The sequence below is a fragment of the Micromonospora sp. NPDC005194 genome (assembly GCF_040608335.1).
Taxonomy (GTDB): Bacteria; Actinomycetota; Actinomycetes; order Mycobacteriales; family Micromonosporaceae; genus Micromonospora.
In genome coordinates this window covers 226378-282177 of record NZ_JBEXIA010000002.1, presented here as the reverse complement: position 1 = coordinate 282177, position 55800 = coordinate 226378, and the positions used below count along the sequence as shown (strand labels likewise).

The 55800-nt window shown below is 72.0% G+C and carries 58 protein-coding genes and 1 tRNA gene (1 of these 59 only partly in view); 37 read left to right on the top strand and 22 right to left on the bottom strand.

Annotated features, from left to right (window positions below; all coding sequences use genetic code 11):
- Positions 1-92: 92 nt before the first annotated feature.
- Positions 93-224: a hypothetical protein gene (locus tag ABZU53_RS02920; protein ID WP_355063493.1), complete on the top strand. Its 132-nt coding sequence runs from the start codon at positions 93-95 to the stop codon at positions 222-224.
- Between the two features lie 10 nt (positions 225-234).
- Here the strand turns inward: ABZU53_RS02920 and ABZU53_RS02915 are convergent, their stop codons facing one another.
- Together ABZU53_RS02915 and ABZU53_RS02910 are read right to left on the bottom strand one after the other, a co-directional pair.
- Positions 235-540 (bottom strand): hypothetical protein, encoded by a 306-nt coding sequence (locus ABZU53_RS02915; protein WP_354857271.1) that lies wholly within the window; start codon positions 538-540, stop codon positions 235-237.
- Between the two features lie 340 nt (positions 541-880).
- Positions 881-2092 carry a helix-turn-helix transcriptional regulator gene (locus ABZU53_RS02910; protein ID WP_354857274.1) on the bottom strand — a complete coding sequence of 404 codons (1212 nt, stop codon included), beginning with the start codon at positions 2090-2092 and terminating at the stop codon, positions 881-883.
- A gap of 293 nt (positions 2093-2385) precedes the next feature.
- Between ABZU53_RS02910 and ABZU53_RS02905 the strand changes: the two genes are divergently transcribed.
- Both ABZU53_RS02905 and ABZU53_RS02900 read left to right on the top strand, forming a co-directional pair.
- On the top strand, positions 2386-2892 hold the full coding sequence (locus ABZU53_RS02905) for a helix-turn-helix domain-containing protein (RefSeq protein WP_354857276.1): 507 nt from the start codon (positions 2386-2388) through the stop codon (positions 2890-2892).
- Between the two features lie 119 nt (positions 2893-3011).
- Complete coding sequence (locus ABZU53_RS02900) at positions 3012-3185, top strand: hypothetical protein (RefSeq protein ID WP_355063491.1); 174 nt, start codon at positions 3012-3014, stop codon at positions 3183-3185.
- An 18-nt stretch (positions 3186-3203) separates the two neighbouring features.
- Here the strand turns inward: ABZU53_RS02900 and ABZU53_RS02895 are convergent.
- Positions 3204-3290: transfer RNA gene (locus tag ABZU53_RS02895), tRNA-Ser, on the bottom strand.
- Positions 3291-3591: 301 nt separating this feature from the next.
- Here ABZU53_RS02895 and ABZU53_RS02890 point away from each other — a divergent pair.
- Positions 3592-4569 carry an NAD(P)H-quinone oxidoreductase gene (locus ABZU53_RS02890; protein ID WP_355063489.1) on the top strand — a complete coding sequence of 326 codons (978 nt, stop codon included), beginning with the start codon at positions 3592-3594 and terminating at the stop codon, positions 4567-4569.
- Here ABZU53_RS02890 and soxR read toward each other — a convergent pair.
- Both soxR and ABZU53_RS02880 read right to left on the bottom strand, forming a co-directional pair.
- On the bottom strand, positions 4552-5007 hold the full coding sequence (soxR, locus tag ABZU53_RS02885; protein WP_354857283.1) for a redox-sensitive transcriptional activator SoxR: 456 nt from the start codon (positions 5005-5007) through the stop codon (positions 4552-4554). The genes ABZU53_RS02890 and soxR overlap by 18 nt on opposite strands.
- Positions 5008-5066: 59 nt before the next feature.
- A complete protein-coding gene (locus ABZU53_RS02880) occupies positions 5067-5771 on the bottom strand; it encodes a glycosyltransferase family 2 protein (protein WP_355063487.1) in 705 nt (234 codons plus the stop codon).
- 124 nt (positions 5772-5895) lie between these two features.
- Here ABZU53_RS02880 and ABZU53_RS02875 point away from each other — a divergent pair, with 124 nt between their 5' ends.
- The gene (locus tag ABZU53_RS02875) at positions 5896-8082 is read left to right on the top strand and encodes a glycosyltransferase family 39 protein (protein ID WP_355063485.1); all 2187 of its coding nucleotides are present in this window, start codon (positions 5896-5898) and stop codon (positions 8080-8082) included.
- Positions 8083-8273: 191 nt separating this feature from the next.
- Complete coding sequence (locus tag ABZU53_RS02870; protein WP_354857289.1) at positions 8274-9875, top strand: ricin-type beta-trefoil lectin domain protein; 1602 nt, start codon at positions 8274-8276, stop codon at positions 9873-9875.
- Positions 9876-9917: 42 nt separating this feature from the next.
- On the opposite strand, the gene ABZU53_RS02865 is transcribed toward ABZU53_RS02870, so the two are convergent.
- The 6 genes from ABZU53_RS02865 to ABZU53_RS02840 all read right to left on the bottom strand — a co-directional run bounded on the left by ABZU53_RS02865 (position 9918) and on the right by ABZU53_RS02840 (position 15711).
- Complete coding sequence (locus tag ABZU53_RS02865) at positions 9918-10517, bottom strand: hypothetical protein (RefSeq protein WP_354857291.1); 600 nt, start codon at positions 10515-10517, stop codon at positions 9918-9920.
- A gap of 56 nt (positions 10518-10573) precedes the next feature.
- Positions 10574-12040: a histidine kinase dimerization/phospho-acceptor domain-containing protein gene (locus ABZU53_RS02860; protein WP_355063483.1), complete on the bottom strand. Its 1467-nt coding sequence runs from the start codon at positions 12038-12040 to the stop codon at positions 10574-10576.
- On the bottom strand, positions 12033-12725 hold the full coding sequence (locus ABZU53_RS02855) for a response regulator transcription factor (RefSeq protein ID WP_355063482.1): 693 nt from the start codon (positions 12723-12725) through the stop codon (positions 12033-12035). The genes ABZU53_RS02860 and ABZU53_RS02855 overlap by 8 nt, the downstream gene beginning before the upstream one ends.
- A gap of 93 nt (positions 12726-12818) precedes the next feature.
- Complete coding sequence (locus ABZU53_RS02850; RefSeq protein ID WP_354857365.1) at positions 12819-13331, bottom strand: hypothetical protein; 513 nt, start codon at positions 13329-13331, stop codon at positions 12819-12821.
- Between the two features lie 112 nt (positions 13332-13443).
- Positions 13444-14457, bottom strand: a complete 1014-nt coding sequence (locus ABZU53_RS02845; RefSeq protein WP_355063480.1) for an aminoglycoside phosphotransferase family protein — start codon at positions 14455-14457, stop codon at positions 13444-13446.
- An 81-nt stretch (positions 14458-14538) separates the two neighbouring features.
- Positions 14539-15711, bottom strand: a complete 1173-nt coding sequence (locus tag ABZU53_RS02840) for an acetyl-CoA C-acyltransferase (RefSeq protein ID WP_355063478.1) — start codon at positions 15709-15711, stop codon at positions 14539-14541.
- A gap of 117 nt (positions 15712-15828) precedes the next feature.
- Between ABZU53_RS02840 and ABZU53_RS02835 the strand changes: the two genes are divergently transcribed.
- Positions 15829-16257, top strand: a complete 429-nt coding sequence (locus ABZU53_RS02835) for a PH domain-containing protein (protein ID WP_355063476.1) — start codon at positions 15829-15831, stop codon at positions 16255-16257.
- A gap of 4 nt (positions 16258-16261) precedes the next feature.
- Here the strand turns inward: ABZU53_RS02835 and ABZU53_RS02830 are convergent, their stop codons facing one another.
- Together ABZU53_RS02830 and ABZU53_RS02825 are read right to left on the bottom strand one after the other, a co-directional pair.
- Positions 16262-17173: a rhomboid family intramembrane serine protease gene (locus ABZU53_RS02830; protein WP_355063474.1), complete on the bottom strand. Its 912-nt coding sequence runs from the start codon at positions 17171-17173 to the stop codon at positions 16262-16264.
- Positions 17174-17273: 100 nt separating this feature from the next.
- A complete protein-coding gene (locus ABZU53_RS02825; protein WP_354857306.1) occupies positions 17274-17804 on the bottom strand; it encodes a peptidylprolyl isomerase in 531 nt (176 codons plus the stop codon).
- An 84-nt stretch (positions 17805-17888) separates the two neighbouring features.
- Here ABZU53_RS02825 and ABZU53_RS02820 point away from each other — a divergent pair, with 84 nt between their 5' ends.
- Entirely contained in the window at positions 17889-18665 is a 777-nt protein-coding gene (locus ABZU53_RS02820) for a hypothetical protein (protein ID WP_354857307.1), read from the top strand.
- Positions 18666-18767: 102 nt separating this feature from the next.
- On the opposite strand, the gene corA is transcribed toward ABZU53_RS02820, so the two are convergent.
- The 4 genes from corA to ABZU53_RS02800 form a co-directional block, all read right to left on the bottom strand.
- Positions 18768-19916, bottom strand: coding sequence for a magnesium/cobalt transporter CorA (gene corA, locus ABZU53_RS02815; RefSeq protein ID WP_354857309.1), 1149 nt, complete (start codon positions 19914-19916; stop codon positions 18768-18770).
- Between the two features lie 302 nt (positions 19917-20218).
- Positions 20219-21313: a PLP-dependent aminotransferase family protein gene (locus ABZU53_RS02810; protein ID WP_355063471.1), complete on the bottom strand. Its 1095-nt coding sequence runs from the start codon at positions 21311-21313 to the stop codon at positions 20219-20221.
- Positions 21314-21419: 106 nt separating this feature from the next.
- Positions 21420-21878, bottom strand: a complete 459-nt coding sequence (locus ABZU53_RS02805) for an ester cyclase (RefSeq protein ID WP_354857315.1) — start codon at positions 21876-21878, stop codon at positions 21420-21422.
- 83 nt (positions 21879-21961) lie between these two features.
- Complete coding sequence (locus ABZU53_RS02800) at positions 21962-22354, bottom strand: CBS domain-containing protein (RefSeq protein WP_234582610.1); 393 nt, start codon at positions 22352-22354, stop codon at positions 21962-21964.
- Between the two features lie 114 nt (positions 22355-22468).
- On the opposite strand from ABZU53_RS02800, the gene ABZU53_RS02795 reads away from it, so the two are divergent.
- The 5 genes from ABZU53_RS02795 to ABZU53_RS02775 all read left to right on the top strand — a co-directional run bounded on the left by ABZU53_RS02795 (position 22469) and on the right by ABZU53_RS02775 (position 26245).
- Positions 22469-22918 carry an NUDIX domain-containing protein gene (locus ABZU53_RS02795; RefSeq protein ID WP_355063469.1) on the top strand — a complete coding sequence of 150 codons (450 nt, stop codon included), beginning with the start codon at positions 22469-22471 and terminating at the stop codon, positions 22916-22918.
- Positions 22915-23682, top strand: a complete 768-nt coding sequence (locus ABZU53_RS02790; protein WP_355063467.1) for a hypothetical protein — start codon at positions 22915-22917, stop codon at positions 23680-23682. The genes ABZU53_RS02795 and ABZU53_RS02790 overlap by 4 nt, the downstream gene beginning before the upstream one ends.
- Positions 23683-23761: 79 nt before the next feature.
- Positions 23762-24493 (top strand): phosphocholine cytidylyltransferase family protein, encoded by a 732-nt coding sequence (locus tag ABZU53_RS02785; RefSeq protein WP_007453659.1) that lies wholly within the window; start codon positions 23762-23764, stop codon positions 24491-24493.
- Positions 24481-25548, top strand: a complete 1068-nt coding sequence (locus ABZU53_RS02780; RefSeq protein ID WP_355063465.1) for an iron-containing alcohol dehydrogenase family protein — start codon at positions 24481-24483, stop codon at positions 25546-25548. The genes ABZU53_RS02785 and ABZU53_RS02780 overlap by 13 nt, the downstream gene beginning before the upstream one ends.
- On the top strand, positions 25523-26245 hold the full coding sequence (locus ABZU53_RS02775) for a CDP-alcohol phosphatidyltransferase family protein (protein WP_355063463.1): 723 nt from the start codon (positions 25523-25525) through the stop codon (positions 26243-26245). The genes ABZU53_RS02780 and ABZU53_RS02775 overlap by 26 nt, the downstream gene beginning before the upstream one ends.
- Before the next feature lie 169 nt (positions 26246-26414).
- On the opposite strand, the gene ABZU53_RS02770 is transcribed toward ABZU53_RS02775, so the two are convergent.
- A complete protein-coding gene (locus tag ABZU53_RS02770; protein WP_354857330.1) occupies positions 26415-27680 on the bottom strand; it encodes a glycosyltransferase in 1266 nt (421 codons plus the stop codon).
- Between the two features lie 24 nt (positions 27681-27704).
- Here ABZU53_RS02770 and ABZU53_RS02765 point away from each other — a divergent pair, with 24 nt between their 5' ends.
- The 7 genes from ABZU53_RS02765 (at position 27705) to ABZU53_RS02735 (ending at position 35066) form a co-directional block, all read left to right on the top strand.
- Complete coding sequence (locus ABZU53_RS02765; RefSeq protein ID WP_355063461.1) at positions 27705-28565, top strand: DNA-formamidopyrimidine glycosylase family protein; 861 nt, start codon at positions 27705-27707, stop codon at positions 28563-28565.
- A gap of 264 nt (positions 28566-28829) precedes the next feature.
- A complete protein-coding gene (locus ABZU53_RS02760; RefSeq protein ID WP_354857367.1) occupies positions 28830-30401 on the top strand; it encodes a sugar transferase in 1572 nt (523 codons plus the stop codon).
- A gap of 32 nt (positions 30402-30433) precedes the next feature.
- On the top strand, positions 30434-31660 hold the full coding sequence (locus tag ABZU53_RS02755; protein ID WP_354857335.1) for a histidine kinase: 1227 nt from the start codon (positions 30434-30436) through the stop codon (positions 31658-31660).
- Complete coding sequence (locus ABZU53_RS02750) at positions 31657-32415, top strand: LytTR family DNA-binding domain-containing protein (RefSeq protein WP_053651534.1); 759 nt, start codon at positions 31657-31659, stop codon at positions 32413-32415. The genes ABZU53_RS02755 and ABZU53_RS02750 overlap by 4 nt, the downstream gene beginning before the upstream one ends.
- A 65-nt stretch (positions 32416-32480) precedes the next feature.
- Positions 32481-33143, top strand: a complete 663-nt coding sequence (locus tag ABZU53_RS02745; protein ID WP_355063459.1) for a DUF5701 family protein — start codon at positions 32481-32483, stop codon at positions 33141-33143.
- 172 nt (positions 33144-33315) lie between these two features.
- Complete coding sequence (locus ABZU53_RS02740; RefSeq protein WP_355063457.1) at positions 33316-33993, top strand: response regulator transcription factor; 678 nt, start codon at positions 33316-33318, stop codon at positions 33991-33993.
- On the top strand, positions 33990-35066 hold the full coding sequence (locus ABZU53_RS02735; protein WP_355063455.1) for a HAMP domain-containing sensor histidine kinase: 1077 nt from the start codon (positions 33990-33992) through the stop codon (positions 35064-35066). The genes ABZU53_RS02740 and ABZU53_RS02735 overlap by 4 nt, the downstream gene beginning before the upstream one ends.
- On the opposite strand, the gene ABZU53_RS02730 is transcribed toward ABZU53_RS02735, so the two are convergent.
- A complete protein-coding gene (locus ABZU53_RS02730) occupies positions 35023-35754 on the bottom strand; it encodes a hypothetical protein (RefSeq protein ID WP_355063453.1) in 732 nt (243 codons plus the stop codon). The two genes, ABZU53_RS02735 and ABZU53_RS02730, sit on opposite strands and share 44 nt — an antisense overlap.
- Before the next feature lie 82 nt (positions 35755-35836).
- On the opposite strand from ABZU53_RS02730, the gene ABZU53_RS02725 reads away from it, so the two are divergent.
- The 5 genes from ABZU53_RS02725 (at position 35837) to ABZU53_RS02705 (ending at position 41939) form a co-directional block, all read left to right on the top strand.
- Positions 35837-37180 (top strand): DUF4173 domain-containing protein, encoded by a 1344-nt coding sequence (locus tag ABZU53_RS02725; RefSeq protein WP_355063451.1) that lies wholly within the window; start codon positions 35837-35839, stop codon positions 37178-37180.
- Positions 37181-37224: 44 nt separating this feature from the next.
- On the top strand, positions 37225-37638 hold the full coding sequence (locus tag ABZU53_RS02720; RefSeq protein ID WP_354857349.1) for a hypothetical protein: 414 nt from the start codon (positions 37225-37227) through the stop codon (positions 37636-37638).
- Between the two features lies 1 nt (position 37639).
- Positions 37640-39280 carry a cation acetate symporter gene (locus ABZU53_RS02715; RefSeq protein WP_354857351.1) on the top strand — a complete coding sequence of 547 codons (1641 nt, stop codon included), beginning with the start codon at positions 37640-37642 and terminating at the stop codon, positions 39278-39280.
- Between the two features lie 206 nt (positions 39281-39486).
- A complete protein-coding gene (locus ABZU53_RS02710) occupies positions 39487-40251 on the top strand; it encodes an ABC transporter ATP-binding protein (protein WP_266247300.1) in 765 nt (254 codons plus the stop codon).
- Entirely contained in the window at positions 40236-41939 is a 1704-nt protein-coding gene (locus tag ABZU53_RS02705) for an ABC transporter permease (protein WP_355063449.1), read from the top strand. The genes ABZU53_RS02710 and ABZU53_RS02705 overlap by 16 nt, the downstream gene beginning before the upstream one ends.
- Here the strand turns inward: ABZU53_RS02705 and ABZU53_RS02700 are convergent.
- Both ABZU53_RS02700 and ABZU53_RS02695 read right to left on the bottom strand, forming a co-directional pair.
- Positions 41936-42151 (bottom strand): DUF397 domain-containing protein, encoded by a 216-nt coding sequence (locus ABZU53_RS02700; RefSeq protein WP_354857355.1) that lies wholly within the window; start codon positions 42149-42151, stop codon positions 41936-41938. The genes ABZU53_RS02705 and ABZU53_RS02700 overlap by 4 nt on opposite strands.
- A complete protein-coding gene (locus ABZU53_RS02695) occupies positions 42148-42933 on the bottom strand; it encodes a helix-turn-helix transcriptional regulator (protein WP_354857357.1) in 786 nt (261 codons plus the stop codon). Before ABZU53_RS02695 ends, ABZU53_RS02700 begins: the two co-directional genes overlap by 4 nt.
- Before the next feature lie 462 nt (positions 42934-43395).
- Between ABZU53_RS02695 and ABZU53_RS02690 the strand changes: the two genes are divergently transcribed.
- The 12 genes from ABZU53_RS02690 (at position 43396) to ABZU53_RS02635 (ending at position 55627) form a co-directional block, all read left to right on the top strand.
- Entirely contained in the window at positions 43396-44148 is a 753-nt protein-coding gene (locus tag ABZU53_RS02690; RefSeq protein WP_355063532.1) for a flavin reductase family protein, read from the top strand.
- A gap of 177 nt (positions 44149-44325) precedes the next feature.
- A complete protein-coding gene (locus ABZU53_RS02685) occupies positions 44326-44691 on the top strand; it encodes a DUF485 domain-containing protein (protein WP_234582629.1) in 366 nt (121 codons plus the stop codon).
- Positions 44669-46360 carry a cation acetate symporter gene (locus ABZU53_RS02680; protein WP_354857360.1) on the top strand — a complete coding sequence of 564 codons (1692 nt, stop codon included), beginning with the start codon at positions 44669-44671 and terminating at the stop codon, positions 46358-46360. Before ABZU53_RS02685 ends, ABZU53_RS02680 begins: the two co-directional genes overlap by 23 nt.
- Positions 46361-46441: 81 nt before the next feature.
- Positions 46442-47419, top strand: coding sequence for an NAD-dependent epimerase/dehydratase family protein (locus tag ABZU53_RS02675; protein WP_354855819.1), 978 nt, complete (start codon positions 46442-46444; stop codon positions 47417-47419).
- A gap of 76 nt (positions 47420-47495) precedes the next feature.
- The gene (locus tag ABZU53_RS02670; protein ID WP_355063447.1) at positions 47496-48719 is read left to right on the top strand and encodes an LCP family protein; all 1224 of its coding nucleotides are present in this window, start codon (positions 47496-47498) and stop codon (positions 48717-48719) included.
- Between the two features lie 196 nt (positions 48720-48915).
- Positions 48916-50175, top strand: coding sequence for an LCP family protein (locus ABZU53_RS02665; RefSeq protein ID WP_354855817.1), 1260 nt, complete (start codon positions 48916-48918; stop codon positions 50173-50175).
- Between the two features lie 238 nt (positions 50176-50413).
- Complete coding sequence (locus ABZU53_RS02660) at positions 50414-51376, top strand: LCP family protein (protein ID WP_354855824.1); 963 nt, start codon at positions 50414-50416, stop codon at positions 51374-51376.
- Between the two features lie 58 nt (positions 51377-51434).
- Entirely contained in the window at positions 51435-51770 is a 336-nt protein-coding gene (locus tag ABZU53_RS02655) for a rhodanese-like domain-containing protein (RefSeq protein WP_354855816.1), read from the top strand.
- 10 nt (positions 51771-51780) lie between these two features.
- Positions 51781-52569, top strand: coding sequence for a glycerophosphodiester phosphodiesterase family protein (locus ABZU53_RS02650; RefSeq protein WP_354855815.1), 789 nt, complete (start codon positions 51781-51783; stop codon positions 52567-52569).
- Positions 52570-52679: 110 nt separating this feature from the next.
- A complete protein-coding gene (locus ABZU53_RS02645) occupies positions 52680-54134 on the top strand; it encodes a PAS domain-containing sensor histidine kinase (protein WP_355063445.1) in 1455 nt (484 codons plus the stop codon).
- A 61-nt stretch (positions 54135-54195) separates the two neighbouring features.
- Positions 54196-54612, top strand: coding sequence for an ATP-binding protein (locus ABZU53_RS02640; protein ID WP_355063530.1), 417 nt, complete (start codon positions 54196-54198; stop codon positions 54610-54612).
- Positions 54613-54739: 127 nt separating this feature from the next.
- On the top strand, positions 54740-55627 hold the full coding sequence (locus ABZU53_RS02635) for a DUF5926 family protein (RefSeq protein ID WP_355063443.1): 888 nt from the start codon (positions 54740-54742) through the stop codon (positions 55625-55627).
- 18 nt (positions 55628-55645) lie between these two features.
- Here ABZU53_RS02635 and ABZU53_RS02630 read toward each other — a convergent pair whose 3' ends face one another.
- Positions 55646-55800: the end of an arginine deiminase gene (locus tag ABZU53_RS02630; protein ID WP_355063441.1), read on the bottom strand. Its footprint extends 1063 nt past the window's final position; the window shows 155 of its 1218 coding nt (coding positions 1064-1218); its start codon lies beyond the right edge, outside the window; it ends in the stop codon at positions 55646-55648.

Below are 55800 nucleotides of genomic sequence, written 5' to 3'. Positions count from 1 at the left end.
GTCGGTTGTCCGGCAGCACCAGCCGGACGCTATGGTTGGCAGCCTGCAACTTTCCACGGGGGGAATACTTGCTAGGGATCTGGCGCGATTTCGTGGTCGCCGTCGTCACCGCGCTGCGCAAGCCGGACGAGCAGGCGCTCGCCGAGGAACGCCGCCGCGCGATCGAGCGACTGGCCGACGAAACGATCCGCGAGACCCGACGGGACGCGCCCGAGGGGAAATAGTCGCCGGCGGTCAACGGGCCCAGGAAACGAAGCGCTCGTACAGTTCGCCCGCTGGGATGGCGGGCAGCTCCATCACAGCCACCGCGTGCAGGCTGCCCACGTACATGGACAGGCCGATCCGGTCCCGCCCGTAGGCCTCAGCCAAACGGACTCGGGCCGGTGCGCACGGCCACGGCGTGTCCTGCTCACAGCTACGGCAGGTCCATTCCGGGCGGCGCGGCACGTGGAAATCAGCGAGCCGGCCATCCAGTGCGGCGACGGCCCGCTCGCCCTGTGCCGCTCGGGCTCGTGCAGCTGCCTTGGCGGTAGTGGGCACCTCCCCAATCATCGGCCCGCACCGGTTTCCCGCCGATCGGCGGATTGATGACGAGCCTGGGCCAGCAACCGCGCCCGCGCTGCTTCCTGCTCTGCCCGTTGGATCGCCGGACCGATAGCCGTGGGTGGTACGGCGAGCGACAGCCACCGGGATCTCCGGCGCAGCAAACTGAAAGGCCAGATCATCGCGGCGTCCTCCCGCCTCAGGGCGTGGCGGCCTGCCCGCTGTCCCTCGCCGGGTCAGATGGCCGCCCGCAACACCCACTGCAATCGTGAGGACACGCTAAGGAGTTGGAAGGGCCGCAAAGGGTACGCGACGTACCCAGCGACAGGCCGTACCCCTAGAGTTCCGGCACCGCGATCCGGGTCTCCAACTGAATCGCCTCCGCGCGGATCGCCGCTGGCGCCTCCCGGGCCAGCCGCCCCGCCAACTCCTGGGCGGCTGGCGAGTATCGGACGGTCTCCGGAGACGTGGTCTCGGCGAGGTTCAGCAGATGAAGCGTCGCCTCCCGCGCCCCCTCAAGGTCGGCGGAGCGGGCAAGCTCGACGTAGTGTCGGCCGCGCCGCTCGGTCGACGGGATCGACGCCGGATCGAGCGAATGCGCACGCCTCTGGGCCTCGTCAGGATCTCCTAGGTCCACCGCGCACATCACGGCGTATACGTCGACCAACGGCCGCGACACTCGGGTGCGAAGGCCGACGAACTCCGCTGGTAGAGCCTGCTCGACCACCCGACGAGCGGCATCCCAGTCCGACCACGCGCCCTGGTCACCGGTGCGGGCCCTCGTCAACGCGGTACAGAGATACAGGTCAGCCAACATCTCGGCCCACTCACTGCCCCCATCGGCGACTCGGGGTTCGATCAGAGCCCGAGCCTCGCGCAACCGCTCCAGCGCTTCGTCACCGCGGCCGACCGCTCGCAGCAGGTGCGCCGCGTACCAGGTGGATTGGGCGATGGCGAGAGGGTCATCGGCATCAAGGGCCGCAGCCATGCCTCGGTCGACGGTCAGCCAGCACAGCTCACGATCACCGTGCCAAGCAAGGTATGCCTGTGCGAGGTGATGCGCCTGAGCAAGCAGAGCGAGGCTTGCACGTCGGTCGTCGCCCGAGTGAAGCCGGGCCGCTCGCTGGGTAGCGTCGAGCAGACCGGGCAGGATGACGCTCACCTCGGTGCGCTGATGCCGAGAGGTGTGCCAGGTCTGCCATGCGGCGTCCACGGCACCTCGCAGATAGTCGGGGGAATCTGGCGTACCGGAGACGGTGATCTGCCAAGCGGTCAGTGCGCGACGAACGTCGCCGATGGCTGGATGACTGGGTCGTCCGTCCAATGACAGCGTCACCTGCGGCCCGAACAGATCGCCGAGGTCACGTACACCAAGGTGCGGAGCTAGCTGCTGGGCGGCCCGCAACGTCAAGCTTCGACGTCCGTTCTCCACGAACTTGACGGTGGTCGGAGAGAGCCCGGCAAGGCCGGCGAGCTGCTCGCGAGACAGGCCGGCGGCTCGACGAAGCCGCTCGACGCGCTGACCGGGAGTGGGTTGCTGATCGGACATGGAGGCACCTCGCAGCATCGGGTACATCGCGTACCCCGACCGTACGCCGCGAGGAGGCACCCGTCGATGTGCTGAGGGGCGCGGGATTCGGCCCACGAAGACATCGCTGGCGTCGGTCTTTTCAAGACCAACGAGTTCACGGACCTGACCTGGTGATACGGGATGCGCATGACTGACGACATGAAGACCGGCCGCCAACCAGTTCGACGATCTCTGCTAATCCTCGTGTCGGCGTAGCAGAAATGCGCTCCGACGAGTTGTGTTTATAGCGTTTGTGGCCCCATGCTCGAATCATGGTGACGACGGGTGAGGAACTTCTGACCACCGGTCAGGTTGCCAAGCTACTTGGATCTTCGCGCCAGCAGGTCGTCAACCTGTGCGAGCGTGGAGAACTGCCGTTCGTGAAGGTCGGCGCGCATCGGAGGATCAGGCGGCACCAGGTTGAGGCGCTGATGCGCCCGAAGCCGGAACTGACTCGTGATCAGCTCAAGTCGCTGTGGCTGCACCAGGCGGTAGCGGGCAGTTTGGTCACCGACCCGGACGCGGTAATGGGCAAGGCCCGGGGAAATCTCGACCGACTCCTGCGGCAGCACCGAGGAACGATGACCGAGGTGTGGCTGAAGCGCTGGCAAGACAAGATCAACGAGGGTGTCAACGCCGTCCTGAGGACGCTGACCTCGGATGATCCGGAGGCTGTGGAGCTACGACAGAACTCGCCCTTCGCTGCAGTCCTGTCGCAGCCACAGCGCAAGAGGGTGCTTGAGTCCTTCACCCGCAATGGCTGGGAGCGAGCGGGGTGACGCGAGCAACTGGAGCACGTCCTGGCTGCCCGACGGGTGGCGGGATCGGCTGATTACTGGTGGAGTCCCAGAGCACCCAGCCGGGGCGCGGGTACACGCTCGAACCGCACGACTGCGTCGTGTCAAAGCTGATAGCTGGCCGGGAGAAGGACCACGCCTTCGCCGACGCCCTGATCCGGGCCGGGCTCGTCGACCCGGCAGTGGTCGCGGAACGGATCGAGATGGTCGACGTCCATCCCCTGGTGCTGAAACGACTGAGGGACTGGATCGCCACCTACCTGCCGGTGACCTGACGCCTGCCCGGCATTGTGCGGAGGGTGTGGGATTCGAACCCACGAAGACATCGCTGCCTTACCGGTTTTCAAGACCAGCGCCATCGGCCACTAGGCGAACCCTCCCGGACCGCCACCCGTGGGTGCGCGGCCGTGAACAGTCTGCCACGCCACCCGCCGGACGGCTCGGCGTCCCTCCCGCAAGCGCCGGTCAGGCGGGCGCCGCTGCGTCCACTGTGGCACGGACCGGAGTCACTCATGGGCATCGGGGCGTGCAGCGTCCTGATCAACTCGCGTTCCAGGAAAGCGGGGCATCAGATCGTCATGGATACCCCGCCTTCCTGGAACCCGGGCCGAGCACCGACGACCGGCGCGCGCGCCCGGGGTGCGCCTGCGTCGCCCGGGGGCATCGGGTAAGACTGAGGCCATGCGAGCCATCACCGTTCCGCAGCCCGGTGGACCCGACGCGCTGGTCTGGGCCGAGGTCCCCGACCCGGAGCCCGGTCCGGGCGAGGTGATCGTCGCGGTGCGGGCCAGCGCGGTGAACCGCGCTGACCTGCTGCAACGGCAGGGGCAGTATCCGCCGCCGCCGGGTGCGCCCCCGTACCTCGGGTTGGAGTGCTCCGGGGTTATCGACGCGATCGGCCCGGAGGTGACCGGTTGGGCCGTCGGCCAGGAGGTCTGTGCGCTGCTGGCCGGCGGCGGGTACGCCGAGCGCGTCGCGGTGCCCGCCGGGCAGCTGCTGCCGGTGCCGGCCGGCGTCGACCTGGTCGACGCCGCGGCGCTGCCCGAGGTGGCCTGCACGGTCTGGTCGAACCTGGTGCGGGTGGGCCGGCTCGGCTCGGGTGACACGCTGCTGGTGCACGGCGGGGGCAGCGGGATCGGCACGTTCGCGATCCAGTTCGGGGCGGCCCTCGGCGCCACGGTCCTGGCGACCGCCCGCGCGGCCAAGCACCCCCGCCTGCGCGAACTGGGCGCGGCGGACACGATCGACTACCGGGAGCAGGACTTTGTCGAGGAGGTCCGCAAGGCCACCGACGGCCACGGCGCGGACGTCATCCTCGACATCATGGGCGCGTCCTACCTGGGCCGGAACGTCGCCGCGCTGGCGACCGGCGGCCGGCTCGTGGTGATCGGGATGCAGGGTGGTCGCAAGGCCGAGCTGGATCTCGGCGCGCTGCTGACTAAGCGGGCCAGCGTCGCGGCGACCACGCTGCGCTCCCGACCGCTGGCCGAGAAGGCGGAGATCGTCCGGGGCGTACGCGATGAGGTGTGGCCGTTGGTCGAGGCCGGCGCGGTCCGCCCGGTGGTGGACCGGCGGCTGCCGATGGCCGAGGCTGCCGAGGCGCACCGGCTGGTCGAGTCGAACGACCACGTCGGGAAGGTGCTACTCACCATCGGATGAGGCGCGGGGCAGCATGAGCCGGGCACCGGGGCCCTCGCCGGCCAGCGCGTCCCCCGGGTTGTAGAGCGTGCAGCGTTGCAGGGACAGGCAGCCGCAGCCGATGCAGCCGTCCAGGTCGTCGCGGAGTTTGGTGAGCAGCCGGATCTTCTCGTCCAGCCGGCCGCGCCAGCTCGCGGAGAGCCGTTCCCAGTCCTGTGGGCTGGGGGTACGGCCGCCGGGCAGCGATTGCAACGCCTCGCGGATCTCGTCCAGCGAGACGCCGACCTGCTGGGAGATCCGGATGAAGGCGACCCGCCGCAGTTCCGTGCGGGCGTAGCGCCGCTGGTTTCCGCCGGTGCGATTGGCGCGGATCAGACCGAGCCGCTCGTAGTAGCGCAGCGCCGACGGCGCGACGCCGGAGCGGACGGACAGCTCGCCGATCGTCAACGAGTCCTGCATCACCGGGTCCTTGAGTTGAAGTGGACTTCAACTCAAGGCTAGCCCGAACGGATGAGCGCTCAGCGGGTCGCGGCGGCGGGACGGCGGCGTGCGCGCTCGCGACCGAGGATCCAGATCGCCTCGACGCCGTCCTTCCAGGTGATCTTCTTGCCCTCTTCGCGGCCCCGCGCCCGGTAGCTGATCGGCACCTCGTACGGGCGGATCCGGCGGCGCAGCAGCTTGCCGGTCACCTCGGCCTCCATGCCGAAGCCGCGCGAGCGCACCTCCAGCGACCGGTAGAGCTCCACCGGCATCAGCTTGAAGCAGGTCTCCAGGTCGCCGATGTACGAGTTGAAGAGCACGTTGGCCGCCATCGTGACGCCCTTGTTGCCCATCACGTACCAGAAGCTGTAGGCGCTGTGGCTGCCGAAGGTGCGATTGCCGTAGACCACCGTGGCCCGCCCGTCGAGCACCGGGGCGAGCAGCTTGGGGATGTCCTGCGGGTCGTACTCCAGGTCGGCGTCGAGGATGACCATGTATTCGCCCTCGGCGCTGTCGACCGCCGTCTTGATGGCCGCGCCCTTGCCCGCGTTGCGCTGGTGGGTGATCACCCGTAGGCGGGCGTCGTCGGCGCGGCCGAGGACCTCGCCGGTGCCGTCCCGGCTGCCGTCGTCGACGACGACCAGCTCGATCTCGCAGGGGTAGTCAACCGCCAACGCCTGCTTGAGGGCATCCGCGATGCGTTCTTCCTCGTTGTAGACCGGCATGAGGATCGAGAGCTTCACGGGAATCTCCACGGTGGCGACAACACGTCGGGCCTAGCCTAGCCTGGCTGGTCAGCCCGACGGTGGCCGCCACCGTCGGACAGTCGGCGTGGCGGGCTCAGCGCGATGGTGTTTACTTCCCGCCATGTCGGCTGCCGGCTCCCTGCTCGCGGTGCTCCCCGCCGCCTCGGTGCTCCTGCTCACGGTCGCGACGAAGCCCCGCGGGGTCGACGCGGTGTCGCCGTCACGGCTCGCCGCGGTGCGCGCGGCCCTGGTCGCCGGGGCGTACGCGGTGCTCGTCGTCGAGGTACTCGGCGCGCTGCACGCGCTGACCCGGCCGGCGTTCGTCGCCGCCTGGCTGCTCTTCCTGCTCGCCACCGCGACGGCGGTGGGCCTGCGCTGGCGCCGGGAGACGCCGGCCGCCGAGGTGCCCGCCGCGACGTCCCGGCGGGTGCCGGTCGGCGCGGCGGTGACCGCCGGCGGCGGCCCGGAGACGTCCGTCCCGCTCGCCGACCGCGGCCCGGCCGGCGGGCGCGACGCCACGCCGGTCCCGACCGGTGAGGTACGCGCCGGCCTGCGCAGGGCAGCCGAGATCTGGCGTACGGCGAGTCGGGGCGAGCGGCTGCTCGCCGGCGGCATCGGGGGACTGGTGCTGCTGGAGTTGCTGGTCGCGCTGCTGGCCGAGCCGAACAACTTCGACTCGCAGACCTACCACCTGCCCAAGGTCGAGCACTGGGTGGCCCAGGGTGACCTGGACTTCTGGCCCACCGCCATCCACCGGCAGGTGACCATCCCACCCGGCGCGGAGTACCTGCTCCTGCACCTGCGCCTGCTCACCGGCGGAGACGCGCTGCACAACCTGGTGCAGTGGGCCGCCGGGGTGCTCTGCCTGCTGGTGGCCGCACGGATCACCGCGCAGCTCGGCGGCGGCCGGCGGGCTCAGTTGATCACCGCATTCGTGCTGGCCAGCACCCCGATGGTGGTGCTCCAGGCGACCAGTACGCAGACCGACCTGGTCTGCGCGGCGTGGGTGGCGTGCGCGGCGACCCTCGTCCTGGACGGGCTGCGTCGGCGGACCGGTTGGGGGACGCTGCTGGGCCTGGGCGCGGCCACCGGGTTGACGGCGGTGACCAAGACCAGTGGCCTGATCGCGGTGGGTCCGCTGCTGGTGCTGTGGGGACTGGCCCAGCTCCGGCTGGCCCTGGCCGACCGGGCACCGGCCGCCCGTCGGGTTCGGCCGGTCGCTCCGGTGGCCCGCGTCGTCGGTGGCTCGGCGCTGATCCTGGTGGTGGCGGCGCTGGTGGTCGGCCCGTTCCTGACCCGGGTGACCGCCGAGTTCGGGCATCCGCTGGGCCCCCCGCGGCTGCGGGAGTCGATCCCGATGGAACGGCACGATCCGGCGTCGATCCTGGTCAACGCGCTGCGGATCGGGCACACGGCGTTCGACACGCCGCTGGCGCCGCTGCGCAGCGCCAGCGCGGACGCGATCATCGAGGGCGCGGACGTGATCGGTGTCGACCCTCAGGACCGGGCGATCACCTTCGGTCGGGAGGTCTTCCCGGTGCCCGCCTGGTATCCGGACGAGGACCGGGTGGCGTTCCCGATCGCCGGGGCACTCGCGTTGCTCGGCGCGCTGGCCGCGCTCGTCCGCCCACGCCGGCTCGATGCCGGGCAGGTGGGGCCGCTGCGCTCGTACGCCGTGGTGGTGCTGACCACCGTGCTGCTGCACACCGCGATGCTCAAGTGGCAGCCGTGGGGTAACCGGCTGCTGCTCTACGCCCTGGTCCTCGCCGTGCCGCTCGCCGGTTTGTGGCTGGACGCGCTCCTGCGCCGCCACGCGAGCCCGGAGCCCGGGGTGACGGCACGGCGGCGGTCGGTGGCCACCGTGGCGACCGTCGCCGTGTTGGCCACCTCGGCGCTGGCCGGGGTGCTGGCGCTGTCGTACGGCTTCCCGCGCCGGCTCGTCGGCTCCGGCTCGGTCTTCACCACCTCGGACTGGGACACCCGGTTCCTGCGCCGGCCGCAGTGGGCCGACGAGTTCCGCTGGGCAGCGGCGGCGGTCCGCGACAGCGGCGCCCGGCGGATCGGGCTGGTGGAGCAGAACGACAACTGGGAGTACCCGTGGTGGCTGCTGCTGCGCCAGCCGGACGGCGGCTCGCCGGAGCTGGTGTCGTTGCAGTCGGTTCTGCCGGAACGGCCGCCGGCCGACCCGGCCTCGGTGGACGCGATCGTCTGCACCGGCAGTCAGCCCGCCTGCGCCAAGCTGGTTCCGGCCGGCTGGCGGTTGGAGTTCCGCGGCTACGTGGGCTACGCCCTGCCGCCCGCCCGCTGACCGCCGGATGCTCGGGCCGAGCCGAGCCGGGCCGAGCCGAGCCGAGCCGAGCCGAGCGCCCGGATCGTCCGATCCGGGCGGTTCTGCATCCCGCGCGCAAGGATCCGAGGCGCATTCACATCTGTTGATCCGCACGTTACCGTCTGGTAACTCAATCGACCTCCCACGATTGAGCCGAAAGGAGTGTGTCGATGCCTGCCACCCCCGCCAGGCCCAAACGCGCGACCCGACGACGGGCCACCACCGTCGCCGTCGCCGTCGCCGCTCTCGTCCTGCCGATGCTCGCCGGACCGGCCGCCCCCGCCACCGCCGCCGACCGACCCGCCGTTGCACCACTCCCGGCCAACCTGGAGGCCATCCGGGCCGCCGAGGCGACCGCCCTCTACGGCAGCCCCGCGATCCGCCCGATCGAGCAACGCCGCACCGCACTGATCACCATGGGCGACAGCGAGATCTCCGGCGAGGGCGTCGGCAACTATGTCCCCGGCACCCATCAGGCCGACAACTGGTGCGACCGCTCATACGACCAGGCGGTGTTCCGCACCGGCATCCCGTCGGACGCCCAGTACAACCTCGCCTGCTCCGGCGCCACGCCGTGGAACCTCATCGCCGGTGGCCCGACGCAGCACAACGAGCTGAACCAGGGCGACTACCTCGGGATCAAGGCGCGCAACACGCACGTCAAGCTGATCTGGGTGGTGGTCGGCGCGAACGGCGACGGCACCATCCAGTTCGGGCCGGTCGCCACCGACTGCGCCATACGCCGGGTCTTCTTCCAGGGCGCCTGCTACCCCACCTACACCGACCAGTGGACGATCCGCACCGACGGCAGCCGCCAGGCCGTGACCGACGCGCTCAACGACATCCGGCAGACCATGACCAACGCCGGCTACCTGCGCTCGGACTACGAGCTGGTGCTGATGTCCTACCCGAGCCCGGGCAGCCCCGACGTCGAGGACAACCCGAACTTCCCCGGCTGGTACTCCGGCGGTTGCCTGCTCTACCTCGCCGACGCCGCGTTCGCCCGGAACAAGGCGGTGCCGCTGTTCGAGTCGGCGCTGCGAACCGCCGCGGCGAACACCGGCACCCGCTACCTCGACGCGAGCCGGCTCTTCCACGGCCACGAGGCGTGCACCGACAACACCTCGGTTCGCGGGCTCTACATCGAGGTGGGAATCTGGGACGAGAACGCCGCCCGGCAGTCGTTCCACCCCAACGCCCGCGGGCACGGCATGTTCGCCCAGTGCATCACGCAGTTCTGGAACTCCGGGCAGCAGCGGGCCAGCTGCGTCGACCCGGCCAGCACCGGCAGTGGTGTGCTCTACCCGGGCCTGCTGGAGTTCAAGCAACTGCGCAACCTCGCCACCGGCACCTGCGTCGACGGCAAGGGGTACGACTCCCGCAACGGCACCCCCCAGCAGCCGTACACCTGTCACGGCGGTCGTAACCAGGGCTTCTGGTACGACTCCGCCCGGCGCTCGCTGCACTCGGAGCTGTCCCACGACCGGTGCCTGGACGTCTCCAACAGCTCGATGACCGCCGGCACCGCGGTCAACGTCTACGACTGCAACGGCACCGCCGCCCAGCAGTTCGTGTTCGCCGGCAACCAGCTCAAGCCGGCGAGCGCCAGCAACCTCTGCGTGGCGTTCGACAACCCGTGGCTGGGCACCCCCCGGTTGCGGTTGGCCACCTGCTCCAGCAGCACCCGCCAGCAGTGGTCGTACGAGTCGCGCAGCTTCGCCAACCCGGTCGGCTACGGTCACGACGACTTCATCGGCTCCCGCGTCTACTGAGACAGTGACGGGCCCCCGGGCGTACACCCGGGGGCCCGTCGCTCACTTGTCGCGCGGGATGAGGATGAGCCGGGCGACTCCCTTGTCGCCGTCCTTCGCACCGGCGACGCCGAGCTTCGCGCCGACCTTGACCTCGCTCGGCTGCACCGTCGCGCGCCGCTCGACGACCCGCAGGTCGTCGCCGAAGGTCCAGGTCATCGTGAAACCGTCGGTGGACTTGACGGTCATCGAGTCGCCGTCGATGGCGGTCACCTCGCCGCGCTGCACGGCGACCGTCTGCGTACCGTTGTCCTTGGTCTGCACCACCGCCTCGCCGTGCAGGGTGTTCTTGCGCAGCTGCACGCGGGCCTGGTGGCGCTTGCGCCACTCCTCGCCGCGCTTCTGCCGGTCCTTGTCCCGAGCCGTCGGGGAGGCGCCCGGCGTCGGGGTGGCCGGGGCGGCGACGGTCTGCACGTCCAGGTCGGTGGCGTCGAAGCCCATCGCGGTCAGCGCCTGGCCCTCCACACCCATCGCGGCGGCGACCTCGACCGCGGCGTCCCGCGCGGGCTGGCTGGCCACCTCGGCCGCGCCGCAGCCGCTGACGCCGAGCGCGACCGCCGCGAGCAGCGCCGTGGTGCCGGTGACGAATCCCCAACGTGGCATGACTCTCCCTCTCGTCCGTGGAGCCCTCAGCCTTCCCCGCGTCCACGAGCGGACCGTCAGGCCGATGTTCGGGTCAGGTAAGGATCACCGGGCAGCCGGACCGTGAAGGCGGCGCCGCCCTCGGGCGCGTGACCCGCGACGATCTCGCCGCCCAGCCGGCGGACCAGCCCGGCGGCGAGTGCCAGCCCCAGCCCGCTGCCCACCTTGCGCACCCCCCGGTAGCGCTCGTGCAACGCCCCCCGCTCGAACGCCACCGCCAGGTCGTCGTCGGTGAAGCCGGGTCCGCCGTCGCGGACCTCCAGCACACCGCCGGCCGCCGGGTCCGCACCGACCGGCCGGACCGCGAGCACCACCGGCGCCCCCGGGGGTACGACCCGCAGCGCGTTCTCCAGCAACCCGTCCAGCACCTGTCGGATCCGACCCGGATCGGTGTACGCGGACACCGGCTGACCGGGCGTCTCCACGCGGAACGACACACCCACCGCGGCGCACCGACCCGACCAGGTCGGCTCGGCCTCGGCGGCCAGCCGGGTCAGGTCGACCGGCACCGGTTCCAGCGGAAAGTCGGCGGCCTCCAGCCGGGCCAGCGCCAGCAGATCGCCGATCAGCCGGTCCAGGTGCTGGGCCTCGGCCAGCATGGTCCGGCCGGTGCCGGCGGCGTCGTCCGCGTCAATGACGCCGTCGGCCAGCGCCTCGGCGTACCCCCGGATCGCGGTCAGCGGGGTCCGCAGCTCGTGCGAGACGGAGAGCAGGAACTCCCGCTGCCGGCCCTCGCTGGTGGTCAGGGCCGCGGCCAGGCCGTTCAGCGCCTCGGCCAGGTCGGCGACCTCGTCCGGCGGTTCGACCGGCACCCGGACGGCACGGTCTCCGGCGCGCAGTCGGGCGGCGGCGGTGGCCGCGACGCGGATCGGTCGGGCCAGGCGACGGGCCAGCAGGAGGCCGGCCACCACGCCGGCGGCCAACCCGGCCAGCAGCGGCAACCAGAGGCTGAGCAGCACCTGCGCCCACAGGCCGTTCGACGTGGCGCGGGACAGCACCACCCCGTTGCCGCCGGGCAGCGCCCGGCCCTCCACCAGGGCGCGGTGGCCGTTGACCGGGCGGCGGGCCGACACGTTGCGGCCCTGCCCGATCCGCTGCACCACGCGGGCCGGCAGGCCCGACCGGTCGGCGGTCCCGCGCCGGATCAGGTACGCGTCGATGCCCTGGTCGCGTAGTTGCTGGATGAGCCGCTCCTCGTCGGCGGTGCGACCCCGGTCCAGTCGGGTGCGCAACACCTCGGCGGCGAGTCGGGCCTGCGCGGCGAGCGCCTGCTGGTCGCGTCGCTCCGCGCCGCGGATCGCCAGTGGCACCGCGACGATGGCCGTGACGAGCACCGACACCAGTGCCACCGCGCAGGTGACCAGAACCGCGCGGGCGGTCAGCGTCCGGCCGAGCCGCCTGCGCCGGGGTGCGGCCGGCGGGCGGGCGCCGACCACCGGCAGCGCCATGGTCGGCGACTCGGAGCGCACGGGCTGCTCAGGCATCGACCGCGTACCCCACGCCCCGGTGGGTACGGATGACGCTTGCCGGGCCGAGCTTCGCCCGCACCTGGGCGACGTGCACGTCCACCGTGCGGGTTCCCGCGTGCGCGGCGTAGCCCCAGACGCCGGCCAGCAGCTCCTCCCGGGTGAAGACCCGGCCGGGCCGGGCCATGAGATGCGCCAGCAGGTCGAACTCGGTGGAGGTGAGCTGCACCGGTACGCCGGCGGCGGTGACCGTCCGTCGGGCCGGGTCGAGGGTCACCGGGCCGACGATGCGCGGTCGTTCCGCGCCCTCGGGGCCACCGGCGGTACGGCGCAGCACCGCGCGTACCCGGGCGACCAACTCGCGCGGGCTGAACGGCTTTGTGACGTAGTCGTCGGCGCCCAGCTCCAGGCCGACGATCCGGTCCACCTCGTCGTCGCGGGCGGTGAGGAAGATGACCGGCGTCCAGTCACCGGCCTCGCGCAACCGGCGGCAGATCTCGGTGCCGGGGAGACCGGGCAGGGCGATGTCCAGGACGCAGGCGACCGGGCGCAGCCGGCGGGCGGCGCTCAGGCCGGCCTCGCCGTCGCGTTCGAGGTGCACGCCGAACCCGTCGCGGGTGAGGTAGAGCCGGACCAGGTCGGCGATGGCCGGCTCGTCCTCGACCACGAGGACGAGCCCGCGGTGCGGCGGTTCGACTGTCACCGGCCCATGATTGCCGACCCGGTCGGCTCGGCGCGATCGGTGCGTGTTCGAGTTCGGTAAAGGAGACGTGAAGGGCGACCGGCCCGCCGGGCGTCAGCGCGCCACGGCGGGGCGGAACACGCTGGGTCGGACGGCGGCCGGCGTGTCACCGATGGTGGCGACGATCCGCTCGCGGGGTGCCCGCAGGCGGGTCCGGAACGCGTGGTTGAGCAGCGCGTCGAGCTGCCACACCTGCTTCGGGTGGCTGGTGCGGATGAGGAACCGCTCGCGGATCCCGTCGATCGCGGTGGCGGCCAGCTCGACCGACCCCAGCCGGGGGTCCGGGCTCCAGGTGACGTTGCTCAGCTCGCGCAGCTCGGTGTTGAGGTGCAGGCGCAGCCGGTGCAGGAGCCTCGTCTGCTGGGTCACCACCAGTCGGCGGTGGGTGAGCAGCAACAGGTAGTCGCCGGTGACCGGGCGGTCGGGGCGGCTGCAACGGGTGACCAGGATGGTGGCGTCACCCGAGCCGACGCAGCGGCGGAAGACCGGCATGTGCCGACTCACGGTCTGTACGGCCAGGCCGGCCTCGGTGGCGGCCGGGAGGAACGTTCGGGAGAAGACGTCCATGACCTGCCCAACGACCTCCCCGGCACCGGTGATGTGGGTCACGTCGGAATTTTGGAAGTTCCACGCGGCACGTCGCACCGCCTGTCCGACTTCCGACCCGGACGGATGTCGGTCAGTGTTCGGGCTGAAGTGGGGTGGCGGCGAACAGCTCGGCGAGCCATCCGGGCACCGCCTCGGCGTACTCCGCGCGGGCCGGGTCGGCCGTGTCCAGGGCCCGCCGCCAGGAGAGCGACCGGCTCACCGCGCCCAGGTTCATGGCCAGGTCAGCGGCCTCGACGAGGGTACGGCGGTCATAGCGATCGGTCCACGCCTCCAGGTAACCGTCGCGCAGCCGGGCCAGGCTGGCGTCGTCCGCCGACAACGCGGTGGCGTACCGGATGGAGCGCAGGGTCACCAGCAGCGTGCCGAACGGGTGCGCCACCGAGGCGTCGCCCCAGTCGAAGTAGCGGTACCCGGCCGGGCCGGCGAAGACGTTTCCGTCGTGCAGGTCGTCGTGCTGCACGGTGGCCGGGATGCCGATGTCCGCGAGCCGGCGACACCGCTGCGCGTACGCCGGAAGCTCCGCCCGCAGCCGCTCGTACGTCGGGACGGCGAGCCCGCCCTCCGCGCCGACGCGCAGGGACTCGCGATCGTCGAGCAGTTCGGCGAGCAGTCCGGGCAGCACCTCCGGGCGGTGGTCCGGTACGCCGAGGGCGACCAGTTCGTCGGCGCGTGGCGCGGTGGCGAGTTGGAGTGCCGCGTACCCGGGCAGCGCCCGCTCCCAGTGCGCCAGGTCGGGGTCGCGGCCCAGCACGTCACGCAGTGACTCGCCGCCGTCGGGAAGCAGCGACCAGCCCCGCTCCCGGTCCACCCCGATCGGGGCCAGCACCCGCTCGGGCGCCAGCCCGGCCAGCGTCGCGATCAGGACCGCCTCGTGGGTCGTGCCCCGGTTGTTGGCCTTGAACCAGACCGGCCCGCCGTCGGTCGGCACCCGCCAGACCAGCGACCACGGCCGGACGCGGGGCTCCACCGGCCCGGTGACCCGCCGGCCAGCCCGACTCAGCTGCTCGTCCACCCAGGATCGGGCCTGCTCCTGCCACTGCACGCTGGACCAGTCGGGGGCGCGCTCGTCGGAAATCGTCGTCACGATGGGCACCCTAGGCGGCGTGCCCGACGCGGGGCGAGACCATTTCCCGCGGTGCTCCTCGGTTGGCCGCGAGCGGCGAGGTCAGACCAGCTCGACGATCGTGGCGTTGGCCATGCCGCCGCCCTCGCACATGGTCTGCAGGCCGTAGCGGAGCCCGTTGTCCCGCATGTGCTGAAGCATCGTGGTCATGATCCGGGCGCCGGAGCCGCCGAGCGGGTGCCCGAGGGCGATCGCGCCACCGCGCGGGTTGAGCCGCTCCGGGTCGGCCTCGGTCTCCGCGAGCCAGGCCAGCGGCACCGGGGCGAACGCCTCGTTCACCTCGTACACCCCGATCTCCTCGATGCCCAGCCCCGCGCGGCGCAGCGCCTTCGCGGTGGCCGGGATGGGCGCGGTGAGCATGGTGACCGGGTCGTCGGCCGCGACCACTGCGGTGTGGATGCGGGCCAGCGGGCGCAGACCGTGCCGGCTGGCCCACTCGGACGTGGTCACCGCGAGCGCGGCGGCGCCGTCGGAGATCTGGGACTCGGACCCGGCGGTGACCACGCCGTCGGCGCGGAACGGGGTGGCCAGTTCGCCGAGCTTGTCCAGCGAGGTGTCCCGGCGGATGCCCTCGTCGGCCGTGAACTTGCCACCATCGGCGAGCGGCACCGGGGTCAGCTCCGGGTCGAACGCCCCGGCGTCCTGCGCGGCGGCTGCCTTCTCATGGCTGGCGAGCGCGAACTCGTCGAGCTGCGTACGCGAGAGGCGCCACCGGCGGGCGATCAGCTCGGCCCCGACGCCCTGGTTGAACGGCAGCGGTGCGTCGTCGGCGAAGCCCTCGACGCCCCGGTAGCGGGCGCGGAGCTGATCGCTGAACGGCATGCCGCCCGCCACACTGGAGCCCATCGGCACCCGGGTCATCGACTCCACCCCGCCGGCGACCACCAGGTCGGCCTGGCCGGAGAGGACTGTCGCGGCGGCGAAGTGCAGGGCCTGCTGGCTGGAGCCGCACTGCCGGTCCAGCGTGGTGCCGGGCACCGTCTCGGGCCAGCCGGCGGCGAGCACCGCGTTGCGGGCGATGTTCCACGACTGCTCGCCGACCTGCGACACGCAGCCCCAGAAGACGTCGTCGACCTGCGCCGGGTCCAGGCCGGTGCGCTCGGCCAGGGCGCGCAGCACGTGCGCCGACAGGTCGACCGGGTGGACGCCGGCGAGGCTGCCCTTACGCCGCCCGACCGGGGTGCGCACCGCGCCGACGATGACCGCGTCACTCATGTTTACTCCCCGGTAACTTGGGCTGCCCCGATCCTACGTCGTGCGTGGACCCCTCGTCCGCCGCGGGGCGAGCTGCCGCGACTCCCAACAGCCGCGGACCGCTGGCATGCTGGGCGGGTGGACGAGATCTCCCCGGCGCGGCAGTGGCGGGTGCCGACGAACCTGCCGGTGGCGAAGCTGGCCGGCGCGGTGCTGCTGGTCGCCCTCGGCCTGCTCTTCGCCGACGGCGACCCGATCCGGCTGGTCGTGGCCGGTGTGGCCGCCGTCGCGCTGGCCGCCTGGGCGGTCCGGGACCTGGTGGCGCCGGTCCGGTTGGCGGTCGATCCGGCGGGGCTCACAGTCATCCACGGCTTCGCCGGCCGGCGGCTGCTGCCCTGGCCGACGGTCGAGGCGATCACCGTGGACCGCCGGCAGCGGTGGGGGGTGAGCGGCGAGGTCCTGGAGATCGACGCGGGCGAGTCGCTGCACCTGTTCGGCAGGTACGACCTGGGGACCACCCCGGAGGAGGTGGCCGCCGAGCTGCGCGCCGCCCGGCGGCACCCCTGAGCCGTCAGCTCAGCAGTTGCGCGGTGCGGAACAGGACCAGGCCGAGCAGGATCAGCAGGATGATCGCGCCGCCCACGGCCTGCACCAGCGTGCGCCGACCACGTGGCGCGTACGCGAGCACCGCCGCCATCGCCCCGCCGACCACCAGGCCGCCGAGGTGCCCGGGGATGGAGATGCCCGGCACGGTCAGCGTGAACACCAGGTTGATCACCAGGATGGGGATGATCCGGGAGATGTCCCGGCCCAGCTTGCGCTCGATGATGAGCAGCGCGGCGAAGAGACCGTAGACGGCGGTCGACGCACCGGCGGTGGGCGCGTTCTGGGCGCTGAACAGGTAGGCGGCCACGTTGCCACCGAGGCCCGCGAGTAGGTAGAGCGCGCCGAAGCGCAGCGGCCCGAGGTTGGCCTCCAGCGACCGGCCCAGCACCCACAGCACCCACATGTTGAGCAACAGGTGGATCACGCCGTAGTGCAGGAACATCGCGGTGACCAGCCGATACCACTGGCCCTCGGCGATGCCGCCGAGCGTGCCGTCGGGGAGGACCGCCAGCCCGAGCACCGAACCCCAGTTGGTAAGCGGGGTGCCGTCACCCATCAGCCCGCCGAGGCCGGACCCGCCCACCACCGCGTTCCCACTCCGGGCGGAGGCGATGGACAGCAGCATGAGCAGCACATTCAGCGCGATCAGCGCCTTGGTGACGTAGCCGTGCCGGCCGGCGGCACCGCCACCGAAGGCGGTACGCGCCGGCCGGACGCTACGACGCCCCTCGTTGACGCACTCCGGGCACTGGTGCCCGACGGACGCCTCCCGCATGCACTCCGGACAGATCGGCCGGTCGCAGCGGGTACACCGGACGTAGGTCTCCCGACCAGGGTGCCGGTAACAGACCGGGGTGGTCGGCGGGGACTCGCTCACCGGGCCGATCCTCCGTCCGCCACCGCGCGGCTCACCGACGCTGGCCGGCGCGGTGCTCCGGAGCGCTCAATCATGCGAGCAAAGGTACCTCGCGGGTTCGTCAGGCGGCAGACCGCTCGATCTCGACCCGCTCGATGACGACGTCCTGCAGCGGACGGTCGCTCGGGCCGGTCGGGGTGTTCGCGATCGAGTCGACGACCTTCACCGACTCCTCGTCGGCGACCTGGCCGAAGATGGTGTGCCGGTTGTTGAGGTGCGGCGTCGGGGACACGGTGATGAAGAACTGCGAACCGTTGGTGCCCGGTCCGGCGTTCGCCATCGCCAGCAGGTACGGCCGGTCGAAGCGCAGCTCCGGGTGGAACTCGTCGGCGAACTTGTAGCCCGGCCCGCCCCGACCGGTGCCGGTCGGGTCGCCCATCTGGACCATGAAACCGCTGATCACGCGGTGCGAAATGGTGCCGTCGTAGTACGGCCCGCTGCCCGGCTGACCGGTGCGCGGGTCGGTGTACTCCCGGTTGCCCTCGGCCAGGTCGACGAAGTTGCGGACCGTCTTCGGAGCGTGGTTTCCGAAGAGCTCCAGCCGGATCGGGCCAGCGTTGGTGTGCAGGGTGGCGTAGACAGCCTCGGCCACGGGTACTCCTCACTCGTTGGTCAGTTCCATGCGGATCCTCCCATGTGCCCGATCTGGCAGTGCGGAGGCATCCGAAGGTGGAGGATGACGAAGGAACAACTCCCAGGAGGTAGGACCGTGTTTGGATTCGGGCGGCGTCAGTCCCAGGGCCAGCTCGCCAAGGCAGAGCTGAACCAGAGCATCAGCCACCTGATGCAGGCAGCCAACCACGCGGCCAAGGGCGCGGGCGCGACCGTCGGTCCGCGGGTCCAGGTGGCCCGGGGCTACGTCGGGCCGGCCGCGGTGAAGGTGCGCGACCGCGCGTCGACCGGCTGGGGAACCACACTCACCACGCTGGCACCGCTGGCGGCGGCGGCCCGGGACGGCGCCACGCAGGCAGGGCCGCTGACCAGGAAGGCCAAGTCGAAGACCATGCGGATCACCGGTAAGAAGAAGCAGCCGCGCCGTCGCGGCTCGATGATGACCGGCCTGCTGGCCGCGGGCGCCATCGCCGGCCTGGCCGGTGCGGTCGCCCTGCGTCGCCGCCGGGAGCAGCAGGAGTGGGCGGAGTACGACCCGACCCGCACCCTGGAGCCGATGCGCGACGAGGTCGAGTCGATCGAGGTGCAGACGCCGGCCGCGCCGGGCGCGACCAAGGGGACCGACGGGTCCGCCATGGCCGGGATGACCGGCGCCGGCAGCTCGGCGGTGGCCGGCGGCGACAGCGCCAGCACCACCGGCACGGCCACGCCGACCAGTGTCCGCCCGACCGGCAAGGTCCCGTCGGTCGCCGAGGGCGCCACGGACGTCTCCGGGCGACCGACCGACGACCTCACCAAGGCCCTGGGCAAGGACACCGCCCGCACCAACGGCCGCCGCTGACCCCGGACACAGCAGCGCAGCGAGCGCCGGCGACGCGGGTTTCCCCGCTCGCCGGCGCTTTCGCGTCTCAGAGCCTTTCGCGCCGGCCCGCGCCGTCGCGGGTCAGAGCCAGCCGTTGCGGCGGAACCAGCGGTAGAGGGCCAGGGAGACAGCGAGCATCAGAGCCAGGGCCACCGGATAGCCGTACGTCATCTTCAGCTCGGGCATGTTGTCGAAGTTCATGCCCTCGACGCCGGCGATGGAGGTCCAGACCGCGGCGATGGCCGCCCACGCGGCGATCTTGCGCATGTCGTTGTTCTGGTCGACGGTGACCTGGGCCAGCCGCGCCTGCAGGATCGAGTTCAGCAGGTCGTCGTACGAGTTCACCTGCTCGACGGTGCGGCTCAGGTGGTCCTGCACGTCCCGGAAGTACCGCCGGATCTCCTTGGGCACATCGCGGTTGACCTGGGAGGTCAGGTTCATCAGCGGCCGCTGCAACGGGATCACCGCCCGCTTGAACTCCACCAGCTCCCGCTTCATCTGGTAGATCCGCTGAATCCGGCCGTGGCTGTTGCGGTCGAAGACCTCGGCCTCAAGCTGATCCAGGTCGTCCTCAAGCTGCTCGGCCACCTCCAGATAGAGGTCGACCACCCGGTCGGTCACGCCGTACGCCACCGCCCACGGGCCCTGGAGCAGCAACTCCTGCTTGGTCTCCAGGTCGGCGCGGACCGGGGAGAGCCGGCAGGCGTCCCCGTGCCGGACGCTGATCAGGAAGTTCGGGCCGATGAAGAGCATCACCTGACCGGTCTCCACGACCTCGGAGGTCTCGGTCAACTCGGTGTGCTCGCAGTACCGGGCGGTGCGCAGCGCCAGGAAGCTGACGTCGTTGAACCGCTCCAGCTTGGGCCGCTGCTCGGCCTTCACCGCGTCCTCGACGGCCAGCTCGTGCAGGCCGTACGTCTCCGCGATGGCGGACATCTCGGCCAGCTCCGGCTGGTGCAGCCCGATCCAGACGAAGCCGTGCTCCTCCCGGCGTGCCGCCTCCAACGCGTCCGCGTAGTTCCAGTCGCCGGGCTGCCGCTTGCCGTCGATGTAGAGCGCACAGTCGACCACCCCGCTGCGGCCGGCGCCGGTGGGGGCCGGAGTGGGCGGCGATCCGTCGGCGTTGAGCATCCTGGTCACCGCCCGGACCGGGGACGGCCAGGCCCGGGGTCGCAGCACCCGGGACGTGTTCAGCGGGACCGTCCGGCCCCGCTCTGCCCGATCCGTCATCGCGACACCTCCCCGCGCTCGCCTGCGGCTTGCAGGCTACGCCGGTGGTCGCCACCGGCAGGTGTGACGGCGGTCGCGGGTGCGGCGCCGGGCGGGCCGGGCCGCATCGGGGGGTGAAGGACGACACGGCCCACCCGGCGCCCGTGGGGGCGGGGGTTGTGCTGCACGCGTGCCCGAGGTGGCGGCGGGGTGACCCCCGCTACACCTGACGGGTGACGCTCGCAGCATTGTGAGCCGCCGGCCGCCCGCTGGGGAGTCCCGGGACGGCCGGCATTGTCGTTCTGTCGGGAACCCGACAGAAATCAGCTCCGGACAGCCTCGACGGCCGCCGCGAGCCGCCGGACACCCTCGTCGATCTTGTCGGCCGTCACGGCCGAGAAGGCCAGCCGCAGGGCGTGCCGCCCACCGTCGAGAACGAAGTCGCTGCCCTTGACCACCGCGACACCACGCTCGGCCGCCGCCGGGGCGAGCCGGTCCACCAGCACGTCCTCGGGGAACTCCACCCACAGGAAGTAGCCGCCGTCGGGCTCCACGAACCGCGCCTGCGGCAGGTGCCGGCGCAGCGACTCGGCCAGCACCCGGGCGCGTTCGCCCAGCGCCGCCCGAACGGTCTCGATCGAGCGGTCGATGTCGCCGGAGACGCAGAACTGGTGCACGATCGCCTGCGACACCATGCCGGGCGAGATGTAGAGGCTCGTCGCGTTCTTGGCGATGTCGGCGATCAGATCCGCCGGACCGACCAGATAGCCGACCCGCACGCCCGGGCAGACGGTCTTGGTGAAGCTCGACGCGTGCACGACCACGTTGCGGGTGTCCAGCGAGAGCATCGACGGCAGCGCCTCGCCGCGGAAGCGGATGTCCGCGTACGGGTCGTCCTCGAAAATCGTGAACTCGTACTCGGCGGCCAGGTCGAGCAGTTCGCGGCGCTTCTCCAGCGACAGGGTCATGCCGGCCGGGTTCTGGTAGTTGGGGATGACGTGCGCGAGCCGGGGGCGGACCCCGGACTCCAGCAGCTTGCGCAGCTCGGCGGTGTCCAGACCGTCCGGCTGGACCGAGATGCCGTGCAGCTCGCTGCCCATCCGCTGAAGGTTGAGCAGCGTGCGGTCGTACGTCGGACGCTCGACCACCACCGCGTCGCCGGGACGGACCAGGTGGTCGAAGAGGAAGGCGTCGGCCTGGAGCGAGCCGTTGGTGACCAGCACCTGGTTGGCTTCCACCCCGTGCTTCTCGGCGATCCACTTTCGCAGCGGAAGGTAACCGACGGAGGTGCCGTACGCCGTGACCCCCGCGGGGTCGGCGTCGAAGGCGCGTACGGCGGCGGCCTTGAGCCCCTCGACATCGACGATGTCCAGCGAGGGCGCCCCACGGGCAAAGGAGATCAGCTGCTCGGCGGTCATGGATATTGAGCGTACGGGCGGCGGCGGGGGACGCGCGGACGGCACGGCGATGTCCGCATCCTGAGCCACCGGGACGGGTGACCCGGGTCGGCCGGTCGCCGTCAGATCAGACCGGAAGTGCGAGCGAGTCGTGCTGCGTCGCCCGGGAAAGGCCCTCAAACTGCACGCCGAGCGCGTCGAGGAGCTGGCTCCAGTCGAAGTAGGAGCGCCACGCGACGATCCGACCCCGGCGTGCCCGGACCACGTCGGCAACCTCCCAGCTCACCGAACGGCCGGTCGGAGCGACGGTGCCGTACGGCGAGTGCAGCGTGCCGGTGTGGGTGCCGGTGAGGCGCAGCTCCACGGCCGCGCCGCCGGACGTGCGCACCACGCCCAACGGGTCGACCCGCAGGTCGGCGAAAGCGCCCGTCCAGGTGCGCAGCAGCGCGGGCAGCTCGATCGGCCGGACCGTGACACCCGGCATGGCGTAGAACGCCTCCGGGGCGTACAGGTCCGGCAGCCGGGCCACGTCCCGCCGCAGAAGCATCGCGTACTGCTGCTCGATCAGGCGCTCCGCGTCACGCATCGGGCCCTCCCCCGCGGGCCACGGCATCTCCGCGCCCGCGAGGGATCCTTACCCGTCGATCCGGCCTGGCACACCTGCGCGGGTCAGGTCGTGGCGGCCACCTGGCTCTCCGCCCAGACCCGCATGATGTCCCGGACCGAAATCACGCCGGCCACCTCCCGGCCGTCGAGCACCACCAGGTGCCGGAAGCCGCCGCGGGCCATCGCGGCGGCGGCCTCGGCGACCGTCCACTCCGGCCCCGCGTAGACCACGTCCCAGGTCAGGTGGGCGCCGGTGCGTTCGGTGTCGCAGTCGAGGCCGGCGCCGATGGCCTTCAACACGTCGCGTTCGGTCATGATGCCGATTCCCTCGGACTCGGGGTCGATCACGACCGCCGACCCGACACCGCGGGCCGACATCATCCGGGCCGCCTGACGCAGCGTGTGCTCCGGACCGACGACGAGGACCTGGCTGGACATCGCTTCCCGTACCTGCATCACGCATCACTCCTTTGGGACCGTGGCATTCGGTACGCACATGGTCGTCGGTGGATGTTTCCGGGACAAGACCGGGCATCGTCGCGATGCCGGGCCGCTCGCTACTGTCGGAGCGTGTCCACCGAGCCCCTGCGCTGCGCCGGCGCGCTGATCGTCGACCACGACGGCCGAATCTTCTTCCAGCGCCGCTCACCCCACCGACGCCTGTTTCCCAATTGCTGGGACGTTGTCGGCGGCCACCTGGAACCGGGCGAGGAGATCGACGAGGCGCTGCGCCGGGAGGTCACCGAGGAGACCGGGTGGCTCGTCTCCGAGGTCCTCGGCCAGGTGGGCGAATACCACTACGTCGGCGACGACGGCCTGGCCCGCATCGAGTACGACTTCCTGGTCCGGGTGGACGGCGACCTCGACCACCCGACGCTGGAGGCGGGCAAGCACACCGAGTACCGCTGGCTGGCCGAGCACGAGGTGACCGTGCTGGACGAGAACCGCGACGTCAACGACGGCCTGATCCGGCGGATCGCGGAGGAGGGCTTCGCCGTCCTGCGGTCGATCGATCCGTGAACACCGTCGAGCTGGCGCCGCACCGGATCGCCGGGCTGCTCGCCCCGGCCCTGGACCGGACGTTCCGCGCCGGCATGCTGGCCGGCCGCGACGGTGGCGGGGCCGAGCTGAGCCAGCGGTACGGCGGGCCGACGGCGAACGGCTTCCTGGTGGACCTGCGCACCCGGCTCGCCGCGCCGGGCGGCACCGTCGACGGGCCGGGTTTCGCGGCGATCACCCGCTACGCCGACCCGGTCACGGTCCGCCGGGCCGTGGACAAGCAGGTGGCGTACGGCATGCTCCACCGCCGCCCGGACGGGGCGCTCTCCGCCACCGAGCGGGGCACCGCCTTCCTCACCGAGCTGTATCAGGTGCACGCCGAGGTCACCGAAGAGCTGTGGGCCGGGCACGACGAACGGGTCACCCGGCTCGTGGCGGCGCTCGGCCGGCTGCTGACGTACGCCCTGGTGCTGGCCGACACCGACGGCGACCGGAACGGGTCGGCGTTCGCGGCGCTGGCGCCCCCGCACGAGCCGGACGGCACCCCGCCCGGCGTGCTGCTGCTCAACCGGCTCGGCACGCTGCGCTACCACCGGGCCGACGCGCACGCCGCCGCCTGGACGGCCGCCGGACACACCGCGTCCAGCGTCGCCGCCCTGCCCGCCGGCCCCGAGCGGCTCGCCATCGAGCTGGAGACCGACCGCCGGGCCGCCGGCCCGTACGCCGCGCTCGACGCCCAGGAGCGGCTGACCATGCTCGCCGACCTGGCGGCGCTGCCCGGCTGACCCGGTTGGCCGGAGCGGCACAGCCGGCCGGCGCTATCCTCCACCGGTGACGGGGAGCAGGACGAGGGAGGATGTCGCGATGATCGGAATGGTGCTCGCGGCCGGAGCGGGACGACGGCTGCGCCCGTACACCGACACCCTGCCCAAGGCGTTGGTGCCGGTGGACGGCGAGACGACGATCCTGGACATCGCGCTGGGCAACCTGGCCGAGGTCGGGCTCACCGACATCGTGATCGTGGTCGGCTACGCGGCGGACGCGGTCCGCGAGCGGCAGGCCGACCTGGAGAAGAAGTACGGGGTCACGCTCACCCTGGTGCACAACGACAAGGCCGAGGAGTGGAACAACGCCTACTCCCTCTGGCTGGCCCGGGAGTACTTCGCACGCGGGGTGCTGCTGGTCAACGGGGACACCGTGCACCCGGTGAGCATCGAGAAGACCCTGCTGGCCGAGCGCGGCCCGGGCATCCTGCTCGCGGTGGACACCCTCAAGCCGCTGGCCGAGGAGGAGATGAAGACCACCTTCGACGCCGCCGGCCAACTCACCCGGATCACCAAGATCATGGACCCGGGCGAGGCGTACGGGGAGTACATCGGCGCGACGCTGATCGAGCCGCAGGTCGCCGACGCGCTCGCGGACGCGCTGGAGGCGACCTGGCGGCGGGACCCGAACCTCTACTACGAGGACGGCTACCAGGAGTTCGCCGACCGGGGCGGGGAGGTGCGGGCTGCGCCGATCGGCGACGTCCCCTGGGTCGAGGTCGACAACCACGCCGACCTGGCCCGCGCGCGGGAGATCGCGTGCCGCTACTAGCTCGGAGCGTCCTCACCCCGCTGCACATCGACGTGCGACGCGGGGCGGTCGCCGACCTGGGCGCGATCCTGGCCGACGGGCGGATCTCCTCCGGGGGCGACGTCGCGGTGGTGGTCGGTCCGGGTCAGGGCGCGCAGATCGCGGAGCTGATCCGACCGTCGCTGCGGACGGCCGACGTGTTCACGGTCGCCGGGGCGACCCTGGACGCCGCCGACGACCTCGGCGGCAAACTTCGCGCCCGGTCGTACGACGCGGTGGTCGGGATCGGCGGCGGCAAGACGATCGACGTGGCCAAGTACGCGGCCACCCGCCGAGGGCTGCCGATGGTGTCGGTGGCGACCAGCCTCGCCAACGACGGGATCGCCTCCCCGGTGGCCAGTCTCATCACCGAAGGGATCAAGGGCTCCTACGGAGTGCACATCCCCATCGCGGTGATCGTCGACCTGGACTTCGTGGAGAGCGGCCCGGACCGGCACAACCGGGCCGGCATCGGCGACGTGATCAGCAACATCAGCGCCCTGGCCGACTGGGAACTGGCCCGGCAGGTACGCGGTGAGCCGGTCGACGGGCTGGCCGCCTCGCTGGCCCGGGCGGGCGCCGAGGCGGTGCTCAACCACCCGGGCGACATGACCGACGACGCCTTCGTCACCGTGCTGGCCGAGGCGCTGATCTCCAGCGGCCTCGCGATGGCGGTCTGCGGCAGCAGCCGACCGGCCAGCGGCGGCTGCCACGAGATCATGCACGCGGTCGACTCGCTCTTTCCGGGCACCGCCTCGCACGGCGAGCTGGCCGGGCTGGGTGCGCTGTTCTGCACCTGGCTGCGCGGAGACCTGCGCCGCTTCGGGGAGATGTCGGCCTGCCTCGCCCGGCACGGCCTGCCCCGACTCCCCGCCGAGGTGACGCTCACCGACGACCAGTTCATCGAGGCGGTGCAGTTCGCTCCGCGTACCCGACCGGACCGGTACACGATCCTCGAGCACCTGGCCCTGTCGCCTACCGAGACGCGGGAGCGGCTGGCAGACTACGCCGGTGCAATCCACGACCAGCTTGGCTGACCCCCGTCCCACCGTCGCCGACTTCCACCGGGTGAACCGGGGCGGCGGCCTGTTCAGCGAGTCGATCAGCCAGTGGCTGGGGGCCGTCTTCGCACTGGTCGCGCAACGCCTCGGGCTGCGCCCGACCGCGTTGACCATCACCAACCTGGTGCTCGGGCTGGCCACCTCTGTCACCGTGGTGGCGCTCGCCGAGCCGGTCGCCGACGGGGACGTACCGGCCTGGGTGGTCGGCCTGCTCGCCCTGGTCGGCTGGCAGGTCGCGTACTCCCTGGACTGCGCCGACGGGCAGCTGGCCCGGGTGACCGGCCAGGGCAGCGCGGCCGGCGCCCGCGTCGACGTGCTCTGCGACGTGGCCGCGCAGATCGCCCTGGTGGCCGCCCTGGCCGCCACCGCCGTGGCACAGGAGCCGTCGACGCCGACCTGGCTGGTGGCGACCTTCGCCGGCACCTGGATGGTCAACCTGGTGACGTCGGTGATGCAGTCCGGCCCGAACGCGGCCAGCATGGTCACCTCGACCTCCCTGCCGGTACGCCTCGTGAAGCTGGTGCGCGACTACGGCGCGGTGGTCTTCGTGGCGGCCCTGGTGCTGGCCGTGGCCCCCGCGCTGGTCCTGTGGGTGATCATCGCGTTCACGATCGTCAACGGTGGCTTCCTGCTCGCCAGCATCGCCTTCTCCGCCCGCGCCTCGCTGCGCTGACCTCCCGCCCGCGCCACTCCCAGACCGGTGCCAAGGGTGTTCGAGTCCTCCTTTGCTCTGCTTCAGCCCAGGAAACACGTGGCGTCCGATATCCGGACACCGGGTGTTTCCTCCGCTGAAGCAGAGCAAAGGGAGCGAACAGTAGGTGCTCTCCTCCCGCGCTCCGGAGTTACGGCGTTACGGCGTGGGCCATCCCCGCGTAGATGTCGATGAGCTGCTTGGTGACCACGTCCGGGTGGAAGGTCCGCTCGTAGCGGGCGCGGGCGGCCAGGGTGAGCCCGGACGCGCCGGCCCGGGCCACCGGCAGGGCTGCCGCCAGCGCGGCCGGCTCCGGAGCCACCACCCAGCCGGCCTCGCCGAGGCCGATCCCGGCCGGCATGACCGGCCCGCCGCCCCCGGCGACCGCCGAGGCGGTCTCGGCCGGGCCGGTGCCGGCGGGCTCGTGCGGGGCGTCCGCTCCGACGAGGTATGGAATGCCGCCCAACGCGGTGCCGAGCACCGGCCGACCGCTGGCCAGCGCCTCGATGATCACGGTCGGCAGTACGTCGTGCCACATCGAGGCCGCGATCACCACGGCGCTCGCCTCGACCGCGGCGCGTACCCCGGCGCGGTCGAGCTGACCGAGGTAGACCACGTCGGGTCGCTCGGCGGCGGCGGCCTCCACCAGCGGGCGCAGCTCGCCGTCACCGGCCACGCGCAGCGTGCCCAGGGTGCCCACCGGATGGCGACGCCAGGCGTCCAGCAGCAGGTCGACACCCTTCTCGGGCGAGAGCCGGGCCATGTAGAGGAAGCCGTCACCCAGCGGGGCCGGCCGGCCCGGATCGGGTACGGCATTCGGCTTCACGACGATCCGGTCGTCCGGAATGCCGTAATCGTGGAGGTGGTCGGCGATCGCCGTGGTGAGCGCGATGAACCGGTCCACCGAGCGCCAGGTGCCCCGGTGCACGGCCAGGGTGGTCGCCATCAGCGCGCTCTGCGCCGTCGAGTCGCGGTAACACCGGTGCTTGATCGCCGGCACGCCCAGCGCCCGACCCTTGCAGTCCTGGCAGATCACCCCGTCCCGGAAGTAGATCCCCGACGAGCAGACCTGCCGGTAGTTGTGCACCGTCTGCACCACCGGCACGCCGTGCCGGTGCGCGGTCCGCACCACCCACGGCGAGATCAGAGGGTACGGGTTGTGCAGGTGCAGGACGTCCGGGCGGTGCTCGGTGATCAGCCGGCTCAGGTCCTGCTGGGCACGCGGCGCCCAGATCGGCGAGATCGGCAGCAGCGCCTTGGCCGCCTTCGACATCGACGGGATCTCGTCCGAGCTGCGGATGAAGGGCAGCACCTCGACGCCGGCAGCGGTGAGCTGAGCGATCTCCGAGTCGACCATCGTGTTCTCGCCGGAGGGCTGAGCTTCCCGGTACCGGTTGTGCGCCACCACGATTCTCACGGGAAAGAAGGCTACCGTTGGCTGGTGCCCGAACTACCGGAGGTTGAGGCGCTCGCGGGTTACCTGCGGCAGCGCGCGGTGGGGCGGCGTGTCGACCGGCTGGAGATCGCCGCGATCAGCGCCCTGAAGACGTACGACCCGGCACCCGCCGCGGTCGCTGGTCGGGCGGTGGTCGACGCCCGCCGGCACGGCAAGTTCCTCGACGTGGTCGTCGAGGGTGATCTGCACCTCGTGGTGCACCTGGCCCGGGCGGGCTGGCTGCACTACCGGGAGGCGTTTCCCGCCACGACGCCGCTGCGACCCGGCAAGGGCCCGATCGCGGTGCGCGTCCGCCTCGACGACGGCTCCGGCTTCGACCTCACCGAGGCCGGCACCCAGAAGAAGCTGGCCGCGTACCTGGTCACCGACCCGGCCGCGGTGCCGGGGGTGGCCAAGCTGGGCCCGGACGCGCTCGCCGCCGACCTGCCCACCTTCGCGGAGCGGCTGCGCAGTCGGCGCGGACAGGTCAAGGGGGTGTTGACCGACCAGTCGGTGCTGTCCGGGGTGGGCAACGCGTACTCGGACGAGATCCTGCACGCCGCGAAGCTGTCCCCGTTCGCGATCACCGACCGGCTCACGGACGCCCAGCTCGCCACCCTGCACGCGGCGACCCGCCAGGTGCTCGGTGACGCGGTCGAGCGGTCCCTCGGCCAGCGTGCCGCCGAGCTGAAGGGTGAGAAGCGGTCCGGGTTGAAGGTGCACGCCCGCACCGGGCTGCCCTGCCCGGTCTGCGGGGACACCGTGCGCGATGTGTCGTTCGCCGATTCGAGCCTGCAGTACTGCGCGACGTGCCAGACGGGCGGCAAGCCGCTCGCTGACCGAAGGTTGTCCCGACTTGTACGGTGAGTAATTGCACTCGGCGACTACGGAGCGGAATCGGCCAGACTGAGCCGAAGCTCCCGTCCACCGTTCTCGCCACACGCGCATCCATCGGTATAGTGGCCCGGTCCCCGGCTTCTGAAATGGTGCGGAGCCGGCCAGATCCCGCCGGCACCATCGGTCGCCAATCTCCTTCGGGGCGACGACCGGTCGGAGCCCGCGTGGGAGACTGGGACGGTGGGCGACCCGGGCCCTCACGCCGAGTGAGCGGCCCGTGTCATGCGGGAGGACATGGGTGAGGTGACGGCAAGCCTCCAGCGCCCGGTATCCAACGAAGGCCGGAGCAGACTCGTGCGGCACGTCGACAGCTTCGAGATCCAGCCGCCGACGCCGCCGTCACACAACGGCGTCCCTCGGTCGGCGTGGGCCAGGGCGCGACGCCGTGTCTCCCGCTGGCACCGCCCCTACACCGCCATCCTGCTGCTGCTCGACTTCGGCGCGGCGGCGTTCGCCAGTTGGATCGCGATCCAGCTCTTCGACCAGGCCGCCTCCGGCTTCTCCGGCACCAACCAGGATCCGACCTGGTTCCACACCGTCTCCTACCTGCTGTTGCCGCTCGGCTGGGTGGTCATCCTCTGGAGCAACCGGGCGTACGACCGGCGCTATCTGGGGCTCGGGCCGGACGAGTTCAAGCGGGTCATCCGGGCCGCCGTCACGGTCGCCGCCAGCGTCTCCTTCCTCGCGTTCGCCACCAAGACCGCGCTGTCTCGCTGGACGGTCGGCACGGCACTGCTCGGGGCGCTCCTGCTGATCCTGTGGGGCCGCTTCGTCGCCCGCTGGGCGCTGCACTACATCCGTCGGCGGGCCGGCCAGGCGGCACACCGGATGGTGCTGGTCGGCACCCTGCCGGAGTGCCTGGAGGTCTACGCGGCGGTCACCCGCAGCCCGAACGCCGGGCTGGTCCCGGTCGCGATCCACATCACCGACGGGTACGCGGCGGCCCGCGGGGTGCCGACCCCGGTACCGGTGCACGCCGGCCGCGACGTCCTGGCCCTGGTCCGCGAGGTCGGTGGGGACACCATCGCCGTCTGCGGGTCGGCCAGCGCCGAGCCGGGCGAACTGCGCCGGCTGGCCTGGCAGTTGGAGGGCTCCGGCGTCGACCTGGTGGTCGCGCCGCAGTTGACCGACATCGCCGGCCCTCGGGTGCACATCCGGCCGATCGAGGGTCTGCCGCTGCTGCACGTCGAGGAGCCGACCCTCTCCGGGCCGGCGCTGCTGGCCAAGAACCTGATGGACCGGGTCGCCGCCGGCCTGGGCCTGCTGCTGCTGATCCCCCTCTTCGTCGCCATCGCCGTGGCGATCCGCATCTCCGACCCCGGGCCGGTGTTCTTCCGCCAGCCCCGGGTGGGGCACGAGGGGCGCACCTTCCGGGTGTGGAAGTTCCGGACCATGTACGTCGACGCCGAGGACCGGCTGGCCAGCCTCACTGACCAGAACGAGACCGACGGCATGCTGTTCAAAATGAAGCAGGATCCCCGGGTCTTCCCGGTGGGTCGCTTCCTGCGGGCCTCGTCGCTGGACGAGCTGCCGCAGTTGATCAACGTGCTCTGGGGTGAGATGTCGCTGGTCGGGCCCCGCCCGCTGCCGGCCGACGACGGCGACTTCCTGGGCGACGTACGGCGTCGCCTGCTGGTCCGCCCCGGCATGACCGGTCTCTGGCAGGTCTCCGGCCGCTCCGACCTGTCTTGGGACGAGGCCGTCCGGCTGGACCTCTACTACGTCGACAACTGGTCGCTGGCGTACGACCTGAGCATCCTGTGGCGCACCGTCGGGGTGGTGCTCGCCCGCAAGGGCGCGTACTAGCGCGGAGGGCCGCGAGCCGTCAGGATCGCTGCGTGGGTGGCAACCTCTCCGCCGTCGTCGGCGTCGTCTCGCTGGTCACCGCGCTCACCGCGGCCCTGCTGGCGGTGCTGCGGCTGCGCGCCCGGCGCGGCATCGCCACCGCCACCCAACGGGCCACCTACGAGGTGCTGCACACCGCCGGGCTGGCCGCCGAGCCGTTGCGGGCGGGGCTGAGCGCAGCGGGCGCGACGAAGGCCGTACGCCATCTGCGGGCCCTGGTGGGCGCGGTCGGGCTGGCGCTCACCGACGCCGACGAGGTGCTCGCCCTCGACGGGCGCGGCACGCACCACGGTGAGCAACTGCTCGCGGCGGCCCAACGCTCGGTGGCCACCGGGCGCTCGACGGTGCTCGGGGAGTCCGACCTGCGGTGCGACCGGGTCGACTGCCCGATCCGCGGGGCGGTGGTCGCGCCCCTGCACGGGGCGGACGCCCGGGTGGTCGGCGCACTGGTGGCGATCGCCGACGGCGTGCCGGCGCCGGGACTGGTCCAGGCCACCCTGGAGACGGCGCACTGGGCGGGCAACCAGCTCGCCCTGGCCGAGCTGGACTCGTCACGGGAGCGGCTGGCGAGAGCGGAGGTCCGGGCGTTGCGGGCGCAGATCAGCCCGCACTTCATCTACAACGCGTTGACCGCGATCGGCTCGTTCGTCCGCACCGACCCGGAGCGGGCCCGGGAGTTGATCCTGGAGTTCGCGGAGTTCACCAGGTACTCGTTCCGGGCGCACGGCGAGTTCACCACGCTGGCCGAGGAGCTGCGGTCGATCGACCGGTACCTGACGATCGAGCGGGCCCGGTTCGGGGACCGGTTGCAGGTGCGGTTGCAGATCGCCCCGGAGGTGCTGCCGGTGACGCTCCCGTTCCTCTGCCTTCAGCCGCTGGTGGAGAACGCCGTCCGGCACGGGTTGTCCCGCAAGCCGGGCACGGGCATGGTGAGCATCGAGGCCCGGGACGCGGGTGCCGAATGCCACATCACGGTGGAGGACGACGGGGTGGGAATGGATCCGACCACGCTTACCGCCGGCATCGCCGAGCTGGCCCGCAGCACCGGCGACCCGGGGGACGACCCGGGTCAGCACGTCGGCCTCTCCAACGTCGACGAGCGACTGCGGTCGGTCTTCGGGGACCGCTTCGGTCTGGTCGTCGAGACCGGGCTGGGCTCGGGCACCCGGGTGAGCATGCGGGTGCCGAAGTTCCACCCGGGCGTACGGGCCGGCTCGTGACCACCGGCTTCCTGCGGGTGCTGGCGGTGGACGACGAGCCGCCCGCGCTCGACGAGTTGGCGTACCACCTGCGGGCCGACCCCCGGGTGGCCCGCCTGCACACCGCCGGGGACGCCACCGAGGCGCTGCGGCTGCTGCGCGACGGTGACGTGGACGTGGTCTTCCTGGACATCCGGATGCCCGGCCTGGACGGCATGGAGCTGGCCCGGGTGCTGCGCCGGTTCGCCCGGCCGCCGGCGATCGTGTTCGTGACCGCGTACGACGACGGGGCGGTGGACGCGTTCGACCTGGGCGCCACGGACTACGTGCGCAAACCGGTACGCGCCGAACGGCTGGCCGAGTCGCTGCGCCGGGTGATCGGCTCGCGGGTGGTGCCGTCGCATCCGGCGGCGCTGGCCCGGGCCGAGGAGGACCCGACCATCCCGATCGAGTTGGCCGGCACCACCCGGATGCTGCCGCGCTCGGCGGTGCGCTGGGTGGAGGCGCAGGGCGATTACGCCCGGCTGCACACCGCCGAGGGGTCGCACCTGGTGCGGGTTTCGCTGGCCACGCTCGCCGAGCGGTGGGCGGACGCCGGTTTCGTCCGGGTGCACCGGTCGTACCTGGTGCAGTTGAAGTTGATCGCGGAGCTGCGCCTGGTGAACTCCGGGTACGTGGTGGTGGTCGACTCCACCGAGCTGCCGGTGAGCCGGCGGCACACCCGGGAGCTGAAGGACAAGCTGGTCAGGGCGGCGAAGCAGGATTGGAGTCGCTGAGGCGGGAAAGCTCCCGGCCCTCCCGTACGTTGTACGATAGCCGATACGACAACCGGGAGGCCGCCGTGCACGAGACTCCGTTCGACGCCGAGACCGAGTTCGACCGCCAACTCGACCACCTGGTGCGACTGGGCTATCCGGCCCTGGCCGGGATGCCCGAGAGCGCCTTCCGCGACCTGGTCGCGCCGCTGCGGGCCCGCGCGGTCGACGGCGCCGCCGGCCTGCCCGCGCCCACCGACGCCCGGGTGCCGTTCCTGCTGGTCGTCACGCGGGACCTGGTCGGGGTGGAGCCCCGGCTCGCACTCACCACCCTGGCCGGCAAGCGCAAGCCCGGCTTCCTCGACCGGCACTACGCCGAGGACGACCTGCCGCGCTTCGACCCGATCAAGGAGCTGGAGGTGCCCGCCGGGCCGGCGTACCTGCTCTTCGACGTCGACCGGGGCGAGGAGTTCCGCAACCTCGCCCCGGCCGCGGCGATGGAGGGCATGACCGCCCAGGATCGGCTGCCGCTCACCATCGACGAGGGGCTCGCCTTCATCACGCTGTATCCGGAGGCGCTGGCCAGCAACAGGTGCTTCTCGCTGGTCGGCTCCCGGTGCGGTGACAAGCGGGTGCCCGCCCTGTGGATCAGCCAGGGCGCCCCGAAGCTGGGCTGGTGCTGGTACGGCAATCCGCACACCTGGCTCGGCTCCGCCTCGGCGCGTCCGGTCCGCGTCGGCCTGGAGTAACCGGCGCACGGGCCACCCCGACGGCTCGCTCGGTCGTCCACAAGGAGGCTCGGGGGTTCGCCGAGGCCACCTGTCATGGCCCTCGGGTTATCCACAGGGGTGAACCGTTCTCCACAGGTTATTCACAATGCCACCCACTGATCTCCACGGTGGTTCCCTACAGTCAGACCCCATGAAGGAACGCCGGGTCCTGGTCGTCGAGGACGAACGCACCATCGCCGAGTCGGTCGCCGCCCGACTCCGCGCCGAGGGTTTCGCCGTGGAGATCGCCACGGACGGCCCCAGCGCGGTCGAGCGGTTCCGGACCGGCCAGCCGGACCTCGTCGTCCTCGACGTGATGCTGCCCGGCTTCGACGGCCTGGAGGTGTGCCGGCGGATCCAGGCCGTCCGGCCGGTGCCGGTGCTGATGCTCACCGCCCGCGACGACGAGACCGATTTGCTGGTCGGGCTCGCGGTCGGCGCGGACGACTACCTCACCAAGCCGTTCTCGATGCGCGAGCTGGCTGCCCGCGTACACGTGCTGCTGCGCCGGATGGAACGGGCCGCGACCCCCGCGGCACCCGCCATCCGGCTCGGCGACATCGAAATCAACGAGGCCGAGCGGCGGGTTCGGCGCTCCGGCGCGGACGTGCACCTCACACCGACCGAGTTCGACCTCCTGATCCACCTCGCCGGTCGGCCCCGCACCGTGCTACCCCGGGAGCGGCTGCTCGCCGACGTGTGGGGCTGGGCCGAAGGCACCGGCACCCGCACCGTGGACAGCCACGTCAAGGCCCTGCGGCGCAAGCTCGGCGCCGATCTCATCCGGACCGTGCACGGCGTCGGGTACGCCCTGGAGGTGCCCGCGTGACCAACCACCGGGTGGTGGACTGGCTGGACCGGGCGCTGCCTCGCCCGCTGGACCCGGTCCGCTCGATCAAGATGAAGCTCGGCGTCCTGCTGGTCGCCTCCTGGGCGGTGGCCATCGGCTACTTCTGGTACGGCATCGGCTGGCTCCCGCCGGGCACGTCGATCACCGTCATCTGCATCGCGCTGGTCACCTCGCAGGTGCTCGCCCACGGGATGACCTCGCCGCTGCGCGAGATGACGGCGGCCGCCGGGGCGATGGCCCGCGGCGACTACACCCGTCGGGTGCGCGCCACCTCCCGCGACGAGGTGGGTGAGCTGGCCCAGGCGTTCAACAAGATGGCCGAGGACCTGCACGCGGCGGACCAGCGCCGGCGCGAGCTGATCGCCAACGTCTCCCACGAGCTGCGTACGCCGATCACCGCCTTGCAGGGCGTACTGGAGAACATGGTGGACGGGGTGGCCGAGCCGGAGCCGGCGGCCCTGCGCGCGGCGCTGTCCCAGACCGAACGGCTCGGCCATCTCGTCGCCGACCTGCTCGACCTGTCCCGTCTCGACGCCGGGGTGGTGCCGCTGCGCCGGGTCCGCATCGACGTGGGGGACTTCCTGGACGAGGCGGTGGAGCACGCCACCGCCAGCGCCGCCGGAGCGGGGCTCGACGTGGACTTCCGACTCCGCGAGTTGGCGGTGCCGCTGACCGTGCGCGCGGACCCGTGGCGGCTGCACCAGGTGTTCGCGAACCTGCTGGACAACGCGGCGCGGCACAGCCCACCCGGCGGCACCGTGCGGGTGAGCGCCGAGGAACACGGCGGTCACCTCCACGTCGAGGTGAGCGACGAGGGGCAGGGCATTCCGACGGCCGAGCGTTCCCGGGTGTTCGAGCGGTTCACCCGCGGCGACCGGGCGGCCGGCGGTGGGACCGGCCTGGGCCTGGCCATCGCCCGCTGGGTCGTCGAACTGCACGGCGGTCAGATCGGGGTCCTCGACCCGGCCGGAGCCGCCCGGAACTCCCAGCCCGGTTGCCGCATCCGGGTCACCATCCCGAGCAACGGGCCACACCGAGAAGAGGCCGCATGACCAGCCCCGGCAGCACGTCCGCACCGGCCACCGGACCGACCGGACCGACCGGACCGCAGCCCACCCCGCCCGCCCAGGCCTCCCAGCCCGGCCAGGCCGCCCAGCCCGGCCAGGCCTGGGTCGGCCCCGGGCCGACGCCTCCGCCGACGGCCGGCCGGCCGCAACCCTGGCCACCGCAACCCTGGCCGGCCCAGCCCGTTCCACCACGGCCACCGTCGCTGCTCGCGCGGCACTGGCCGGGGCCGACCGGCACCGCCAATCCGCTGCTCCTGGGCGTGTTGACGGCGGCGGCGGTCGTCGGTGCCTCGGTGCTGACTGTGGTCCGGCCCGGACTGGGCTGGCTGGTCGCCGCATTGGCGGCCACCGCCGCGCTCGCCACCGCCAGGGTCGTCCGGTCCGGCACGTCGTCCCCCGCAACCGACCTGACCGAACGCGCCGCGTCCCCTGCACCGGATCCCCGACCGGGACTGCCGCCCAGCGCACCGGGCGCACCGCCGCTGACCACTGCGCCCGCTGCGGCCACCGCCGAGTCGACCTCCGCCGGCACGCCAGCCGCAACTGCGGGAGCCACCACCCTCGCGTCGACTCCGGACGCCGCCACGACGGCCGCCACCAGCGCCGCGCGGCCACCGGCGGCCACGCCGGCCCCGCCAGCCGCGACGGCTGCGCCGACTCCCTCCGCGGCCACGCCAACCGCTGCACCGGCTGCAACCGCCGTGCCGGCTGCAACCGCTGCACCGGGTCCAACCGCTCCGGCGGCTCCAACCGCCGTGCCGGGTCCGACCCCGGCGGCGGCTTCGTCAGGGGCCGCGACCACCGTTCGTCCCGGTGCCACGGGGGCACCGGGGCGGGCGGCGCAGGTCGCCTGGGCTGCCGCGACGGTCGCGCTGATCGCCGTCGGCACGGTCCGGGCCGCCGGTTGGCTCTTCGTGCTCTGCCTGCTCGCCGCCGCGGTGACCGCGACGCTCGCGGTGACCGGTGGCCGGACCCCGTTCGGGATGCTGCTGGCCGTGGCGCTGCCGCCGGCCGCGACGGTCCGAGCGCTCCCCTGGGCGGTACGCGGGCTGCACCGCACCCGCTCGTCCGGGCCCGGGATCGGGCGGATCGTGACCAGCCTGGCGATCTCGGTCGGTCTGCTGACGCTGTTCGGTCTGCTGTTCTCCTCCGCCGACGCGGTCTTCGCCGATCTGCTGGCGGGCCTCCTGCCGGACATCTCGCCGGGCGGTGTGGTCGGCTGGGTGGTACGCCTCGGGCTGATCGGCCTGGGCCTGCTCGGCGGCGCGTACCTGGTCAGCCGGCCGCCCGACCTGGACAGTCTGCGGGCGAAGCCGGGCCGGCCGGTGCACCGGCTGGAGTGGGCCCTGCCGCTGGTGCTGCTCGACGCCCTGTTCGCCGCCTTCGTACTGGTGCAGTTGACCGTGTTCTTCGGAGGCGCGGGGCACGTGTTGCGTACGGCCGGCCTCACCTACGCCGAGTACGCCCGAAGCGGGTTCTGGCAACTGCTCGCCGTCACCGCGCTCACCCTGCTGGTGATCGCCGTCGCGGCCCGCCGGGCACCGAAGGCCACCGGTGCCGACCGGCTGCTGGTCCGGGTGCTGCTCGGTGTGCTCACGGCACTCAGCCTGGTCGTCGTCGCCTCGTCGCTCTACCGCATGCAGGTCTATGCCGACGCGTACGGCGTCACCCGGCTGCGGCTCTTCGTGGCGACCGTCGAGCTGTCGCTCGGAGTGCTCTTCGTCCTGGTCGGCGTGGCGGTGGCGCGGCTACGGGCCGACTGGTTGCCCCGACTGGTGATCGGCACCGCGGTGCTGGCGCTGCTGGGGTTGGCCCTGGTCAACCCGGACCGACTGATCGCGGACCGGAACGTCGACAGGTACCTCGAAACCGGCCGCCTCGACCTCACCTACCTCTCCGGGCTGTCGGCCGATGCCGTACCGGCCCTGGCCCGGCTGCCCGAGCCGATGCGGACGTGCGCGCTTCGGGGGATCGCCTTCGAGCTGCCCGAGGACGGCTTTTGGGCGACGAACCTCGGCCGGGAACGGGCCCGGTCCGTCCTGGACGCGACCCAGGTGACCAGCAGCGCGGCGAACTGTGCCGCTCAGCTGCGCTGGTGAGCGCGAACGCTTGACAATCGCGCTGGGCGGGCAAGACTGCCGGGGTGGCCGAGCAACTGTCTGACGTGGGGTCGGGCGGTGCGGTACCGCCGCCCCGGCGGGCCCGGATCGTGTTGGCCGACATCACCCGGCGGGACACCCGCTCCGAGCGGACCCGCGCCGAGTTGGCCCAGCAGACCCAGGTCGGCGAGGCGCTGGTTCGCGGCCTGGTCCGCGCCCAGCTCGCGCTGGCGTTGCGGCTGTCGCTGGTGGTCGTCATCGGGCTGGGCGGGCTGCCCTGGCTGTTCGCCATCGCACCGTCGCTCGGCCGGACCACCGTGGCCGGCGTCAACCTGCCCTGGCTGCTGCTCGGCTTGGTCTCGTTCCCGTTCCTGATCGCGGTGGGTTGGGCGTACGTGCGGCTGGCCGAGCGCAACGAGCAGGACTTCACCGACCTGGTGCAGCGGCCGGAGCGCTGACGTGGGCAACGACTACGTGGTTCCGGCCATCGTCGCGGTCACGCTGGTCACCGTCGGGATCGGCTTCTACGGGCTGCGGCTGGCACGGACCACGTCCGACTTCCTGGTCGCGTCCCGGGCGATCAGTCCGACCTGGAACGCCGCCGCCATCGGCGGGGAGTACCTGTCGGCCGCGAGCTTCCTCGGCATCGCCGGCCTCGTCCTCAAGTACGGCGTGGACGTCCTCTGGTATCCGGTCGGGTTCGCCGCCGGCTACCTGGCCCTGCTGCTGTTCGTGGCCGCGCCGCTGCGCCGCTCCGGCGCGTTCACGCTGCCCGACTTCTGCGAGCTGCGGCTGGGGTCCCGTCGTCTGCGCATCCTCGCCACGGCTTTCGTGATCTTCATCGGTTGGCTCTACCTGGTGCCGCAGTTGCAGGGCGCCGGGCTCACCCTGGCCACGGTGGCCGGCTCCCCGTACCCCGTGGGCGCCCTTCTGGTGGCCGCCGTGGTCACCGCGAACGTGGCGCTCGGCGGGATGCGGGCGATCACCTTCGTCCAGGCGTTCCAGTACTGGCTCAAGTTGACCGCTCTCGCCGTACCGGTGATCTTCCTGGCGTTGCAGTGGCAGGCCGACGGCCGCCCGGCGGTGACGCCACCCGACGGGCCGACGTTCCGGGCCGCGACCACAGTCGTGGTCGAGCACCGCGCGACCCTCACCCTGGCCGACGGCGACATCCGAGAGGTACGCCCCGGCGACGAGCTGTCCTTCGCCGCCGGTGACCCGGTGCCGGAGGTGTCCGGGGTGGCCACCGACGCGGGGGACTGGTTGCTGCCCAGCGCCGCCGGTGACGACGACCGGGGCCTGTTCGGGACGTACTCCCTGATCCTGGCCACGTTCCTCGGCACGATGGGCCTGCCGCATGTGCTGGTCCGTTTCTACACCAACCCCGACGGCGCGGCGGCGCGGCGGACGACGCTTGTGGTCCTGGCCCTGGTCGGTGCCTTCTACCTGCTGCCCACCCTGTACGGGGTGCTGGGCCGGATCTACACACCGCAGCTGCTCGTCAGCGGGCAGACCGACGCGGTGGTGGTGTTGCTGCCCGGCGCGGCCCTCGGTGACGGGCTGGTCGGGCGGCTGCTCGCCGCGCTGGTCGCGGCGGGAGCGTTCGCGGCTTTCCTCTCCACCTCGTCGGGGCTGCTGACCAGCGTCGCCGGGGTGATCTCGACGGACGTGCTCGGCCGGGGCTCGGTGCGCGGCTTCCGGCTGGCCACCATCATCGCCGGGGGCGTGCCGACGGCGCTGGCCCTGCACGTCTCCGGGCTGGACGTGTCCCAGGTGGTCGGGTTGGCCTTCGCGGTCGCCGCGTCGAGCTTCTGCCCGCTGCTGGTGCTCGGCATCTGGTGGCGAGGGCTGACCGACCTGGGCGCCGCCGCCGGTGTGCTGGCCGGCGGTGGGGCGGCGATCGGAGCGGTGCTGGTCACCGTGCTCGGCCCGCCGCTGTCGGGCTGGCCCGCCACGCTCACCGCGCAGCCGGCCGCCTGGACGGTGCCGCTGGCGTTCACCGTGATGGTCGCGGTGTCCATGGCGACCCGCCGACGGGCGCCGGCCGACGTCGCCGCCACCATGCTGCGCCTGCACACCCCCGAAGCGTTGCGCCTGTAGGCAGCGCGCCTAGTTGATCCACTCCAGATCGGCGAGGTGGGGGCATCCGGACGTCTGCACAGCCCCACCTCGGCGATATGGCGACGGCAACGCTCACCGGGGCGGGGTGGCGGCGCTGTAAGGCTACGAACTCCGACTCGGGGATGACCCCGGGTCCATCCGCCGCCGGACGGCGGAACTGGCGATCGACGGATAACGTCGGGCCCATGACTGGTGAGCACCCCGCGCTCGCGCTGCGTGGCCTGGCGAAGCGGTTCGACGGCACGATCGCGGTGGCGGGCGTCGATCTGGACGTACCGGCCGGCTCCTTCTACGGTCTGCTCGGCCCGAACGGCGCCGGCAAGACCACCACCCTGTCGATGGCGGTCGGGCTGTTGCGGCCGGACGCCGGTTCGGCGTGGGTGCTCGGCCAGGACGTCTGGCGCGATCCGGTCGCGGCCAAGCGGCTGCTCGGCGTGATGCCCGACGGGGTACGGCTGTTCGACCGGCTGACCGGTGCGGAGCTGCTGGCGTACCACGGACTGCTGCGGGGGATGGACCCGGCGGTGGTCGACCAGCGGGCTGCGGAACTGCTCGACGTGCTGGCGCTCGGCGACGCCGGCCGGACGCTGGTGGTGGACTACTCGGCGGGCATGAAGAAGAAGATCGGCCTGGCCTGCGCGCTGCTGCACGGCCCCCGGGTGCTGGTGCTGGACGAGCCGTTCGAGGCGGTCGACCCGGTGTCGGCGGCGCTGATCCGCGACATCCTCACCCGGTACGCGGCCGGCGGTGGCACGGTGATCTTCTCCAGTCACGTGATGGAGGTCGTCGAGCGGCTGTGCTCGCACGTGGCGATCCTCGCCCAGGGGGCCATCAAGCGGGTCGGCACGATCGCCGACGTCCGCGGCGGCCGGTCGCTGGAGCAGGTCTTCGTCGAGGTGGTCGGCGGGCGCACCGCGACCGGTGACGAGCTGTCATGGCTCTCCCGGTGAACGTCGCCGCGGCGCCCGCCGGTCCGGCGCGGACGGTCTCCGCCCGGCACTTCGTGCGGCTCAAGCTGCGGGTGATGGGCAACAACTTCCGGGGTCAGGGCTGGCGGATCGCGCTGTTCATCGGTGGCGCGCTGGTCGGGCTGTGGTTCGCGGCCAGCGCCTTCTTCCTCTTCGCCGCGCCGGGCCTGGCCGGCAACGGCAGGTACGCGGTGCTGGTCGCGGCCGCCGGCGGTGGCCTGCTGGTGCTCGGTTGGCTGCTGCTGCCCCTGGTCTTCTTCGGCGTGGACGAGACCCTGGACCCGGCCCGGTTCGCGCTGCTGCCGCTGCCGCGCCGCACGCTGGTCACCGGCCTGTTCGCCGCCGCGCTGGTCAGCGTGCCGGTGCTGGCGATGTCGGTCGCCGTGCTGGGGTTGGTGCTAACCGCGTGGGCGTTGGGCGGCTGGTCCGCCGGCCTGGTGGCCCTGGTCGGCGTACTCGCCGGGTTGTTGCTCTGCGTGGCCGCCAGCCGGGCGGTGACCAGCGCATTCGCCAGTATGTTGCGGTCCCGCCGGGTGCGGGATCTGGCGGCCGTGCTGCTGGCGGTGGCCGCCGCGCTGCTCGGTCCGTTGCAGGTCTTCGGCCTGGCGGCGCTGCGCGAGACAGACTGGACCCGGCTGACCGGTGCCGCGACGGTGCTCGGGTGGACGCCGTTCGGGGCACCCTGGACCGCCGGCATCGACGTGGCGCAGGGACGGGTGTGGGCCGCCCCGCTCAAGCTGCTGATCACGGTGGCGGCGATCGTCGCCCTGCTGGCCTGGTGGTCCCGCTCGCTGGAGTCGGCGATGGTGGGCACGGCGAGCACCGGCAAGGCCCCCGCCCAGCGCGGCGTCACCGGTGGGGCGGTCGCCCAACTGTTTCCCCGGGCCGCGGGCTGGGCCCGACGGGACCGCTTCGGCGCGCTGGTCGCCCGGGAGGCCCGTTACTGGTGGCGGGACGCCCGCCGCCGGGCCAGCCTGATCACGATCGCGGTGGTCGGCATCTTCGTACCCGTGTTGATCAATGTCACGGGCGGGGACTTCGCGGCCGAGGACGGCGCGGGGTTCACGGCGGCCACCAGCGACAGCTCGCCGGTCGTGGTCACCATCTCGCTGCTCTTCGTCGGCGTGCTCGCGTCGGTCACCCTGGCCAACCAGTTCGGCTTCGACGGCAACGCGTACGCGGCGAACGTCGTGGCCGGCGTGCCCGGCCGGGTCGAGCTGCGCGCGCGGATGACCGCGTTCTCGCTGTACGTCCTGCCGATGCTGGCGGTCGTCGCGGTGGTGCTGTCGGCGCTGCTCGCTCGACCGGCATGGATCGGGCTGATGGTGGGCAGCCTGGCCGCCACCTACGGTGTCGGGTTGGCGGTGAACAGTTTCGTGTCGGTGCTCGCGGCGTACGCGCTGCCGGAGACGAGCAACCCGTTCGCGATGAACAGTGGCGCGGGCGTGGCGAAGGGCCTGCTCACCCTGCTGTCCATGATCACCACGGCGGTGGTCGCGGTGCCGATGGTGGTGGCCGCCGCGCTGCTCGGCGACGCCTGGCTCTGGCTGGCCCTCCCGGTCGGCGCGGCGTACGGGCTGGGGGCGGCGCTGCTGGGCGCGTACCTGGCCGGTGACGTGCTGGACCGCCGTCAGCCGGAACTGCTGGCCACGGTCACCCCGCGTCGTTAACCGGCGTTTCGACCGGTGCCGTGGGCCCTCTGGGCGGCCTGGGCGACGAAGTCACGCCAGGCGGCCGGAGCGAAGGTGAGCGCCGGACCGGAGCGATCCTTGCTGTCCCGGACCAGCACGACTCCGGGCAGATTGTCCGCCACCTCGACGCAGTTGCCGCCGGAGTCGGTCGACCGGGTCGACGTGCGCCAGCCTGGCTCGCTCATCGTCATTGCGTCACCTTCAGCTTCCGGATCAAATCCAGCGAGGCGCCGGTGGACAGTGCTTCGCCGAGCAGGCTATCCCACTTGCGATCGATCAAGGCGATCATTTCCGGGTCGTCCATGACGTGTCCCCGGACGGCATTCTCCAGGTAGAGCGCCCTGTCCCGGTCCGGCAGATCGGCGAGCACAAAGCCACCACCGAGCCCGACATGCTCGCCCACCGCCAGTGGAATGACGTGCAGCCGGACGAATGGCAGGTCTGCCACTTCCTGCAGTCGACCGAGCTGGGCGTCGAGCACCGCAGGCCCACCGACGGGGCGACGAAGGCCCGTCTCGTCCACCAGGAAGACGCAGTGCGGCGGCACCTCCCGGACCAGCAGCTTCTGACGTTCCAGCCGGACTGCAACAAGCTCGTCGACCATGTTCGGCGGATGTAGTCCACCCGCCGAGATAACGGCGCGGGCATACGCCTCGGTCTGGAGCAGTCCGGGGACCAGGCACGCCTCGAAGGCGCGCAAGCGCAGGGCTCGCTGCTCGTATTCGCGCCACTGCGCGAACCAGGACGGACCGCGTTCCTGGTCGGCGGCCCTGAGGAGTTCGGCGAGGAGGCCGCCGGTGGCGAGAGCGTCGTCCGCGGCGACCGCGAACTCCATGGTCGGCCGGCGTCGGCCGGTCTCGATGGCGGCCACCGTGGACGGACTCCACCTGATCACGGTCGCCAGTGCTTCCTGGGAAACCTCGGCACCCGCCCGGGCGGCCTTCAACGCCCGTACCCACATCTCGATGTTCATCCTTACCTTCCCGGTAAGTACGTGACCGCGCTGCGTAGTAAGCCCTGGAATCCTCCCCTGCCCGCAGCCGGGAGTCCAGGGTGGAGAACGCGCGGCCCGGCCGGTGGAGGCGACGTCCCGGCGGTCGGTCCTGCGTCGGGCCGCCCCGGTCATCCCCCGATCGGGGCGGCCCTCGTCGACTGGGAGGGGATCGCTCATGATCGGGTCAGTCCTCGGTGGGAACGGGGCGCGGTGGTCGTACTTCAGGAGGAAGGCCGTGGTGTCGACGGCCGTGCCGGATCGGCCACCGGCGGGCGCGCGGCCGACGGGCGGCGCCCGGGGCGGCGCGGGCCGGGGCGCGGCATGTCGCGCCCGGACGCCGGACACCACAGCGAGCCGTCCTCCGCCCAGAGCGCGCGAAGGCCGGCGGGTGCTGCCGGTGCTGGCGAACGGAGGGCCGTGGTGAGTCGGCCGCACGTGCCGATGCGGCCGCTGTGGCGGTGTCGGGGCTGCGGCGCGCCTTGGCCGTGCCAGCCGGCGCGGCTGGCGCTGCTCGCCGACTACCGGCACGACCGCACCGCGCTGCTGGTCTACCTGGGCACTCTGATGGTGGAGGCGGGCGATCAGCTGGCCCGGCTCAACGGGCGACCCGCCGACCTGCACGAGCGCTTCCTGGGTTGGGCGCGGGGCCGGGGCGGCACAATGTTTCACGTGAATCATGAGCCGGGTGCCGAGATCCACCACACCGACCCGTTCGCGGTGCCGACCGGGCAGCGGTCGCCGGTCCGCCGGCTGCGGGGCCGGCTCGCCGCGCCGGTGACCCTCTGGACGGCGCCCGGCCCGGCGGGCCTGACCGTCTCGTCCACCCTGGTCGCCGAGGGGGAGCCGGACCGGCTGCTCGGGTTGATCGACGCCGAGTCCGACCTCTGGGCCGCTGTCGAGGAGGCGGGACGGTTCGCGGTCGCGCCGCTCGGCCCGGCGCACCGCCAGCTCGCCGACCGGTTCGCCGGCCTCTTTCCCGCCCCGGGTGGGCTGTTCGCCACCGGCACGTGGACCGAGACGCCCTACGGGCCGGTGCCGACCGACGCCGGCGGCTGGGTGGGCTGCCGCCTGGACACCGCCCGAGAGTACGGCTGGGGTCTGCTGGTGGAGGCCACCATCGAGGTCGTCGACCTGGCCGAGGAGGCCACGCCGCTGCTGCACTACCGGGGGCGCTACCACGAGCTGCCGGGCTGACCTGAGCGGCTCATCCGGACCGACCGGTCACCGGAGTGACCTGGGTCACTCGGCGCAGCCAGCCAACCGCTCGGCGCACTCGACGACCAGGGTCGATCTCGGCCTTCCCCGTCGGGGAGCGTGCTCTCTACGGTGCGCGAAACTACCCCCGACGCCTGTGAAGGTGGTGATCCACAGATGTCCACGGACACACCCGCGCCGACCGCTTCCCAGCCGGACAAGTACCTGGCCGTGCAACGGTCGGACGAGTTCGCCGGGCTGCGCCGCGCGCTACGCGGCTTCGTCTTCCCGATGACCGTCGCGTTCTTCCTGTGGTATGCGCTCTACGTCATTCTCTCCGCGTACGCCCGGGACTTCATGGGCACGAAGCTGTTCGGCAGCAACATCAATGTCGCGCTGGTCTTCGGCCTGCTCCAGTTCGTCTCCACGTTCGTGATCGCCTGGCTCTACTCCCGGTACGCGGACCGGAAGATCGACCCGGTCGCCGACCGGATCCGTGCCGAGATCGGGGAGGTGACCCATGAAGACGGTCCTCGTGGCTAATCCGCTCCTCGCGGCCGAGGCCGGCAACCACACGGCCCGCAACCTGACGATCACGTTGTTCCTGGTGTTCGTGGCGGTGACCCTGGGCATCACCATCTGGGCCAGCCGGCAGACGAAGACGGCGACCGACTTCTACGCGGGCGGTCGTTCCTTCTCCGGCTTCCAGAACGGCATGGCGATCGGCGGCGACTACATGTCCGCCGCCTCGTTCCTCGGCATCGCCGGCATCATCGCCCTCTACGGCTACGACGGCTTCCTCTACTCGATCGGCTTCCTGGTCGCCTGGCTGGTGGCGCTCCTGCTGGTCGCCGAACTGCTGCGCAACTCCGGCCGGTACACGATGGCCGACGTGCTGGCCTTCCGGATGCGTCAGCGTCCGGTGCGGACGGCGGCGGCGGTCTCCACCATCACGGTGTCGATCTTCTACCTGCTGGCCCAGATGGTGGGCGCCGGCGCGCTGGTCGCGCTGCTGCTCGGCATCAAGCCGGGAACGACCTTCCTCGGCATGGACGCGGCCACCGCCAAGGTGGCGACCATCATCATGGTCGGCGCTCTGATGATCATCTACGTGACCGTGGGTGGCATGAAGGGCACCACCTACGTGCAGATCGTCAAGGCGTTCCTGCTGATGACCGGCGCGCTGCTGATGACCATCCTGGTGCTGGCGAAGTACAAGTTCAACCTGTCGTCGCTGCTCGGCGACGCCGCCGCGTCCTCGGGCAAGGGCAGCGCGTTCCTCGAACCGGGGTTGCGCTACGGCGTCGAGGTGGCGGGTAACGCGACACAGACCTTCTACAACAAGGTCGACCTGCTGTCGCTCGGCATCGCGCTGGTGCTCGGCACGGCCGGCCTGCCGCACATCCTGATCCGCTTCTACACCGTGCCGACCGCCAAGGCGGCCCGCAAGAGCGTGCTCTGGGCCATCGGCATCATCGGCACCTTCTACCTGCTCACCCTGGCCCTCGGCTTCGGTGCGGCGGCGCTGGTGGGCAGCAAGGCGATCACCGCGCAGGACAAGGCCGGCAACACGGCCGCGCCGCAGCTGGCCGAGGCGCTCGGCATCGACTTCTTCGGCGGCGACCTCGGTGGAGCGGCCCTGCTCGCGATCATCGCGGCGGTCGCCTTCGCCACCATCCTGGCGGTGGTCGCCGGGTTGACCCTGGCCTCCTCGTCCAGCCTGGCGCACGACTTCTACGCGAACGTCCTGAAGAAGGGCGAGACGTCGGAGCGCCAGGAGGTACGGGTCGCCCGGATCTCCGCCCTGGTGATCGGCGCGATCTCCATCCTCCTGTCGATCTACGCGCAGAACCTCAACGTGGCGTTCCTCGTGGCGCTGGCCTTCGCGGTCGCCGCCTCGGGCAACCTGCCGGCGATCCTCTACAGCCTGTTCTGGCGGCGGTTCAACACCTCCGGCGCGGTGTGGGCGATCTACGGCGGTCTGCTCTCGGCCGTGCTGCTGGTGTTCTTCTCGCCGGTGGTCTCGGGCGCGGCGACGTCGATGTTCCCGGACCACGACTGGCAGTGGTTCCCGCTGTCCAACCCGGGCATCCTCTCCATCCCGTTCGGCTTCCTGTGCGGGTGGATCGGCACCCTCATCTCGAAGGAGAACGACGAGGCGAAGTACGCGGAGCTGGAGGTGCGCGCCCTCACCGGTTCGGGCGCCCACTGACCCGCGGCACGGGCCCCCTGTTGACGCCACGCGTCAACAGGGGGCCTCTTGCGGTAAACAGGGGTCGGTAGGCTGACCGGCATGAAGGTTGCTGAGCGCTTCGGTTCCGGTCACCGCGTTCTCGTCACCGGCGGCGCCGGTTTCGTCCCGTCGCACCTGGTCGACTCCCTGATCGCCCGGGGCTGCACGGTGGTGGCGCTGGACAACTTCGTCACCGGCTCCAAGGAGAACGTCGCCCACCTGCTCGACCGGCCAACCTTCACCCTGGTCGAGGCGGACCTCTCCGACGGCCTGCCGACGCACCACCCGGCAATGGCCGAGCGGTTCGACGCGATCCTGCACATGGCCTCGCCGGCCAGCCCCACCGACTTCGCGCAACTGCCCGTGGAGATCCTCCGGGTCGGCTCGGTGGGCACCCTGCACCTGCTGGAGCGCGCGGTCGCCGACGGCGCCCGGTTCCTGATGGCCTCCACCTCCGAGGCGTACGGGGACCCGAAGGAGCACCCGCAGCGCGAGACCTACTGGGGCAACGTCAACCCCATCGGCGTCCGCAGCGTCTACGACGAGGCGAAGCGCTTCTCCGAGGCGGCCACGATGGCGTACCACCGCTACCGCGGGCTGGACGCGGCGATCGTCCGGATCTTCAACACGTACGGCCCGCGGATGCGCCCGGACGACGGCCGGGCCATCCCCACCTTCATCTCCCAGGCGCTGCGCGGCGAGCCGATCACCGTGCACGGCACCGGCAACCAGACCCGGTCGATCTGCTTCGTCGAGGACCTGGTGCGGGGCATCCTGCTGCTGCTCGACTCGACCGAGACCGGCCCGGTCAACTGCGGCACCGAGCACGAGATGTCCATGCGTCAACTCGCCGAATTGATCGTGTCACTCTCCGACAGCAGCTCGCAGGTGACGTACATCACCCGCAGCTCGGACGACCCGGAGATGCGCCGCCCCGATCTGACCCTCGCCCGTGAACTGCTCGGATACGAGCCGACCGTAACGCCCGAAGACGGCCTGCGACGCACGATCGAGTATTTCCGGGCGCGGCTAGGGTAACCAGCTCACGGCGGAGCACCGCGAGCTGAGTGTCGCCTGAGGGCGGTAGTGGCTCCCGCTACGTACCCTGAGTTACATGTCAGCGACCTCTGCCGGCGTTCCTCACCCGCACCTGCACCGCAGCGCCGGGCGCGCCTCGGTGCCCAGCCCCGACCGGGGCGCCTCCGGACGCGCGCGTCCCGCCGAGGCGCGCTGGTACCCGCCGTACGACGAGCAGCAGCCCGGTCCGGGCGGCCCGGCGGGGCCGACGGGACCGGGCGGGCCCGGTGGGGCCGGCGGGCCGGGACGGCGTGGCCCCCGGCCGCGCTGGGGCCGGATCGGCCTGGTGGCCGGGATCGCGGTGCTGGTGCTGGCGCTGCTCGGCGGCCTGGGCGCCTGGCTGTACGCGCGCAACCTCAACAACGACCTGGCCCGCACGGACCCGTTCGCGGAGATCACCGGCGGTCGGCCGGCGAAGCCCGTCGACGGCGCGTTGAACATCCTGCTGGTCGGCAGCGACTCCCGGGACCCGGACGCGCCGGTCGACACCAAGAGCCAGTGGCGGGCCGACACGGTCATCGTGATGCACATCCCGGCCGACCACCAGTCGGCGTACCTGGTCTCCATCCCGCGTGACCTGTACGTGCCGATCCCGCAGAGCGCCGGGGCGGACTGCGGCTCCGGCCAGCGCGCGAAGATCAACGCGGCGTTCGCGTTCGGTGGCCTGCCGCTGGCGGTCCGCACCGTGGAGTGCTTCACCGACGTCCGGATCGACCACGTGATGGCGATCGACTTCGGCGGTTTCAAGGAGGTCACCGACGCCCTCGGCGGAGTGGACCTGAAGGTGGAGCGGACGATCACCTCGATCCACAAGCCGTACCGGACGTTCACCAAGGGCACCAACCACATGGACGGCGCCGAGGCGCTGGACTGGATCCGGCAGCGCAAGCAGTTCCCGGACGGCGACTTCGCCCGGATGCGGCACCAGCAGGAGTTCCTCCGGGCGCTGATGGACAAGGCGGCGAGCACCGGCACCCTGGCGAACCCGAAGAAGCTCAACGACTTCCTCAAGTCGGTGACCGCCGCGGTGACCGTCGACCAGGGCTTCTCGGTGACGGACATGGCGGTGCAGTTCCGCAACCTGCGTGGGCAGAACCTCACGTTCCTGACCAGCCCCAACTCGGGCAGCGACACCATCAACGGCGAGTCGGTGGTGGTGTCCGACCGGGAGAAGGCGCTGGCGATGTACCGGGCCATGTCGGCGGACACCATGGCGGACTGGATCAAGGCCAACCCGCCGAAGAGCACCGACGGCGGCTGAGCGCAGGGGTGGACCGCGTCGGCGGCGACGCGGTCCACCCTGAAGCGAGCCGACCTCGCCTTTACGGTCATCGAATGGGGACGATCGCCCGGTTGACGGCACCTGTCGTCCCAATTGAGTCCAGATGAACTCGCAAAGTCGAATTGATGTACGTACAGTGGGGCGGCCCCCCTCCTGATCACGAGCTGGAGCACGCATGCCGGTTCAGGCCAGCCGTCGCCCTTCGTCCGCCGGATCCGCCGCGCCGAGCGGCCGGATCGCCGCGTCCATACCGGTGCAGCCGGGCCCGTCGAACGGTGGTCCGGGCGGTCGCCCGCCGGGTGGCGGCAACGGCCGGACAGGCGGGAAGGGGCCGGCGAAGAAGCGGCCCCGCCGCAAGGATCCGCTCTGGGCCCGACTGACCGTGATCTTCGGCGCGGTGCTGATGCTCAGCAGCGGGGTGGCCATCGTCGGCACCAAGGTGCTGATCGGCCAGGCGACCGGCGACATCGCCCAACGCAACCTGCTCGGTGATGCCGGCAAGACCGACGCGGAGGGCGGCGCGAGCCTCGACGGTCCGATCGACATGCTGCTGCTCGGCGTGGACGCGCGCGAGCGTTGGGCCGCCGACGACGTCCGCTCGGACAGCATCATCATCCTGCACATCCCGGCCTCGCACGACCAGGCGTACCTGATCTCGATCCCCCGCGACACCGAGGCGCAGATCCCGCCCTTCAAGAAGAGCGGCTTCACCGGCGGCACCGACAAGATCAATGCCGCGTTCCAGGCCGGCGCCCGCAACGGTGGCGGCTGGGAGGGCGGCGCCCAGCTGATGGCGCAGACGATCAAGCGGCTCACCGGGATCAGCTTCGACGGCGCGGCGATCATCAACTTCGGTGGTTTCAAGAACGTCATCGACACCCTGGGCACCGTGAAGATCTGCGTCAGCTACGAGGTCAAGTCGAAGCACATGTCGTTCGTCGACGGCAAGCCCATGTGGAACGCGGACGCCAAGAAGACCGGCAAGACGATGACGCCCGTCGTGCACAAGAAGGGCTGCCAGGAGATGGAGGGCTGGGCCGCCCTCGACTACGCCCGGCAGCGCTACGGCCTCCCCGGCGGCGACTACGACCGGCAGCAGAACCAGCAGCAACTGATCAAGGCGATGGCCCGCAAGGCCACCGACGGCGGCATGCTGACCAACCCGGCCAAGCTGAACCAGCTGATCAAGGCGGCCGGCAAGGCGTTCGTCCTGGACACCGGCGGCGTGCCGATCGAGAACTTCATCTTCACCATGCGTGGGGTCACCGCTAACGAGTTGACCATGCTGAAGACCAACAACGGCAGCTTCAACGGCAACGGCAACAACCGTGAGGCGTTGAACGAGGAAACGATGCAGATGTTCCAGGCGGTCAAGCAGGACAAGCTCGCCGAGTTCGTCTTCACCCACCCCGAGGTGATCTCCGGCCGCAAGTGACGGCCGCCGCGTCGCTTCACGCCGCCTCGCCTGAGGCGGCGCCGCCTCGGGCCGCGTCGCCTCAGGCCGCCCGCTCCAAGTCGCGGAAAGCCCGACGACCGGTTCGCTACCGCCCGTAGCCTGACGTGAGCAGGTTTCACGTATCGGCTGCGGGGAGGCGGTCACGTCCAGGTGGGGCCGGAACGCAGCGGACCGGGCACGCCCGGCCGCGCCCCGCCGCGCCCGCTGGTCACGCCTCCTGCTCGGCGTCGGTCTGGCCCTCGTCCTGCTGGCCGGGCTCGCCCAGATCGGGCTCAAGACGCTTACCCACCGGTACGACCGTACGGTGACCAAGGAGCAGCTGCTCGACGCCGACGCCCGCACCGACCGGACCGACCTGGACGGGCCGCTCAACTACCTGCTCATCGGCACCGACCGACGCGCCGGCAGCAGCGAACCGGACCAGCGCTCGGACACCATCCTCATCGTGCACGTGCCCGCCGGGCGGCGGGAGGCGTACCTGGTCTCCATCCCGCGTGACCTGCTGGTCTCCATCCCGCCCGCGAACGGCTTCGGCGGCGGTCCAGACAAGATCAATGCTGCGTACGAGCACGGCGGCGGCGGGCAGGCCGGCACCCGACTGCTCTCCGTCACCCTGAACCGGCTCACCGGCATCCGCTTCGACGGCGCCGCGCTGATCGACTTCTCCGGCTTCCGGAAAGTGATCGACCTCCTCGGCGGGGTGCAGATGTGCGTGGACACCCAGGTCCGCTCGATCCACACCAACCGCGTCTTCCCCACCGGCTGCCAGCGGATGGACGGCGCGCAGGCGTTGGACTACGTACGGCAGCGCTACGACCTGCCCAACGGCGACTTCGACCGGCAGCGCCACCAGCAGCAACTCCTGCGGGCGATGCTGGACAGCGCCGGCAAAGCCGACCTGCGCAACAACCCCGTCAAACTGGACCAGGTGCTCCGCGCGGTAGGCGGCTCGTTGACCGTCGACACCAACGGCGTACCCCTGGAGGATCTGCTCCTCGCGCTCCGCGCGCTGCCGCCCGACGGGATGCGCGGCGTTGAGGTGCCCTCGTCGCCGCAGACAATCGACCAGGTTTCGTACGTGGTGCTCGACAACGGCGGCAACGGGCTCTTCGAGGCCGTCCGGGGGACCCGCGTACCGGCCTGGGCGCAGGCCAATCCCCGCTGGGTGACCCGGTTGTGACCGTACCGACGGCCGGGTCGGTGCCGATCCGGCCCGCGAGGATCTAGTGTTGCTTCCTGTGTTCGGACCCCAGGTTCCCACCGTGCCCGTGACCCAGATCGCCGACGACACCTACCTGCTCGACGTGCGGGAGGCCGACGAATGGGCGGCCGGCCACGCACCCACCGCCCACCACCTGCCGATGATGGAGCTGCCGGCGCGGCTGGCCGAGGTGCCCACCGACCGGGACGTGGCCGTCATCTGCCGCTCCGGTGGACGTTCCGCCCAGGTCGTTGCCTACCTGGTCAACAACGGCTGGGAGCAGGTGCGAAACGCCGACGGCGGGATGCGCCAGTGGGCAGCGGTCGGCCGTCCGGTGGTCGACGCGAATGGGCAGCCCGGCCAGGTCATCTGAGGCGGCCGGGATGGGCGGTCCTCTGGTCTTCGCGCACCGCGGCGCCTCGTACGACCTTCCGGAGCACACCCTCGCCGCGTACCTGCGCGCCCTCGACGAGGGTGCCGACGGGCTGGAGTGCGACGTCCGGCTGACCCGCGACGGGCATCTGGTCTGCGTCCACGACCGGCGACTGGACCGCACCAGCAACGGCCGCGGTCTGGTCAGCGCGCGCACCCTCGCCGAGCTGGACGCCCTGGACTTCGGTTCCTGGCATCCCGGCAGCGCGCCGAGCGGTGACCTGCCGCCGGACGAGTCGCACACCCGGCTGTTGACGCTGGCCCGGCTGCTCGACGCGGTGCTCGCCGCCGGGCGGCCGGTCCGGCTGCTGGTGGAGACGAAGCATCCGTCCCGCTACGGCTCGACCGTGGAACGGCGGTTGGTCGAGCTGCTGCGGCGGTACGGGCTGGCCGACCCGGCACCGGACGACCCCGTCCAGCTCACCGTCATGTCGTTCTCCCCGCTGGCCGTCCGACGGGTCCGGGAGCTGGCCCCGGCGCTGCCCACGGTGCTGCTGTTGGAGGTGCTGCCGCCCTGGCTGCGGCTGGGCCGGCTGCCGTTCGGCGCCCGCATCGCCGGGCCGGGCATCGGCCTGGTCCGGGCCCGCCCGCACCTGCTGCCCGCGCTGCGCGCCGCCGGCAACCAGGTGTACGTCTGGACCGTCAACGAGCCGGCCGACGTGGAGTTGGTGCTGGCCGAGGAGGTGGACGGGATCATCACCGACCGCCCGGCGCACGTCCTGGCCCGGCGGGACCGCTGAACGGGCCCCCACGCCGAGCTGGCCGTCCAGCGTGCCGACCGCCGGCAGCGCCTGCACCTACGCGACAACCGGGGGTGCCGAAAGCCGGGCCGGCGGGGCAGACTCGGCACATGCCGGAGCGTATCGATTTTCCCGCTCTTCTCGCCGGCCACACCGTCGCGATCGAGTCGATCAATGCTGGGGACGCGGGCCTGCCGGTCCTCACCCAACTGCTCCGGGTAACCCAACCGGCGCTGGGCGCGACCGGCATGGCGTTCGTCGAGTTCGGCCCGACCGGTGGCCGGGTGATCGCGGCGACCGGCGCGGCGGAGTGGGCGCTCGGCCGACCGCTCGCGGCGGACGACCCGGACACCGTCTGCCTGCTCTCCGGGCCACGGGTGGCCCAGGTTCGGGTGACCGACCTCAACGGCAAGCTCGCCGCTGAGCTGGCCGGCAGCGGGTTACGCCGGATGGTGGTGGCCCGAGCCGAGATCGGCGGTCACACCGTCGGCAGCCTGCACGCCCTCTATGCGGCAGACGACGAGCCGGACGCCGAGCAGCGGGGGGTGGTCGCCTACCTCGCCTCGTGCGTCGGGCACATGTACGGCGACCAGAGCGGGTTGCCGGTGCACGGCGACGGGCCGGTGGTGGCGGCACTCGCCGACGGGCTGGCGGTGGTCGACCGGGACGGCCACGTCCGGCTCTGGAACCCGGCCGCCGCCCAGGTCACCGGCCGGACAGCGGAGCAGGCGTTGAAAGGCCCGCTGCCGTTCCCGTTGCCGCCCTCCGGGCAGGTCCGCGACCACCGGCTGCCGGACGGGCGCTGGCTGCGCATCACCTCCGGCGACCTGCCCGGCCCGGGCGCGCTGCGGGTGGTCACCTTCCGCGACATCACCGACCAGCAGCGCCGCGATCACGACCGGGAACTGTTCGTCGCGGTCACCAGCCACGAGCTGCGCACGCCGGTCACCGTCATCAAGGGGTACGCGGACACCCTCACCGACCACTGGGAGTCGCTGACCGAGGGAGACCGGCGACAGGCCGCCCGGGTGATCGGGCAGCGCGCCAACGAGCTGGCCCGGCTGGTCGACCGGCTGCTCTCCTCGGCGGCCGAGGCGGGGCCGGGGGACGACCCACCGACCCCGTTCGACCTCGCTGAGGCGTTGCGCGCCGCCATCGTGGACCTGCCGGCGGAGCTGCGGCACCGGCTGACGCTGCGCCTCCCCGCCGACCTGCCCAAGGCGCTCGGCCACCGGCCCAGCCTGGCCACCGTGCTGACCGAGCTGGCGACCAACGCTGGCAAGTACTCGCCGCCGGGCTCCCCCATCGAGATCACCGCCGGGGTGGACGGCCAGTTGGTCGCGTTCCGGGTCAGTGACCGGGGCATCGGCATCCGGCCGGAGCACGTGGAGCGGGCGTTCGACCGGTTCTGGCAGGGCGAGTCCGGCGACCGGCGCGGCTACCCGGGAGCGGGGCTCGGCCTCTATCTCGTCCGCCGGATCGTTGAACAACAGAATGGATGGGTATCCCTACGTCCGAGGACCGACGGCGGTACGGTCGCAGAGGTGCGGCTACCGCGCGGTTGACCGACGGTGGCGCGACGTGGAGGCGACGGTGGCAGCGGCAGTGAGGGATCGGGCGTGGTGCGTGGTGGTTCCCCACCATGCCGCCGGCGCACGACTGGCGCGACACCGGCTCGCCGACGACCTGGCTGACGTCGTGACGCCGGCGCTTCTCGCGGATCTGATCGCGGTGCTCGCCGAGCTGGTGGGCAACTCGGTCCGGCACGCCCGGCCGCTGCCCGGCGGCGTGGTCCGGGTGGCGTGGCGGCTGCGAGCCTCGGCCGAGGGCCCGCGGATCCAGTTGCGGGTGACCGACGGCGGCGCGGGCACCAGCCCGCGGATCCGCACGGCCAGCCCGGACGCCGCGGACGGGCGGGGTCTGCACATCGTGGCCGGCCTGGCGACCCGCTGGGGCGTCGAGCGCGACGGCATGGGCCAGCGCGTGTGGGCGGAGTTCGACCCCACCCCCGCCTCCCACCCCGACCTGGTACCAGCCGCCTGACATCGTTGATCATGAAGTTACTGCCACGACACGCCGTGCGCGGTGACAATAACTTCATGATCAACAAGCGGCGGGGTGGGTGGGTCCGGCCCACGGCGGGACGGGCGGGGCCTTAGGCTGTGACGCCGTGAGCAAGCGTCGAAAGAGCCAGCGAACCCCCGCCGACACCGCGCCCCGGAAGGACAAGGTGCGCGACGTCTTCGTGCCGCGACCGTTCGAGGGGCTGGCCGACGAGTCCGAGTGGATCGCGCTGCGCGAGCTGGTGCCCGCCGCGTCCGCGCCGCTGCGGCTGGCGCCCGCCCTCGTCGAGGAATTCGGAGACCGGTCGGCCACGCTGGCCACGGTGCTGCCGATGGCCGCGCCGGCGGTGAGCAAGCCGGACGGCCGGGTGCTCATCGGTCTGCAACGCCACCAGCAGTCCGGCGACGTCTCCCGGGACCTGGCCGAGGCGCTGCTCTGCGCGCTGCGGACCGAGCCGGGCGGCCAGGTGTCCGTACCACCGCTGCCCGGTCCCGGGCCACGACTGCAGGACATCCTGGTGGACGGCCCGCTGGAGATCGTCATGCACGACGGGTTCGAGTTCTGGCTCGACCCCGGCGCGACCGACGACCCGAGCGTCCAGGCGTCGCTGGAACGGGCGAACGCCGCCATCTACCCGACCGTGCGGATGACCGCCGCGAAGGCCGCGTACTGGTGCCAGGTCCCGGAGAAGGCGCACGTGCGCTGGGTGCTCCCGGACGACGAGGACGCCGCACTGGACGCGCTGGCCCGCCTCGGCGCGGCTGGCACGCTGACGCTCGGCGAGCAGACCAAGTTCGCCGGGATGTTCCGCGCGCACGGCCGGCTGGTGCCGGTGTGGGACCTGCCGGAGGAGACTCCGGCCGACGACTGGGAGGACCCGGTCGCGCAGTTCGCCAAGCGGTACGCGGAGGCGCTCGCCACCACCGAACCGCTGGACGCCGCCGGCCGGCGGGCCCGCCAGGGGCTGCTCGGCCGTCAGCTCACCCTCCGCTGACCCCGACGCGCGGCCCGTTCACCCGTTGACCGGCAGCGGGTCGCGCACGATCGGGCAGGACATGCAGCGCGGGCCTCCCCGGCCGGAGCCCAGCTCCGAGCCGGCGATCGGGATGACCTCGATGCCGGCCCGCTCCAACTGCGCGTTGGTCTCGGTGTTGCGCTCATAGCCGA

Bases quoted from the DNA above. Each gene is read 5' to 3' on its own strand.
- ABZU53_RS02910 (WP_354857274.1), bottom strand. From the start codon at position 2,092: ATGTCCGATCAGCAACCCACTCCCGGTCAGCGCGTCGAGCGGCTTCGT.
- ABZU53_RS02905 (WP_354857276.1), top strand. From the start codon at position 2,386: ATGGTGACGACGGGTGAGGAACTTCTGACCACCGGTCAGGTTGCCAAG.
- ABZU53_RS02890 (WP_355063489.1), top strand. From the start codon at position 3,592: ATGCGAGCCATCACCGTTCCGCAGCCCGGTGGACCCGACGCGCTGGTC.
- soxR (WP_354857283.1), bottom strand. From the start codon at position 5,007: ATGCAGGACTCGTTGACGATCGGCGAGCTGTCCGTCCGCTCCGGCGTC.
- ABZU53_RS02875 (WP_355063485.1), top strand. From the start codon at position 5,896: ATGTCGGCTGCCGGCTCCCTGCTCGCGGTGCTCCCCGCCGCCTCGGTG.
- ABZU53_RS02870 (WP_354857289.1), top strand. From the start codon at position 8,274: ATGCCTGCCACCCCCGCCAGGCCCAAACGCGCGACCCGACGACGGGCC.
- ABZU53_RS02865 (WP_354857291.1), bottom strand. From the start codon at position 10,517: ATGCCACGTTGGGGATTCGTCACCGGCACCACGGCGCTGCTCGCGGCG.
- ABZU53_RS02860 (WP_355063483.1), bottom strand. From the start codon at position 12,040: ATGCCTGAGCAGCCCGTGCGCTCCGAGTCGCCGACCATGGCGCTGCCG.
- ABZU53_RS02850 (WP_354857365.1), bottom strand. From the start codon at position 13,331: ATGGACGTCTTCTCCCGAACGTTCCTCCCGGCCGCCACCGAGGCCGGC.
- ABZU53_RS02840 (WP_355063478.1), bottom strand. From the start codon at position 15,711: ATGAGTGACGCGGTCATCGTCGGCGCGGTGCGCACCCCGGTCGGGCGG.
- ABZU53_RS02820 (WP_354857307.1), top strand. From the start codon at position 17,889: ATGACGAAGGAACAACTCCCAGGAGGTAGGACCGTGTTTGGATTCGGG.
- corA (WP_354857309.1), bottom strand. From the start codon at position 19,916: ATGACGGATCGGGCAGAGCGGGGCCGGACGGTCCCGCTGAACACGTCC.
- ABZU53_RS02810 (WP_355063471.1), bottom strand. From the start codon at position 21,313: ATGACCGCCGAGCAGCTGATCTCCTTTGCCCGTGGGGCGCCCTCGCTG.
- ABZU53_RS02805 (WP_354857315.1), bottom strand. From the start codon at position 21,878: ATGCGTGACGCGGAGCGCCTGATCGAGCAGCAGTACGCGATGCTTCTG.
- ABZU53_RS02800 (WP_234582610.1), bottom strand. From the start codon at position 22,354: ATGCAGGTACGGGAAGCGATGTCCAGCCAGGTCCTCGTCGTCGGTCCG.
- ABZU53_RS02785 (WP_007453659.1), top strand. From the start codon at position 23,762: ATGATCGGAATGGTGCTCGCGGCCGGAGCGGGACGACGGCTGCGCCCG.
- ABZU53_RS02760 (WP_354857367.1), top strand. From the start codon at position 28,830: ATGGGTGAGGTGACGGCAAGCCTCCAGCGCCCGGTATCCAACGAAGGC.
- ABZU53_RS02740 (WP_355063457.1), top strand. From the start codon at position 33,316: ATGAAGGAACGCCGGGTCCTGGTCGTCGAGGACGAACGCACCATCGCC.
- ABZU53_RS02710 (WP_266247300.1), top strand. From the start codon at position 39,487: ATGACTGGTGAGCACCCCGCGCTCGCGCTGCGTGGCCTGGCGAAGCGG.
- ABZU53_RS02705 (WP_355063449.1), top strand. From the start codon at position 40,236: ATGGCTCTCCCGGTGAACGTCGCCGCGGCGCCCGCCGGTCCGGCGCGG.
- ABZU53_RS02700 (WP_354857355.1), bottom strand. From the start codon at position 42,151: ATGACGATGAGCGAGCCAGGCTGGCGCACGTCGACCCGGTCGACCGAC.
- ABZU53_RS02695 (WP_354857357.1), bottom strand. From the start codon at position 42,933: ATGAACATCGAGATGTGGGTACGGGCGTTGAAGGCCGCCCGGGCGGGT.
- ABZU53_RS02690 (WP_355063532.1), top strand. From the start codon at position 43,396: ATGCGGCCGCTGTGGCGGTGTCGGGGCTGCGGCGCGCCTTGGCCGTGC.
- ABZU53_RS02685 (WP_234582629.1), top strand. From the start codon at position 44,326: ATGTCCACGGACACACCCGCGCCGACCGCTTCCCAGCCGGACAAGTAC.
- ABZU53_RS02680 (WP_354857360.1), top strand. From the start codon at position 44,669: ATGAAGACGGTCCTCGTGGCTAATCCGCTCCTCGCGGCCGAGGCCGGC.
- ABZU53_RS02675 (WP_354855819.1), top strand. From the start codon at position 46,442: ATGAAGGTTGCTGAGCGCTTCGGTTCCGGTCACCGCGTTCTCGTCACC.
- ABZU53_RS02670 (WP_355063447.1), top strand. From the start codon at position 47,496: ATGTCAGCGACCTCTGCCGGCGTTCCTCACCCGCACCTGCACCGCAGC.
- ABZU53_RS02665 (WP_354855817.1), top strand. From the start codon at position 48,916: ATGCCGGTTCAGGCCAGCCGTCGCCCTTCGTCCGCCGGATCCGCCGCG.
- ABZU53_RS02650 (WP_354855815.1), top strand. From the start codon at position 51,781: ATGGGCGGTCCTCTGGTCTTCGCGCACCGCGGCGCCTCGTACGACCTT.
- ABZU53_RS02645 (WP_355063445.1), top strand. From the start codon at position 52,680: ATGCCGGAGCGTATCGATTTTCCCGCTCTTCTCGCCGGCCACACCGTC.